This window comes from Actinomadura sp. BRA 177, assembly GCF_013372625.1.
Lineage (GTDB): Bacteria > Actinomycetota > Actinomycetes > Streptosporangiales > Streptosporangiaceae > Spirillospora.
The window spans coordinates 1-41,674 of sequence record NZ_JABXFD010000147.1; the positions used below are offsets into that span (position 1 = coordinate 1).

Sequence of the window (41,674 nt, forward strand, 5' to 3'; positions counted from 1 at the left end):
CGTCGATCTCGCGTACACGTACTCGTTCTGCCACCCGGACAGGGTGACGGCCACACGGCGCCGGGCACAGCCTCAAGACGGCGTGTCACATCACAACAGGGCGAACGTTGCCTGCTACGGCACTAGCCGACCGTATCCGGATCGATCGGGCCACCCCAGCCGGTAGCGAACACGTACCCGTCATCGCCGCCCCGTCATCGCCGCCCCGTCATTTCTCGCCGACGAGGAGCTTTCAGCCGCTTGGGCCTTGTGGTGACCCTGGAGCACGGTCACGGTCTCATCATCGATGCTGAGGACGCGGGACCGCCCGCTCTTGGTCGCCCCCTCGATGTGTGCGCCGGCGACGACGCCCGTAGACCCGCTGATCGTGATCTGTTTTGCGTCCAAGCCGATGTTCGACCACCGCAGGTTGAGCAGCTCCCCGCGCCGCGCGCCCGTGTACGCGGCCAGGTGGTAGAAGGCGAACAGCCGATGCCAACGTATGGCCCCAAGGATGGCGCGGAGTTGCATGGCCGTCCAGACCGCGCCCGGTTCGTTAAGCACTGCCTTCGGCCGCTTAGCCCGCTCGCCGGGTTGGACGGTATGAACTCGTCGACAAGGACGGCGTCACCGAACGCCTTGCGGAGGATGGCGTGCGTTCGCCGGACGGTCGAGATGCCCAGCGCCTTGCCGCCCCCCCACCCGTCCGAAGGCCGAGGTAGAGCTTGGTGAACGGTTCAGTCGCCCACCCGCCGCCTCGCGACGGCAATGGGCGGCGTTGGTCGGCCGGGACGGACCAGCCCCTTTGACGTCAGTGGTGTCGTTCCCGCAGTCCCGCCGCTAGGGGAGGATGTTGGGGTCGCATGGGGGGAGGCTGGTCGTCATGCCGGCGGTGATCGCCCAGCGTTCGTGGTCGCGCCAGACGCCGCCGATGTTGATGAACTCCGGGGAGAATCCCTCGCGGCGGAAGCCGAGGCGCTGGACGAGGCGGCGGGACGGTTCGTTTCCCGGCTGGATGTCCGCCTCGACCCGGTGCAGGCCGAGAGGGCCGAACGCGTACAGAACGGTCAGGCCGATGCCCTCCGTCATGAAACCTCGGCCGGTGCTCGGGGCGAAGGCGGCGAAACCCAGGACGGCGCGGTCGTACGGCCCGCGGACGATGCCGGTGAGGGTGGCGTGACCTGCGATGGCCCCCGTGTCGACGCGTTTTATCAGCAGCGCCTCGCCGGCCGTCGGATCGGAGAAATGGCCCAGGTACTCGCGGAACATCAGTGCGTCGGTCGGCGTCCGGACCCAGTCCGCATGTAATTCGGCGCTCTGTTCGGCGAGCTGGAGGAATTCGTCCTCGTCCGCCGCCCGCATCCGGCGCAGCATCACGCGACAGCCCACAATGCCTCCGTCCCTGGCTCCATTGCCCATGGACCGTTCTCGCCAAAGCCCAGACTGCCCCACCCACCCCACGCACCGCACTCTCCCCGCAGTCACGTCTACGGGACGCCCCCGCCCCGGCCACCTACCCGCTGACGGCGGCGCCGCCATCCCGGGCCGACGACCTCCAGCCCGACGCGATCACTTTGATCGCCTCGGAGCGGACAGCCTGCACACCCTCCTTGCCGATCAGCCAAGCCGTCTTGCGGTGAGCAGCGCGCGGCGGCGGGCCGCGATGACTTCGGGCCGCGACGACTACGGGCAACGACGACTACGGGCCGCGACGTCTACGGGCAACGACGACTTCAGGTTGCTTCGGCTGGACGAGTGCATGACAGACCGCTGATCCGCGCGCCACGCCCCCGTCCCCGATCCGTGCTCCCGTGGATTCGTCAGGTCCGTGGGGCAATCGGGTTCGTCGGCGGTAGGAGAACGCGCACTCAGAACTAAAGGCGTCGGTCAAGTTCCGTGGGGGGGCGGCTGGGAGGCGGTGGGCGTCAGGTTTTCGGCGAGGATCGTGAGGTGGGTCTCTCGAGCCTCGGCGTGGCGGCGGCGGCCGGCTTCGGTGATCTGGACGAAGACGCCGCGGCGGTCGTCCTTGCATAGGTCGCGTGTGACGTAGCCGTGTTTCTCCAGGCGGGCGACGGTGCGGGACAAGGCGCTCTGGCTGAGGTACATCGCGGCGGCGATCTCTTGCATGCGGCGCTTCTCACAGTCGAGATCGACCAGGCGGTCGAGCGTCTCGTATTCGCTCATGCTCAGGCCGTGGGCGTCCTGCAGGGCGCGGTCCAGAGCGCACGCGACCGTGTTGTAGCAGGTCGCCAGCTCGCGCCAGTGGTCGACCAGGGCAACCTTCGCCTCCATGGCGCGGATCGTACCATGCGCGCGCATCAGATGCATCGGCATTAAATTCCTTCGAAATTAGTGCGTGGACATTTGATGCATGTGCATGTACTGTCCTCCGGCGTGGCTATCACCGACACCTCACCTGTCTCCACCGTCCGTCCGCCGGCGGCCGAGCGCGCGCCGGCCGAACAGATCTGGACTCCCCGGTTGTGGGGGATCCTTGCGGTCCTGTGCGCCGTGATGTTCCTCGACGGGCTCGACGTCTCGATGGTGGGCGTCGCGCTGCCGTCGATAGGCACCGAGCTGGGCCTCACCACCACGTCACTGCAGTGGATCGTGAACGGGTACGTCCTTGGCTACGGCGGCTTGCTCCTCCTCGGCGGACGCACCGCCGACCTGCTCGGACGCCGCCGGGTCTTCCTCACCGCGCTGGCCGTGTTCGCCGCCGCGTCCCTGGTGGGCGGACTGGTGAACGACGGCACGCTGCTGATCGTCACCCGCTTCGTCAAGGGGCTCGCCGCCGCGTTCACCGCGCCCACCGCCCTGTCCATCCTGACCACGTCCTTCCATGAGGGGCCCGCGCGTAACCGGGCGTTGTCGGTGTTCTCCGTCTTTGGGGCCAGCGGCTACTCATCGGGGCTGATCCTGGGCGGGTTGCTGACCAGCTTCGGATGGCGTTGGACGTTCCTGACGCCCGTCCCGCTCGCGGTGATCGCCCTTGTCGCGGGCATCGTGCTGATCCCGCGGGACAGGCCGGCGGCCGGTGGCGGCCACGACCTCGTTGGCGCGGTGACGCTCACCGGCGGCATGCTGCTCGCCGTCTACACCGTGGTCTCGGCGCCCGACCGCGGCTGGCTCGACCCCGTTACCCTCGGGTCCGTCGCGCTCGCGATCGCCCTGCTGATCGGCTTCCTCGTCACCGAGAACAAGGTGCGGCACCCGCTGATCCGGCTCGGCATCCTGCGGATCGGCTCCATCGTCCGCGCCAACCTGAGCATCGTCGCGCTGTTCGGGTCGTACCTCAGCTTCCAGTTCATGATGACGCTCTACCTGCAGGACGTCCTGCACTGGTCGCCGCTGAAGATGGCGATGGGACTGCTGCCCGCCGGGCTTCTCGTCGCCTTCGGCTCCCCTTTCGTCGGACGCCTGATCGACCGGTACGGGACGCCCCGCCTGATCATCAGTTCCATGACGTCCCTCAGCCTGGGCTACGGCTGGTTCCTGGCCACGGCAGGGAACGCGCCGCACTACGTGTTCACGATCCTGCCGACGATGCTGCTGCTGGGCGGCGGGTTCGCGTTCGGGTTCAGCTCGATCATGGCGCAGGCCACGGACGGCATCGACGACTCCGAGCAGGGCCTGGCCTCCGGCCTCGTCCAGACCTCGGGCCAGGTGGGTGCCGCCCTCGTCCTCGCCGTCGTCACCGCCCTGGTCGCCGGCGGCACGGCCGCCGGCGGTGACGGCTTCGCCGAATTCCACCCGGGCGTCAACCTGGTCAGCGCCGTCGCCGTCATCGGCCTGACCCTGAACCTGATCCCCCTGCTGCGCCGCTACCACCCCCAACACACCTGATCACCCCTCTCAGCTGCGGGAGGAGCGGCACCCGAGGTCGCTCCCCCGCACCGCACTCAGCCTCCGCCGCCGCTCGAACGCGACAACCCGGCGCACTTGCCTGCCGCTCGCGTCCGCTCACCGTGGGCGCTCGAACGTGGGGGCTCGGCGTACTCGTCTGCCGCCCGCGCTCAGCCACCGAATCCCTTCTCGTTCTGCGGGAGAGTGTCGTCTGAGGCTGTTGCCTCGGGCGATGCCTTCTAGCTCGCTGGTGGTACGTGTGCGTGGTTTGGTGGCCGGTTGCCGTCCGTGGCGTGGGGGCGGCTTCTTCGGAGGCCGTCCCGCGTTTTGCTTGCATGGTGAGGGGCGCCCGGAGGGTGCTACTTGGGGCGTTTCCAGAAGGGGCGGCGGGGCGGGGTTTCTTCTGTGAAGTCGGTCAGGACCTCTAGGGCGCGGGTCCATTGGTCGTTGATGGTGTTCTGGTCCGAGGTGGGCTGGAGCCGGCGCAGGTCGTCGCGGAGGGTCGCCAGGGGGGTGGCGTCCAGGTACTCGGCCTCCATGCGTTGGACGATCGAGTCCAGGATGGGGAGGAGTTCGTCCAGCAGGTGGTGGACGCGCTGGTCCGCCGGGATCTGGCGGAGGCGGTCGAGGACGTTGGACAGTTCTGTCTGGAAGCCCGTGAGGGCGGGGACGCTGCGGGCTCGGCGTGGGGTCGGGCCTCGTCCGGCCGGTGTGCCGAGAGGGCGGCCGGAGGCTGGTGCCGGAGGGCTGCCGGCGCGCTTGGGGGAGGCGCCCGGTGGGGGTGCGAAGGGAGCCGGGGCGGCCGAGAACGCGGCATGTGCTGCCCGCAGGGCCGCCGCGGCCGTCGCCCAGCCTCGGGGGGACTCCACTGGTTGGACGACCTGGTGCGGGGTTTGTCCGTCGGTCGCCACTCGGCTGTCCACGGCCACGAATGCGGTGAAGCGGCAGAGGACGCCGAAGCGGAGTGACGTCTGGACGATGCGTTGCTCCAGGTCGTCGGCGCCTCCGACCGCGTAGCGGTCTTCGAGGTCCCGCAGGTGGGCGCGGACCCAGATGGAGGTGGCGGCGCGGCTGGTGGAGACGATGCCGGTGGCGTGCTGCTCCCAGGGCGTCCCGTCGGACGTGGTGCCTCGGACGGAGAGTGCGCCGGACGGGGAGCCGCGGAAGCGGCCGGCGATCACCAGGGGCACGCCGGGGAACAGCGCGCCCAGGCGGGCCGGGGCCACCGAGCCCGGGATCACTTCCAGGCCGTCGACGTGCAGGGTGAGGCCGGTCGCGAGCGGGGCGGCGATCCGGTGGTGGATGTGTTCCATCGCCTCGTCGAGACGGTCCTCGGACTCGACGAACTCGCTGCGTCCCCGGCCGATGGAGGCGAGCCGGTTCAGGAAGCCGGCGTTGACGGCCTGGTCGATGCCGACGGTGTGGACGCGGACGCCGTGGAGCCGCGGTTCCAGGTGGGCGAGGAGTTGGTCTTCGTTGCCGACCTGCCCGTCGGTGATGAGGACGAGCACCCGGTCACGCGCGGAGTCGGCGAGGAGGCGGCAGCCTTCGTCGAGCGGGGCGAGCATCTCCGTGCCGCCGCGCGCGTCCAGCGTCGCCAGGTGCTCGACGGCGCGGAACCGGTTGCGGTCGGTGCCGTCGGCCAGGCCGGTGCCGAGATCGCGGGGGCGTTCGATGACGTTGTCGAAGGACAGGACGGCGAACCGGTCCTCGCCGCGGAGCGTGTCGACGATGCGGGCGGCGGCGCGGCGGGCGGCGACCATCTTCCAGCCGTGCATGCTGCCAGAGCGGTCGAGGACGAGGACCACGTCCCGCGGGCTCGGTCTGGCGTCGCCGGAGGGCAGTACGGTCAGGTTGAACGTCCCCTCCTCTTCGGACTCGTCCGGGACCAGGGAGAGGGCCGCGGTCTCGTGCGGGGCGAAGCCGAGGCGCAGGATGAAGTCGCGGTCGAGTCGCTCTCCCGGTTGCAGGCGCACGGTGGTGCGTTCGCCGGTGCCCTCTTCGCTCACCACGTGGAGCGCGGATCGGATCTCGGTCAGGGGGAGCCCGGCCGGATCGATGTCGGCGGTGATGGACAGGCGCACCGGATTGGGGAAGCCGGGCAGGAGGACGGGCGGGCTGATCCGGGACGCGTCCGGTACGGCGTCGGTGTCGTCCGCCACCCCGGAGCCCGCGCGTTCACCGTCCAAGGGGGCGCCCGGGATGTAGCGGGGGGCCACCACGAGCGGGAAGCGGAACGTCGCGCTGGAGGCTGATTCGTGCGGCAGCGGCTGGTCGAGCGTCAGCCTGATGGTCACCCGTTCGCCCGGCAGGATGTTGCCGACCCGCATGGTGAACACGTCCGGGCGGTCTTCCTCGGCGATCGCGGCGCGTTGGCCTGCGGCGATGGCGGCGTCGTAGTCCTGTCGCGCCTCGGCGCGCTCCTTCAGCGTCCCCTCGATCACCCGGTCCGCGGCCTCCATGCGCAGCGCGATCACGGCCGCGCGGTCGGGGAGCGGGAAGATGTAGGTGGCTTCGAGCGGCGTGTCGAACGGGTTGCGGAAGCCCTGGACGACCTCGATTCCGGCGGCGAGGCCGGTGATGGACGCGTGCACGTCGACGGAGTCGAGCGGCAGGTTGCCCTTGTCGGTGCTGAGCGCGCCGAGCCCGCGGTCGGATACCGGGGGTTCGGTCTCGGGTAGTGGCAGGATGCGCACGGTCACGGAGACCTCCGGGAGTGAGCTGCGGGCGGATGTGCGGGGCTTTCGGCGGGGGTGAGGAGGCCGCGCCGGCGTAGCTCGTCGAGCAGCGGCCGTGCGGCGGTGTCGATCGCGGCGAGGTCGTCGTCGCTCAGGGCGGGACCGTCCAGGAGGAGTGTGAGGCTGGACGTGAGCCGGACCCCTTGGACGACCGGGGGAAGCGGCCTGCCGTAGTCGGCGGAGACGGTCGCCCTGTCGTACGACACATCGGGCCGGGCAGCCCAGAAATTGGTCCGCTCGCCGGCCCCGACATCCGCCGGTGCGCCCGCGGGCTCGGTGAATTCCGCGGCCACCCCTGATCCGCCGACGCGGCCAGTGGAATCTTCTGAAGCCGAGGAGCCCGATCGGGGGTCGGTTGTGGGTGTGCCTTCCGGGGGGTGGGCCCGGGCGGTGACGCTCTCCTGAGGCGGGGAGTCCACCGGAGGCTCGATGGTGCTCGCGTCTTCCGAGTCGAGGGCTTTGGCGGCGGCTCCTGCCGGGCTCGTGGTGTTCGCGTCTTCAGGGTTGTGGGCTGTGGTTCCTTCCCAGGCCGGGGGGCTCTCCGGTGCCTCGGTGGTGTGGGAGACCGATCGGGGGAGGGCGGCTATTCGGGTGAGGGTGTCGTTGGTGGCGGCGGTGAGTTCCAGTTGGATCTCCGCGATCGAGCGGCCCTCGGCCTGGCGGCGTTTCACCGCGACCAGTTGGAGCAGGTGGCGGGGCCCGTACAGGGCGGTGCGGCCGCGGCGGGCGAGCGGCGGGTCGACCAGGCCGATCGTGGTGTACCAGCGGATCAGCCGGGTGTTCGGAACATCGCGCACCCGGCCGTTGACCTGCGCGGCTCCGTCCGCCGCGAGGGCGGCGGCGGCGCGTTCCGCCAGCTCGCCGATCGTCCAGGTACCGTCCATGCCTCGATGGTGACACTGTCATCGTGACAGTGTCAAGCTGGCGTCGTTGATCGCGTCGAAAAAGTCCCGCCGGGTGGTTCGCTGGTGGTGATGCGGCCGGCTGGCTCGGGGTCCGGGCGATCATGGGAATGGCCTCCTCGGAATGAGTGAGGCCGAATTTGGCCATTCACTACGCGTTGTGTCTCGATCGCTCATCGCCATGACGCCCTGGTCAATCAAGCGTGCGATACTTGCAGTACCTCGGCCAAATCGCTCAAAGCTCCTAATCAGGACACTCCGTGAGAGTTGACCAGATAGCGCAAGAATGGTGTTCGGTATCCGTGTTGGATCTTCTGAATTGGCCAGTAAAGAACGCCGGGAGCCTTTACCTTTTCTGGTATGAACGACCATCTCCTGGTCGAGGCGCTACGCGAGCGCGATCCCGGCGCCACGGCCGCGGTGTACGACGCCCATGCCCACCGGCTGTACGCCTACTGCTGGTTCCGGTTGCGATGCCGTGACACGGCGCAGGTCGCCTTGCGCGACACGTTCATCGTGGCCGAGGCGCACATCGGCGAGCTCCGAGACCCCGCCCGGTTCAGGCCCTGGCTCTATGCCATCGCCAGGCTGGAATGCGAACGACGCCTGCCGCCTCGGGCCAAGGCACCGGACGTGCCGGTCGCCAGCCATGACCAGGAGGACGTCGACCAGCGCATCACGGCGTGGCACGCGGTCCTGGCGTTGCGCCCGCTCTCCCGGGAGATCCTTGATCTGAGGCTCAGGCGCCGGCTGACGGTTCCCGACCTGGCCGCCGTGTTCGGCCTGTCGCTGAGGGACGCCCAAGAGGCGCTGGACGTCGCGCACGGCGAACTGGAGGCAGCGCTAACGGCGGTGATACTCGCGCAGCAGGGTCCTTATGGCTGCACTCAGCGCGCGACGTTACTGCGAGAACGGCGTGGGGAGCTCGCCCCCGACCTGAGCAGGCAGCTGATGGAGCACGCGGAGGCGTGTTCCGTCTGTGGAGCGTTCCGTCCCAGGTCCGTGTCGGCGAAGAAGGTGTACGGGCTCCTGCCGAATCCACGCCCGGCGGCGGAACTTCGGTTGCGGGTGATGAGCTGTTTCCTGGACCCGGAACTGGTCGGCTACAGGCTCTTCGTGGCCACCAGGGTCACGGAGTTCAGACCCGATGGCTTCCCCGTCCATGACGCACGGTCGGGACGGCGGGTCCGCCCCGGAGGCGGGAGAACATGGTTCAGCCGCCTCCGCAAGACCCCTCCAGTAGCGCCTGAGGCCGACGTCCGTGCGCAGGTCGTCCGGGCGGCCATGGTGTTGGCAGTGGTCGCCGTCCTGTCCGGTGGTGGCGTCGCCTCGATGTACGGGGTCCTCGGCACTGCCCGGAGACCCGCGGGGACGACGGCGGACCCGCATCCGACAGTGATCCCGGGCGTCTCGCAGATGCCGGAGAGCAGACGGCCGTCCGCGACAGGTCCGGTAGGGCCGGGGACTCTTGACGCCGCTCCTGTGTCGGCAACGTTCCCGCTCGGCGCGCGCGCGTCGTCCGCACCCTCCACCGCCTTGCCGCCACCGCCTCCCGTCCCGGTCGCAGGGACTGAGCCGACCGTCGGCACAGGTGTCCTCACGGTCTCGCCGCTCTTCCTGGACTTGGCAGGGGGTTCGGACGCCTCCATTGAAGTACGCGCAGAAGGTGGACCACTGGCCTGGCAAGCAAAGCCTCAGGGGCCGATTCGAATCGAGCCGTCGTCCGGGCATCTCCAGGCAGGACAGACCATGACCGTGCGCGTCCATGTCTTCCGGCGGCCGGACACGCACGGGGACGGCACCATCACCTTCCAGCCGGGTGTCACCCAGGTGCGCGTCACTTGGCGGCAAGATGCGCCGCCCGACACGGGGCCCTCACCCACGCCAACGAGTTCAGGACCAGTGAACCCCTCCACGCCACCCAGCACGCAGCGCCCCGGTAGTCCACAGCCCACACCGCCAGAGACGCAACGGCCGGAGAGCCCTGAACCGACTCCATCCCAACCATCGACTCCTGTGCCGACACCGTCATCCAGCGGGACCCCAGAGCCGACACCATCTCCGCCAGAACGGTCGTCCGGGGAGACCTCGCCGAAGGTGAGCCCGACGTCCACTGCATGACGAGACGTTCACCGCGTGACGATGAGACTGCCGACAGTTGAACGACGGCAGAGGTGGCGAAAGTACTGGCCATTGCCCGACTCAACTACTCTTCGTAGGTGATCGTTTGCGCTAAGCAGTACATCCCCGGGGGAGGACGTGCTCATGGCATCTGGCGCAGCAGACACCCGCCGCCGTCGCGCGATACCGTCCCCTGCGCGGAGCACGATGTTGCGGCTGGTCGCCCTCACCTCCGGCCTTGCGATCGGAATGAGCCTGCTGGTTCCGGCCGCGTCCGCACGTCCCTCCGCTGACCCCGGCCCTAGCGCGCGGGACGTCGACCGGAGCGAACGCCAGGTAAGGGAACGGGCGGCAGAGGTCGGCCGGACGAAGGCCAAGCTCGCGCAGGCGGACGGCGAACTCGACAGCCTCGCCATCGCCGCGGAGGCCGCCATAGAGCGCTACAACGGCGAACAGGTGAAACTGCAACGCTCGCAGCAGGCGTACAGGGACACCCAAGGCCGTCTTGCAGAGGCGAACCGACGGATGGAGGAGACGAGGGCCGAACTGGCGTCGTTCGCCGCGCAGGTCTATCGGGTCAACACCGGCTACGACCAGATGTCGTCGGCGCTCGTGGGCGATGGCGGACCCCAGGGTTTCATGGACCGCGCCGGAATGGTCGAGATGCTCGCCAAACGGCGAACCGCCATGGTCCGTCGGGTCGAGGCGTCCAAGACCGTCGCGGACGTGTTCCGCCGTCAGGCGAAGACCACGCTGGACGAACAAGAAGCTGCGACCCGACGTGCCGACGAGGCCAAGCGGGTCGCACAGGAGGCGGTGGCCAAGCAGCAGGCGTCCGTCCAGCGCATCGAAGCTGAGAAGCGACGCCTGGAGCATCGGCTGGGCACCGCTAAGGCCCACGCTGCACGCGTCAAGCGCGCGCGGGAGAAGGCTCGCGAGAAGGCTGAGGCACGCAAGGTTGGTTCCGACTTCGCCGGCTCGGCGTCTTCCGTCGCGGGACTGCCCTCGTCCGCCGCGCGAGAGGCGACTGTGGTTCGGGCGGCGCTCAAATGGCTCGGAACCCCGTACTCATGGGGTGGAGGCAACACGTTCGGCCCCAGCCAGGGGGTCGCCCAAGGCGCGGGCACCGTCGGCTTCGACTGTTCTGGCCTGGCCATGTACGCGTGGAACAAGGCCGGTGTGCGGCTCGACCACTGGACGGGTACGCAATGGACGTCCGGCCCCCACGTCCCCATCAGCGCACTGCGTCCGGGCGATCTCATCTTCTTCGCCACGGACCCGTCCAACCCCGCCACCATCCACCACGTAGGCATCTACATCGGCGACGGCCGGATGGTGGAGGCTCCCTATACGGGGGCCAGGGTGCGCATATCGAGCATCTACCGGAGTGACCTGATCGGCGCCACCCGTCCCTCGGGATGAACCTCCGGAAGGACCGTACGGCCGCATGGACGGCGAGAACCCTTCCGCACGGCGTTCCGTACGGAAGGGCCCATCGCGAGTCGAGTCGTGTCGCAGGGCGGCGGGGAGCGGATCAGCGCCGTCCGCGACTCCCTACCCCAGCCCGGCCCTGGCCCGGCGTGGCCCCGGCATGGCGCGGCCGGTCGGCAGGACCGGACGGCGCTCAGTGGCCGCCCTGGTCCGCGGCGCGCTTGCGGGAACGCTCGATCTCCAGTTCGGCTTCGACACGTCCCACCCAGCTGGCGCCCTCCACGGACTTGCCGGGCTCCAGGTCCTTGTAGACCTCGAAGAAGTGCTGTATTTCCAGGCGGTCGAACTCGGCGACGTGGTGGATGTCGCGGAGGTGCTCCATCCGGGGGTCGGTGGCGGGGACGCACAGGACCTTGTCGTCACCACCGGCCTCGTCGGTCATCCGGAACATGCCCACCGCGCGGCAGCGGATCAGGCAGCCGGGGAAGGTCGGCTCCTGCAGCAGGACGAGTGCGTCCAGCGGGTCGCCGTCCTCCCCTAGGGTGTCCTCGATGAACCCGTAGTCGGCCGGGTACTGCGTCGAGGTGAACAGCATGCGGTCGAGCCGGATACGCCCGGTCTCGTGGTCCACCTCGTACTTGTTCCGCTGGCCCTTCGGGATCTCAATGGTGACGTCGAAATCCAAGATGTCCTCCGCTCCCTGCGCGCGCGCAGTGAATAGTCTTCCGGGAGCCCGTGGGTGAGGCCGGCCCCACAGGCGGGTGTTCCCTCGTATAAGGATGTCGCACGTTGGCGAGTGCTGAGTGGGAGAGGGGCGGTCACGTGCCTGGACGGGGCCGAGCCCTCGTGATCCTGTCGCTGTCCCTCCTTAACGTTTTCACCGTCACCGCCGGGCTGGCAGTGGCGAAACTCACACCCGACCGGCATCTGTCCCCGCAGCCGCCGAGCGTTGCGGCGCGCGACCTCGTGCGCGTGCCCGCGTCGTCGGTCGTGCTCCCGGCCGCCGACGCCGGTTCGGGCCGTCCGCCGAATCCGTCCGTCCTGGCTGGACGGCTGTCGGCGCTGGTCGGCGGCCCGAAGGCGAAGATCAACGCGGTGGTGATCGACGCGGAGACGCGGCGGTCCCTGTACGCGTTGCGGGCTGACCGGCCCGCCACCCCCGCCTCGACGACGAAACTGGCGACGTCGGTGGCGGCGCTGGCCTCGGTCGGACCCGCGCACCGGATCACCACCCAGGTCGTGGACGGCGCCGGCGGCGGAATCGTACTGGTCGGAGGCGGGGATCCTACCTTGACGGCCTTGCCGCCACGTCCGGCGGCCGGACATCCGCCTTATGCGTCGCTCCTGGATCTGGCCCGTCAGACGGCTGCCGCTCTGAAGGCGTCTGGTGTGCGCCAGGTGCGAGTGGACTACGACGTGTCCGCATACCAGGGGTCTCGTACGGCCGCCGGGTGGAAACCCAACTATCTACCGGACGGAGAGGTCGCCCCTGTGACCGCACTGACGGTGGACGAAGGACGGGTCTCGCCGATGGATCCGTCCAAGAAGACCCGGGTTTCCGACCCACCGGCCGCTGCCGCCAAGCAGTTCGCGCGTTTGCTGTCCAAGGAGGGGATCAAGGCCAAGGCGGGTCGAAGGACGGTGGCGACGAAGGGCGCGACACGGCTCGGTGCCGTCCAGTCACCGCCGTTGTCCGCTCTGGTGGAGCATTTGCTGACTGAGAGCGACAACGACGTTGCCGAGGCGGTGGCTCGCCAGGTCGCCATCAAGCAGGGGCGTCCGCCGACGTTCGCGGGTGCCGCGCAGGCCGTCCGGCAGGTTCTGGCCAGGCTCGGTGTCGCGGAAGGCGTTTCGGTCAACGACGGAAGCGGACTGTCGCCGCGCAACCGGATCTCGCCGATCGCGTTGGCCCGCATCGTCTCGCTGGCCGCCGGTGAGAAGCACCCGGAATTGCGCGCGGTCATCACCGGACTGCCCGTCGCGGGGTTCTCGGGGACGCTGAGCCCACCGCGCTACACCGCCGCGTCCAGCCGGGCGGGCGCGGGGATGGTCCGCGCGAAGACCGGCACTCTGGCGGGCGTCAGCACGCTGGCGGGACTCGCCTATGACGCCGACGGACGGCTGCTCGCGTTCGCGTTCATGGCAGGGGACGGAAAGAGCCCGGTCGATCCGGGCAAACTCGACCGGCTCGCGGCGGCCGTGGCCGGCTGCGGCTGTAACTGACGCTCGGCGCGTGTGGCCGGGACCGTACGGGAGATAACCAGAACGGTTGTTCGTTGAACGGCCTAGTAGGGGCGCCTCGGCGCCGTCTCCGAAACGTACGGTGGAGTACATGAGCGCCTCAATGATCGACTGGAACGTGGCCGTTCAGGCCGGAACCCGGCTCGTCAGGCCGGGACCGCAGGTCAGCTATGACGAGGCCCGTGAGGTCGTGAAGGAGTTGCGCGAGCTGTCGAAGGTCGCTCACGGGCACGTGCGGGACTTCACCGGCATGGCGTCCGAGCTCGACCCGGACCCGGCGACCATCGTGGACAGGCCCGGCTGGATCCGTGCGAACGTGGACGGTTTCCGGGTGGTGCTCGAACCGCTCATCGAGCAGATGTCCGAGCGGCGGGCTCCGGGCCCTCTCGGTGGTGCGGGGAACGTGGTCGTGCAGGCGGTCGGTTCCCGCGTGACCGGTATGCAGGTGGGGGCGATTCTGGCGTACATGGCGAGCCGTGTTCTGGGGCAGTACGAGCTGTTCCTGCCGCCGGATCCGACGGGCCGTGCTGCGACAGGACGGTTGACGCTGGTTGCGCCCAATATCGTCCATGTCGAGCAAGAGCTGGGTGTGCAGTCACGTGACTTCCGCCTTTGGGTGTGCCTCCATGAGGAGACGCACCGCGCCCAGTTCACCGGCGTCCCCTGGCTGCGGGAGTACGTCCAGGACCAGATGACCAAGTTCTTGCTCGCTTCGGACCTCGACCCAGGCGCGATGCTGGATCGCCTCCGGGACGCGGCCGAGGCCGTGGCGGACGCGGTGCGCGGCGGCGACGCCAACCTCATCGACGCGATCCAGAGCCCGGAACAGCGCGAGATCCTGGATCGACTGACCGCCGTGATGACCCTGGTGGAAGGGCACGGCGACTACGTGATGGACGCGGTCGGCCCAGAGGTCGTGCCCTCAGTCCAGCAGATCAGGTCGCGTTTCCAAGGACGGCGTGAGGGCGGCACCAGGCTCGACAAGACGATCCGGCGTCTTCTTGGCATCGACCTGAAGATGAAGCAGTACGCGGAGGGTTCGCGGTTCGTGCGGCGGGTCGTCGCAGAAGTGGGCATGAGCGGCTTCAACCAGGTCTGGGAGTCGCCGGAAAGCCTTCCCACGCATGACGAGATCAAGGAGCCGTCGCTGTGGATGGCGCGCGTCGTCGGCCCCAGGGCCATCGACACACCGCCCACGGCCAACGAGGCCTGAGCCAGAAAGACCGGCGGGGCCGCACGTGGTGGTAGACGTTTCACCATGGGGCCTGATCCGGCAGTGGCGGCAGTACGTCTCGCAGTACGGCGGCTGATCGCCGATCTGCCGCGAGGCAAGCTGCTGCTGGCCGCGTGCAGTGGGGGCGCCGACTCTCTAGCGCTCGCCGGTGCGCTCGCCTTTGAGGCGCCCAGGGCGGGACGCTCTGCAGGCGGCGTCACAATCGACCACGGCCTACAGGACGGTTCCGACGAGCGTGCCGACGCCGTAGTGCGAACCATGGCGGACCTTGGGCTCGACCCAGCGGGTTCCATCGCGGTCAACGTCGATGGGCCGGGAGGTCCTGAGAACGCCGCTCGCGATGCCCGCTACAGAGCACTCGATGAGGCCGCTCAGCGCCTGGGAGCCGCAACCGTGCTCCTTGGCCACACCCAGGACGACCAAGCCGAGACCGTCCTTCTGGGGCTGGCGCGTGGTTCCGGTGCCCGATCGCTGTCTGGCATGCCCTCCGAGTTCAGGCGGCAGGACGTCCTCTACCTGAGGCCCCTGCTCGGGCTCGACCGCGCCACCACACGTCGAGCCTGCAAGGCGATGGGTCTGGAACCGTGGGACGACCCTCACAACGTCGATCCTGCCTACGCGCGCGTGCGCGTACGGCACCAAGCCCTCCCCGCCCTGGAGAAGGCTCTTGGGCCAGGAGTGGCCGAAGCGTTGGCGCGAACGGCCAGGATGCTCCGGGACGACGCAGACGCCTTAGATGCCCTAGCGGCCCGTTCCTACGCCGCCCTAGAGGCCAGCGAGGACGGCTACCGCGTGGCCGTGCGGCTGGAGGGGCTCGAAGAGTTGCCCAGAGCCGTCCGTACGCGCGTCTTGCGGATGGCCGCGGTGAAGGCCGGCAGCCCACCGGGTACGCTCGCGGCGGTTCACGTCGATGCGGTGGACCGGCTGGTCACGGCCTGGCACGGCCAGCGGCACGTGGATCTGCCCGGGGGGCTGCGCGCCGACCGGCGGTCCGGGAAGCTGCTGTTCGGCCCGGCCTGACCTCCTGTCGTATGCGAATCGAGCGATGAGGGTGGGTTTGTGGACGAGAAGGACCTGGGCACCGACCTGGCGAAAGTACTGATTCCCGAGAGCGACCTGCAGGCCAAGGTGCGGGAGCTCGCCGGTCAGATCGATGCCGACTACGCGGGCAAGGACCTGCTGCTCGTCGGGGTCCTCAAGGGCGCCGTCATGGTCATGGCGGATCTGGCGCGGGCGCTGCACACGCCCGCGTCGATGGACTGGATGGCGGTGTCGTCCTACGGCTCGGGCACGAAATCGTCCGGCGTCGTGCGCATCCTCAAGGACCTCGACACCGACATCCTCGACCGGCACGTCCTGATCGTGGAGGACATCGTCGACTCCGGCCTTACCCTGTCGTGGCTGGTGAGCAACCTGCGTTCGCGTGGCCCGGCGTCGCTGGAGATCTGCGCGCTGCTGCGCAAGCCCGAGGCGGTCAAGACCGACCTCGACGTGAAGTACATCGGTTTCGACATCCCTAACGAGTTCGTCATCGGGTACGGGCTCGACTATGCGGAGAAGTACCGGAACCTGCCGTTCGTCGGCACGCTCGCCCCGCACGTCTACGGCGGCGACGGGTCCTGACCTACCCTGGGCGCTGTCCGGTGGGTCCGGCCGGCCCGTTCGTCCAGGACGGGGCCATGCTGGTCGGAGACTCGCAAGAGGCCACAGGGAACAAGTAACCGTGACGAATCGTTGCAAGGATCGTTGACGGGTATATGGAAGGGATGCGGGAGAACGGCGTCGGCTGCGCCTCCTGTTCCTGCGGTGTACCGTCGGTGTCCCGGACCCTGGGTTCGGGGAGCCATATGAGGGAAGCCGCCAAGGTGGGTCCGAAGCCCCGGGCGACGGGCCTTTCGTTGGACGCATTGTTGGTCGCAGTGGCGTTCGTCCCCCCGGGACGGGCGGGGATCGCACACAGACGTTGTCAGGAGGGACGGGCCCCGTAGGGGTAACCGGATAAATGGACGTGAAGCGCTACTTTCGCGGGCCGCTGCTGTGGATCCTGCTGTTCGGCATCTTGGTCGCCCTCGTCATGTGGGGCGTCAACCCCGGCCGTTCGTTCGAGAAGGTGGACACCTCCAAGGTGGTCCAGGAGATCAACGCGGGCCAGGTGAAGTCGGCCAAGATCGTTGACAAGGACCAGCGGATCGAGGTCACCCTCAAGAACGACAAGCGGCAGCAGGCCTCCTGGGTCGACGGCCAGGGGCTCCAGTTGCAGCAGCAGTTGCAGAAGCAGGCCGACGCCGGTCAGTTGTCCGGCGGCTACAACGTTGATGTCCCCAAGCAGAGCTTCTTCCTGAACCTGCTGTTCAGCCTGCTGCCCATCGTGGTCATCGTGCTGATCTTCCTGTTCATCATGAACCAGATGCAGGGCGGCGGCTCGCGGGTGATGAACTTCGGGAAGTCCAAGGCGAAGCTCATCACCAAGGACACCCCGAAGACCACCTTCGCCGACGTGGCCGGGGCCGAGGAGGCCCTGGAGGAGCTGGAAGAGATCAAGGACTTCCTGCAGAACCCGGCGAAGTTCCAGTCCATCGGCGCCAAGATTCCCAAGGGCGTGCTCCTGTACGGGCCGCCCGGCACCGGTAAGACGCTGCTGGCGCGCGCCGTCGCCGGTGAGGCCGGCGTGCCGTTCTACTCGATCTCCGGTTCGGACTTCGTGGAGATGTTCGTCGGCGTCGGCGCGTCCCGTGTCCGCGACCTGTTCGAGCAGGCCAAGACCAACGCGCCCTCGATCGTCTTCATCGACGAGATCGACGCGGTCGGCCGGCACCGCGGCGCGGGCCTCGGCGGCGGCCACGACGAGCGGGAGCAGACCCTCAACCAGCTCCTGGTCGAGATGGACGGCTTCGACGTCAAGGGCGGCGTGATCCTGATCGCCGCGACGAACCGTCCCGACATCCTGGACCCGGCGCTGCTGCGTCCCGGACGGTTCGACCGGCAGATCACCGTGGACCGTCCCGACCTTGAGGGCCGCAAGGGCATCCTGCGGGTGCACGGCCGCGGCAAGCCGTTCGCGCAGGACGTCGACCTCGACATCATCGCGCGGCGGACGCCGGGCTTCACCGGCGCCGACCTGGCCAACGTCATCAACGAGGCGGCGCTGCTCACGGCCCGCTTCGACCGCAAGCTGATCGACATGGAAACCCTTGAGGAGTCCATCGACCGCGTCATGGCCGGGCCCGAGCGCAAGACCCGGGTGATGTCGGAGAAGGAAAAGAAGATCATCGCCTACCACGAGGGCGGGCACGCTCTGGTGGCGCACGCGCTGCCGAACTCCGACCCGGTGCACAAGGTGACGATCCTTCCGCGTGGGCGCGCCCTGGGTTACACCATGACCCTGCCGATGGAGGACAAGTTCCTCACCACGCGCTCCGAGATGACCGATCAGCTCGCCATGCTCCTGGGCGGACGTACCGCCGAGGAGTTGGTGTTCCACGAGCCCACCACGGGCGCGGCCAACGACATCGAGAAGGCCAGCGGCATCGCCCGCAACATGGTGACCGAGTACGGCATGAGCGAGCGCCTGGGCGCGCGCAAGTTCGGCTCCGGTCAGGGCGAGGTCTTCCTGGGCCGCGACATGGGTCACGAGCGTGACTACTCCGAGGACATAGCGTCCGCGATCGACGACGAGGTCCGCCGGTACATCGAGGCCGCCCACGACACCGCGTGGGAGATCCTCACGCAGTACCGGGACGTCCTGGACGAGCTCGTGGTCAACCTGATGGAGAAGGAGACCCTGTCGAAGGACATGGTGCTGGAGATCTTCGCGCCGATCCAGAAGCGGCCGCACCAGAACTCCTACACCGGCTACGGCAAGCGCCTCCCGTCCGACCGTCCGCCGGTGCTGACGCCCAAGGAGCTGGCCCTGCTCGGCCCGCAGGACGTCACCGACCTGACCAAGAACAACGGTCAGGGCGGGGTCACCTCCGAGGCGGTCGATCCGTCCCAGGGTGAAAGCTGACCGTCTTGGCGATTCCGTACGACGAGGCGCCGATCGAGAATGACCCGCCGGGCGAGACCCTGCACGGCGGGCATTTCGACCACGCGCGTATCGAGAAGGCCGTGCGCGAGATCCTGATCGGCATCGGGGAGGACCCCGACCGTGACGGCTTGCGCGACACTCCGGCGAGGGTGGCGCGTGCGTACGCCGAACAGTTCGCGGGTCTCCGGCAGAAGCCGGAGGACGCGCTCACCACGGTGTTCGACGCCGACCATGAAGAGATGGTCCTGGTGAAGGACATTGAGGTCTACTCGGTCTGCGAGCACCATCTGGTGCCCTTCCACGGGGTGGCCCACGTGGGGTACACGCCCAACAAGAAGGGCCAGATCACCGGTTTGTCGAAGCTGGCCAGGCTGGTGGACGTGTACGCGCGCCGGCCGCAGGTGCAGGAGCGGCTGACGAGCCAGGTCGCGGACGCGCTGATGAGCGTGCTGGAGCCGCGCGGGGCGATCGTGGTGATCGAGGCGGAGCATCTCTGCATGACGATGCGCGGTGTGCGGAAGCCGGGCGCGAAGACGGTGACGTCTGCGGTGCGCGGCGACTTCCGCGATCATGCCGAGACCCGGTCCGAGGCGATGAGCCTCATCCTGGGCCGCTACTGACCGTCTGTCCTTCCCCGGGAGTGCCGGACCGCCTGAACGGGCCTCAGCGTCGCGCTGAGGCCCGTTCTGCTGGTTCGGGAGGGGGTGCGGCGGACGTGTTCGGACGGTCGAGGCACCGCGTCGAGCCCACGCATCCAAGGCATAGGGTTGGGTGACATGACCAATGCCGTAGTTCCGGGGCTGCCCGCACCAGGGCGCTGCCTCGTCATGGGCGTGGTCAACGTGACTCCGGACTCCTTCTCGGACGGCGGCGCCTGGTTCGATCCTGAGAAGGCCATTCGTCATGGGCTGGACCTTGTCGCGGAGGGCGCCGACATCGTGGACGTCGGCGGCGAGTCCACGCGGCCGGGCGCGCAGCGCGTCTCAGAGGACGAGGAACTGCGCCGGGTGGTGCCCGTCATAGAGGCGCTCAATGCGGAGAACGTTCCGGTCAGTATCGACACCATGCGCGCGGAGGTCGCGGAGGCCGCCGTCCGCGTGGGTGCCCGGTTGGTGAACGACGTCAGCGGTGGCCTGGCCGACCCGGACATGGCGCGAGTGGTCGCCGCGGCGGACGTTCCCTACGTGGTGATGCATTGGCGCGGACACAGTCATGACATGCAGACCCGTGCCGTCTATGCGGATGTCGTCCGCGAAGTGCGCGATGAGCTTCTGCAGAGGGTCGATGCAGTCCTGCAGGAGGGCGTCGACCCGTCGATGATCGTGCTCGATCCTGGGCTGGGCTTCGCCAAGAGCCCGAAAGCGGGCCACAACTGGACGCTTCTGGCCAGACTCGACGCGCTGACCGCGACCGGTTATCCGGTGCTCGTCGGTGCGTCACGCAAGAGCTTCCTCACGAAGCTGCTAGCCGATCCTGATGGAACCCCTCGCGCGTTCGCCGAGTGTGATGACGCCACTGTGGCCACTACGGCGTTGGCCGCGGCGGCCGGCGCATGGTGTGTGCGGGTTCACCGGGTCCGTCCCAACGCGGACGCGGTGCGTGTGGCGGCCGCCGTCGGTGCGGCCCGTCCGTCCGATGACGGAACCTCAGAACCGGTCGCGGCGGACGGTCGCGCCCAGCAAGGGGGACACCGCGTATGAGCCGTGCCGTGAACCGCGCCGACGTGGACGAGGTCCACGCCGAGTTCTACGCCGCGTTCGAGGCCGGCGACTTCGACCGGATGTCGGCGGTATGGGCCGACGGCCCGTACGCCGCCGGTGTCTCGTGTGTGCATCCCGGTTGGACGATGCTCCGTGGACGTGAGGAGGTGCTCCGTTCGTGGGCCCTCATCATGGCCAACACCACCTACATCCAGTTCGTGCTGACCGACGTCGAGACCGACGTGTACGGCGACCACGCAGTGGTGACGTGCAAGGAGAACGTCCTCACCGCCGATGAGGACACCGAGGCGGGATTCCTCGCCGGGGGAAGCATCGTGGCGACGAACGTGTTCGTACGGGCGGGCGGGGAGTGGCGGCTCCTGCTCCACCATGGGTCACCCGTCCTCAACGTCGTGGATGCAGAGGAAGAATGAGTCTCGACCGCATCGAACTGCGCGGCCTGCGCGCGCGGGGACGGCACGGGTGCCTGCCGGCCGAGCGTGAACTCGGCCAAGAGTTCGTGGTGGACGCCGTCCTCGGGCTGGACACCCGCCCCGCCGCCGCCGGGGACGACCTCTCGCGTACCGTCGACTATGGGACACTCGCCAGTCGGCTTGTCGCGACCGTGGAGGGCGAGCCCGTCAATCTGATCGAAACGCTGGCTGACCGGCTGGCGACTATATGTCTGGAAGATAGGGCGGTGTCCGAGGTGGAGATCACCGTCCACAAGCCGAGCGCCCCCGTGCCGCACCCCTTCACGGACGTCGCCGTGAAGATCAGGAGGAGTCGCCCATGACAGCGTCCGACCGCATGCCCGACCGCACCGCCACCGGCGGGCACATGCTGGTCCAGCACCGTGTCGTGTTCTCGATCGGTAGCAACCTCGGGGACCGGATGGACAACATCCAGGAGGCGGTCGACGCGCTGTTCGACGCGCCCGGGCTCAACTTCGTGGCGTTCTCCCCGGTCTACGAGACCGCGCCCTACGCGCCGCCCGGCGAGACCATCCCCGAGCAGGGCGACTTCCTCAACGTGGTGCTGGTGGCCGACACGCGGCTGCCACCGGAGAACCTGCTCGAACGCGTCCTGAACATCGAGAACTCCATGCGCCGGGAGCGCGAGGTCCGTTGGGGGCCGCGCACCCTGGACATCGACATCGTCGTGTTCGGTGACGTCTCGTCCGACGACCCCGATCTGACGCTCCCGCACCCGCGCGCGCACGAGCGCGCGTTCGTGCTCGTCCCGTGGGCCGACATCGAGCCGGACGTGCTGCTCCCCGGGCACGGCCGCGTCGGTGACCTGGCCCAGGCCAAGCAGTCCGAGGGTGGCCCGTCGGCCGTTCGCCGGCGGGAGGACCTGTCCCTGCAGCAGCCTGCATGAAGCCGTCCCGCCCCCTGTTCCTCGTCGCCCTGGTGGTCGTCGTCGCGGTGGTCACCTGGGCGGTGCTGCGCTCTGCCTACGTCTCGTTGCCGCCGCTCCCGTGGACGGCGGTGCCGACCCTCTTGCTGCTGGCCCTCGGCGAGGGGTTCAGTGGCTGGAACGTGCTGCGCCGCATCCGCCGGAAGCCCGGCAAGACGCGCGTACAGGAGGCCGGCCGCAAGTCGCCGAAGCCGATCGAGCCCATGGCGGTCGCGCGGCTGGCCGCCCTGGGCAAGGCGAGCGCGCACACCGCCGCCCTCATCGCGGGCGTGTTCGGCGGGTTCGCGGTGAATCTCGCGTCCGAGCTCGACAAGCCGACGCCGCGCCACGACTTCTTCGTCAGCGGCGCGACCTTCCTGGCGGCCGTGGTCCTGGTGGCGGCGGCGTTCTTCCTCGAGTACGCGTGCCGCGTGCCCAAGGACCCGGACGAGGAGGAACGCGACCACCGCGCCTCCCGCGCCTGATCCGCGCTTGCCCGAGGGCGCGCGGCTCAGGGCGTCTGCCTGTGTCACCTCGGGTGCCTGGGTCGGCACCCGTGGTTCATGCGGTCATTTGTCGATGTCGCCGACGACGAAGAACATCGAGCCGAGGATGGCGATCATGTCGGCGACCAGGTTGCCCGGCAGTAGTTCCGTCAGGACCTGGATGTTGTTGAAGGACGCGGACCGCAGTTTCATCCGCCACGGGGTCTTCTCGCCGCGCGACACGAGGTAGTAGCCGTTGATGCCCAGCGGGTTCTCCGTCCACGCATAGGTGTGGCCTTCGGGGACCTTCAGAACCTTCGGCAGACGCTGGTTGATCGGGCCGGGCGGGAGTTCGGCGAGGCGCTCCAGGCAGGCGTCGGCGAGATCGAGGGACGCGTGCACCTGGTCGAGGAGGCATTCGAAGCGGGCCAGGCAGTCGCCCTCCGTGCGGGTGACCACACGGACGTCAAGGTCGCCGTAGGCGAGGTACGGCTCGTCCCTGCGCAGGTCGAAGTCCACGCCGGACGCTCGTGCGATGGGACCCGACACCCCGTACTGGAGGATCTGTTCCCGGGTCAGGACACCGACGCCTCGCGTGCGCGCACGGAAGATCTCGTTGCCCATGATGATGTCGTCGATGTCGCCCATGCGGGAACGGACCTCGGAGACGGCCGTCCGCGCGCGCGCCGTCCAACCGGCCGGAAGCTCGTCCTTCAGCCCGCCGACGCGGTTGAACATGTAGTGCATGCGCCCGCCGGAGATCTCCTCCATCACCCGCTGCAACGCCTCGCGCTCGCGGAAAGCGTAGAAGATGGGGGTAATGGCACCGACTTCCAGCGGATACGAACCGAGGAACATCAGGTGGTTCAGGATCCGGTTCAGCTCGGCCAGGAGGGTCCTCACCCATACGGCGCGTACGGGGACCTCCATGCCGAGCATCCGTTCGACGGCGAGAACGACGCCGAGCTCACTGGAGAACGCCGACAGCCAGTCGTGCCGGTTCGCCAGGACGATGATCTGCCGGAAGTCGCGGACTTCGAACAGCTTCTCCGCGCCCCGGTGCATGTAGCCGACGATGGGCTCCGCGCCCGAGATGCGTTCACCGTCCAGCGTCAGCTTCAGCCGGAGCACGCCGTGCGTGGACGGGTGCTGGGGGCCGATGTTCAGGGTCATGTCCTCGGTGGCGAGCTCCTTGGCGCCCGCACCGATCCCGACGATCCGCTCGGTGGTCATGGTCGCGCCTCCGCCACTCCGATCACCGCTTCATGGTCCCATGGCGAGCGGTACTCGTTTTCCGGTTGACTAGGGGTCAATGAACGCGAGCCATGGCGAACCGCCGTACGAGCCCGCCGCGCAGCCTGGCCCCCAGGGCGCGGCGCACCCGCCCGTGCCCGCCGGCCCGGGCATTGGCGGTCAACCGCCAGGTCAGGTACCGGCACATTACCCGCCGCAGCAGGCGCCTCAGGGACCACCCGGCTACCGGGCCGATCAGGCGTTCGCGCCCGGCGGCGACCTCCACTGGGCGCCCATCTCCAAACGCCACGCTTGGCACCGGCTTCTCAGCGCCGTTCTCTGGGCGATACCCGTCGGCGGTGTGGGCGCGTTCATCGTGTGGAGGAACGGTGGCGTGGTGGCCGGCGCCATGTGGGTCGTCGCCGTGCTCCTCGGGGTGGCCCTCACTTGGCTGGTCGCCGAACTGGATCGCAGGACGTACGGGTACGCCGAGCGTGCGGACGACCTCATCGTCACGCACGGAGTGTTCGTCAAGCGGCTCATCGTCGTCCCTTATGGGCGGATGCAGTTCGTGGACGTCACGGCGGGGCTCCTCGAACGATGGATGGGGATCGCGACCGTCCGGATGCACACCGCCGCCGCGGCTACTGACGCGACCATTCCGGGGCTGCCCACGGCTGAGGCCGCCCTACTGCGCGACCGTCTCGCCCAGAAGGGCGAGGAACGGAGCATGGGCCTATGAGTGGCCCCTACGGCCCATACGGTCCGCCAGGACAACCCGGCCCCGGGCAACCCGGCCCTGGACCGTACGGCCGCCCAGTTCCGCCCTACGGCCCGCCTTACGGACCTCCAGGGGCACCCAGACCACCAAGCCCGCCGCCGTACGGCCCGCCGCGTCCTCCCTACGGCTATGGCGTACCACCCGGCTACCGTCCACCGGTCCGTTTCTCTGAAGGCACGCACAGGCTTCACTGGGCAACCGCACCACTGCGCGCCTTCATCTTCCTCATCATCTACTTCGTCTTGCTGGGCTTCCCACTGCTGCTGACCCAGACGGAGGACGGCATCACCCTGGCACTCACCCCCGAGGTGATCCTCCGGTTCATCATCGTGAGCATCCCCATGGGCCTGATCGCGGTGGGATCGGGCCTGTGGACGTGGCTCGCTCTGCGTTTCCGCATCGACAACGACGACCTCGTCGTCGAGACCGGCATTCTCCGTAAGAACAAGCGCCGTATACCGCTTTCGCGTATTCAGGCCATCGACCTCGTCCGTCCATTGGTGACGAGGGTGTTCGCCCTTGCGGAAGTACGGGTGGAACTAGCCGGCGGTGAGCAGAGCGAAATCGCCCTCCGCTACCTGGGACGGCACTCCGCACAGCAGTTGCGCGCCGAACTCCTCGCGCGCGCGGCCGGACTGCCCGGCCACACGCCGGAGGCACCCGAACGTCACGTCTGGCGCGTGCCGTTCGGCGCGCTGTTCGGATCCCTCCTCGGACGGCTGCCCGTACTGGGGACGGGGCTGCTCTTCCTGGCGTCCCTCATCTTCCTGGTGATGTACGCCGAGGGCGGCATGCTGGCCGTCACCATTCCCGTCCTGCTCGGGCTCATCCGCGCCGTGATCGCACCCCTGGTGATGTACGCGAACTTCACGGTCGCCATGTCACCGGACGGAATCCGCCTGCGCTACGGGCTCCTGGAGACCCGCATGCAGACGCTGCCGCCGGGCCGTGTGCAGGCCGTCAGCATCGTCGAGCCGCTGATCTGGCGGAGCCTCGGCTGGGCACGTGTCGAGGTCACCGTCGCCGGTTACGCGGGCGAGCGCCAGGCACTGTCCTCGACTCTGCTTCCCGTCGCGCCCCGCCATGTCGCCATGCACATGGTCTCTCAGGTCTTCCCTGGGACGAATGTCGATGCGGTCTCTCTCGTCCCCGCGTCGTCCAAGGCCGTGGCGATCGACCGCGCGGACGGCGCCGGTACCGACGACGTGGTCTTCGTGACCCGCCACGGCTGGCCCTGCCGCCGCACCGACGTGATCGCCCACGCGCGCGCGCAGAGCGTCCGGCTGACCGTGAACCCGTTCCAACGCCTCCTCGGCCTGGCCACCGTCCACGTTGACGCGCCCCCTGGCCCGGTACAGGTAGCCGCCACCGACCGCGAGCTTGGCGAGGCCCGGGCGATCGTGGAAAGCACCGCCCGCCGGGCACTGGCCGCCCGCCGCGCCGGCGGCGGAGACCCCACCCACTGGGCCCGCTGACCACTTATCCACAGAACCTCGTTCTACTTCCACCCCTCCACGTCGCCCCCCACCATGGACACCAAGTCGGCCCGCCACAGGGAGAGCGGGCCGACCCCAACACCGGGAGGCGACAAACCCATGCCCGCAACCACCACCCAACCCGACCACCTTGGCCATGACGGTACGTCGTCGTTCGCTAGGCAGTTCTGTCTTCGGGGCGGTGGCGCCGCTCGCTACGGCACTTGTTATCGAATTCCCTTGCGCTTGGCTGCATTGCAACCTCGAGGCGAGCTCGGTGCAGGCCGGGACTCATCGGCTCTGAGGTAGCCACGGAGAAGTGATCACTGGACAACAAGAACTGCCCGCTTTCCCCGGATTTCGAGGAAGCCGTGTTAGGTGGATCTTGCTCACTGCGTTCGCCGGAACTTTCGTCGGCCATGGCTCCATTGTGCTCCGGTGGTCCCTCCGCGCGAAAGCACACCATCGGCCATGACTCGCTGAGCCTCTCGACCCAGCCGTTGCGGGGCGGGTGGTCAGGAGTGCCAGGGGGCTACTGCGGTCGCGTGGAAATAGGTGTCGCCGAAGGGCACCTTCTTCGGGGTGAAGGCGATCTTGCCGGGGCAGAGCCCGCGGTCCCGCAGGTCGCTGACGATCTGCGGTACGGCGTCGACGGACGCCTGCGCCCAGTCGTGCATGAGGATGATGCCGCCCGGCTGGAGCGTGCGCGCAGCCGCCACGATCTCGTCGGTGCCGGCTCCGGCCCAATCCCGGGAGTCGACCGTCCACAGGACTTCCAGGACTCTCAGGCGGGCCTCGTCCCTCCTGACCTGGTCATTGGTCTCTCCGTAGGGCGGCCGGAAGAGCGTGGGCCACCGGCCGGTGATCCGGCGCAGGGACAGCTGGGTGCCGAGGATCTCCTTGAAGGCGTCCGGTTCCCCCAACTGGGGGAGATGCGGATGGGTGTTGGTGTGGTTGCCGATCCACATGCCGGCGCGCTGCTCCTCGCGGACGAGGTCGGGGCGGGCCTCGGCATTGTTCCCCTGGTTGAAGAAGGTGGCCCGGGCTCCGGCGGCGCGCAGCCTGTCCAGCAGCGTGGGCAGTGTCGCGGCGGTAGGCCCGTCATCGTAGGTGAGCGCCACGTACCCGTTGGGGCAGTGCGAGTGCTTGCCGGCGACGGTTGCGTGCCCGGCCGCCGGAGTCATCGCGACGGCGGCCGCAGCAGCCGCCACCACAGCGGCCGAAGAGGCCGCCCCACGGCGAGATCGTACGGACGAATGCGAGATCTTGATCATCATTACTCCGCGGGAGGAGAAACCGGTTCCCAGTGGGCGTAGCGATTCAGGGCGAGGTTGGAGTCAAAGTGACCGAGGCGGGACCAGCATGGGCTGAAAGTTTCGAAACTTATCGGCGGTGTTGCTGGGTAACGTACGCCGCCTTGGGAGCGGGGTCAATGGAGCGTCTGAGCTTTGAGTAGGCGAGTTCCTTGGCGCCAGGCCGGTCGAAGCTTGGGAGAAAGGTCGTGAAGTTGTTCTTGACTCGGTGATGTGCCCGGCGTACGTTCAGCCAGAAGTTCGAAAGTGATCGAAACATTTCGAATGGTTCGCCTCGTTCGCGGAGTCGATCGGAGACCTGTGGTGAGACGCTTTCCGCCTGTCCATGCGCTCGCGCAACGCGTGAACACGATGAGTCCGGCCGGCCGACTCATTGCCGTCCTTCTGCTCGCGGTCGCCATGGTCGCCGCGTCGCTCACGGGTGCGGAGGGCGAGTCCCGCATCGCCGCCGGCCATGCCGCGCCCAAGTTCGGCGGCCATTGGGTCGACAGCTGGGTGTCGATGCCGCAGCTGACCGAGCCGAACAACATGCCTCCTCCGCCGTTCACGCAGGACGACAAGGTCTTCGACGACGCGACGCTGCGGCAGACCATCCGCGTCTCCGCCGGCGGCCGGAACCTGCGGCTGCGGTTCTCCAACGCGTTCGGCGGCGCCGCGCTCCCCATCACCAAGGTTTCCGTGGCGCTGCCGGCCGGCGGGCGTCGGCGAGATCGAGCCGAAGACGTCCCGGTCCGTGACCTTCCATGGCAGTTCATCCGTCGTGATTCCGATGGGCGCGCAGATGGTGTCCGACCCGCTGAAGTTCCCGGTGGCGCCCCGGTCGATCCTGACGGTGACGATCTATCTGGCGGACGGTCAGGCCTCGACCAACATCACGTCCCACCCCGGCTCCCGGACCACGTCCTACATGCTGGCCGGCGACCACGTCGCGGACACCGACCTGTCCAGGGCCACCACCGCCGACCACTGGTACTTCCTGAGCGGCCTTGAGGTGTGGGCCAAGCACGCCACGGCGGCGGCCGTCATGCTCGGCGACTCCCTCACCGACGGACGCGGCTCCACCACCAACAAGAACGACCGCTGGCCGGACCAGCTCCTGGACAGGCTGCAGTCTCACCCGTCCACGTCCGACATCGCGATCGTGAACCAGGCCGCCGGCGGGAACCGCGTCCTCAACGACGGGCTCGGCCCCAACGTCCTCGCCCGGCTCGACCGCGACGTGCTGGCGCAGAGCGGCGTCGAATGGCTGGTCGTCTTCGAAGGCGTCAACGACATCGGCACCGCCGCAGCCACTCCGCAGGCACAAAAGGAAGTCGCGGACAGCCTGATCGCGGCCTACGACCAGATCATCGTCCGCGCTCACGCGCAGGGCATCCGGGTGTACGGCGCGACGCTCACCCCGTTCGGAGGCAACACCATGTACGACGACCCGGACGGGTACAGGGAGGGCGCGCGCAGCGCCGTCAACACCTGGATCCGCACCAGCCACCGCTTCGACGCCGTGATCGACTTCGACCGCACGGCACGCGACCCGTCCGATCCCGGCCGGCTGCTCCCCGCCTACGACGTCGGTGACCACCTGCACCTGAACCCGACCGGCTACAAGGCCCTCGCCGACGCCGTCCCCGCCGCCCTCTTCAGGCACAGGACACTTCCACCGACCTTCGCCTTCAACTAGGACGGACGACCGATGACACGTTCCCGGCCGCCACGTCGTCGGTCTCGAAGCGAGCCCGCCAGCCGTGGCGGACCGGGTCGGCCGAATTGTCGCCTTCAACTAGGACGGGCAATGGATGACGCATCCCCGGGGGTCAGCCCGTCTCGATGTGAGCCCGTGGTCGGCGGCGGGTCGGGGCGGTTGAGTCTTCAGATTGGGGCGGACGGTGGATGACGTGTTCCTGGCGGGTCGTGTTGTCGGTTTGATGTGAGCCCGCCAGCTGCCGTGGACTGGGTCGGCCGAGTAGTGGGAGCAGATGGTGACCCGAGCCGTCCCCGGTGGCTGGCCCCCCGCCGCAAGGCCCTCCTCGTACGTGCGAGGAGGGCCGCGCGCTTGCCGCATCGGGATGCGCATATCTTCGGAACATGAGTGATGCGGCATATGACCCCTGGTCCCCGGAGTTCGTGGCGGACCCCTATCCGGCGTTCGAGCGACTCCGTGCGGAGCGCCCGGTGTTCTTCCATGAGCCCACCGGGCAGTGGGTGATCAGCCGCTACGAGGACGTCGACGCGCTGCTGCGGGACCGGAGGCTCGGACGGTCGTATCTCCACATCGCGAGCCACGAGGAGTTCGGCCAGCGCCCGGAGGCCGACTTCCTCAAGCCGTTCTGGGACCTGGTCCGCGCCGGGATGCTGGACGTGGAGCCGCCCGTGCACACCCGGCTGCGGCGCCTGGTGTCCAAGGCGTTCACCGCCCGCATGGTGGAGGGGCTGCGGCCGACGATCAGGCGCCTCGCCGGTGAGCTGACCGAGGCCCTGGCCGCGAAGGGGGGCGGCGACCTGCTCGCCGAGGTCGCCGAGCCGCTGCCGGTGAACGTGATCGCCGAGATGCTCGGTGTGCCCGTCGAGGACCGTCCTCTCCTGCGCCCGTGGTCGGCCGACATCTGCGGCATGTACGAACTGAACCCGCCGGAGGAGGCGCAGCGCACGGCCGTCCGCGCCGCCGTCGAGTTCTCCGACTACCTGCGCGGTCTCGCGCGCACCCGGCGGGACGAGCCGCGCGACGATCTCATCACCGCGCTGGCCCAGGTCGTGGACGAGGGCGACCGGCTCACCGAGGACGAGCTGATCGGCACCTGCGTCCTGCTGCTCAACGCCGGACACGAGGCAACGGTCAACGCGACCGGCAACGGCTGGTGGTCGCTGTTCCGCAACCCCGCTGAATTGGAACGACTCCGCGCCGACCCGTCACTCGTCCCCACGGCCGTCGAAGAACTGCTGCGCTACGACACCCCCGCGCCCATGTTCGAACGCTGGGTCCTGGAGGACATCACGGTCGCCGGCGTCGACATCCCCCGCGGCTCCGAGGTGGCGCTGCAGTTCGCGTCCGCCAACCGTGATCCGGAGGTGTTCGCCGACCCCGACCGGCTCGACCTGTCCCGTGACCCGAACCCGCACATCACGTTCGGACTCGGTATCCACTACTGCCTGGGCGCCCCGCTCGCCCGCATCGAACTCGCCGAGTCGTTCGGCGCGCTCCTCCGCGTGGCACCGGACCTCCGCCTGTCGGCCGAGCCGAAATGGAAGCCCGGCTACGTCCTACGTGGCCTGCAATCCCTCCGCGTGGAGTGCTAACTCACTACCCAGAACCTCGTGCGTCCGCCGCGCAGGCAAGAGGGTTCGAGCGTGATGCCCTGTAGGCGTTGTAGGTGGTGCGCTGTTCTACCGTCCCTGGATGTTGTGCGTCTGCGGTACGTGTGGTGGAGGTCCGGGTGTGGTGTGCGTCGGTGCCCTGTAGGCGTTGTAGGTGGTGCGCTGCTCTATTGCCCCTGCTGTATGCGTGGTGGTGGTCCGGGTGTGGTGTGCGTCGGTGGCCTGTACGTCTTGCACGTGGGGTGCTGCCCTGCTGCCCGGGAACTCGTGCGTTGCATGCGCGGTGGACGCTCCAGGGTGGCGGGGTGCGGGTCAGTTTTTGAGGACGGCTGGGATGGGGATGTGCACGGTCTGGGCCAGCCAGCCGAAGCCGCCCAGGCCGGACGGGTCGGTCAGTTCGGCGTCCTCGCCGGCGTGGCAGAGGGCGGCGACGTAGGCGCGCGGGTCGCGGTGGGCCAGGTCGAGTGGCGGGCGGGTGCCGGAGAGGCCGAGGGCGCGGAGGGCGTCGCGCTGGGTGGTCAGCAGGGTGGACGTGGCGCCGGCGCGTTCACCCGCGGTGGTGCAGGCGTCCAGGGCGACGTGCGCGGTGACGTCGCATGATCCGTCCGGGACGGCGGGGACGGTGGCGCCGTCGCGGTAGCCGGTCAGCGTCCCGTACACGGGGCGGGTCTCGCGCGAGTGCGAGTAGTCGACGGCGAGCGCGAGCCCGCGGGACAGCCGTCCGACCACGGAGGCCCACGCGTTGCAGCGCGGGTGGCCGATCTCGGCGCGGTCGCCGGGTTCGCTGAGCGGCCACCAGCGCTCCAGCCAGTCGTGGTCTTCGGCGGACGGCGACGGGCCTGGACGCTCACTGCCGGTGGACGGGTCGACGAGCACGGTACGGAAGCCGTCCGGCGTGCGTTCGACCACGTCCAGCGGCACATTGTCGAGCCACTCGTTCGCGACGGCCAGCCCCGTGATGCGCTGCGGCAGGTCCGGCCGCCAGATGACCTGGGACGGGACGTCGGCGGGGCGGGGTGCGATCTCCACCGCCGTAGGGACGAGCCGGGACGCCAGATCGGCGGGCGCGCAGGCCAGGATGTTGCCCAGCAGCCGCCCGGACCCGGCGCCGATGTCGACGACGTCCAGCGGGTCCGGCCGCCCGAGCAGGGCGTCGACCTCGACCAGCAGGCGGACGATGGCGGCGGCGAAGCGCGGTGAGGCGTGCACCGAGGTGCGGAAGTGCTCGGCCGGCCGCTCCCCGCGCCGGTAGAAGCCGTCCTCCCCGTACAGCGCCCGCTCCATCGCCGTGCGCCATGTCAGCCATTCGGAAACCAACGCCGCCACGCTTGTGACGTTACCGCGCGCAACCCCTCGTGCCGCGCCATCCGCAGCGCCGTCTGCCGTGTTATCTGCCGCGGCCCGTTCCGCCATGCCGGCCGGCCGCGACCGTCCACCCGGCGTCGACCACTACCTCCGGTGCCGGCCCTCTGGCCTGCGGGGGGTGGGGTAGGCCGTTCTTGGGGTGGAGGTGGGTCCGACCTTGGGCTGATCCCAGGCTGACCAGCGCGTACGTACGCTGTCGGCATGGTGGCGAGCGTGTGGGAGTGGCTGCGGGGCAAGAAACCGCTGGTCGACGCGTTCTTCGCGGTGCCGATCCTGTTGATCGCCGTGCCCACGCTGCTGGGCGGCGCGTACGGGATGGGGGTGCGCTGGTACGCGTTGCTGACGGTGCTGCTCACCGCGCCGCTCGTCCTGCGCCGGACGTTTCCGCGCTCAGTGTTCGCGGTCGTCGCGCTGATCTCGTTCGTCCAGTGCGTGGTGGACGTGCAGCCGGTGCAGGCGAACATCGGCGTCCTCATGGGGATCTACACGGTCACGGCCGCCTGCTCGTTCCGCTGGGGGATCGCGGCGGCGCTGGTCGGCCTGGCCGGTGCGAGCATGGCCGCGGTGCGGTACTCGACCGGTGCGGACGAGCGCAAGTACGCGTTCCTGATGCTGACGGTGCTGGTGGCGGGCGTCTACCTGCTGGGCCTGCACATGCGGACGCGCCGCGCCTACCTGCGTTCGGTCGAGGAGCGGGCGGAGCGGCTGGAGCGCGAACGCGACAACGAGGTCAAGGTGGCCATGGCCGCCGAACGGGCCCGTATCGCCCGGGAACTGCACGATGTCGTGGCGCACAACGTCAGCGTGATCGTGGTGCAGGCCGACGGGGCGTCCTACGCGATCGACACCGATGTGGGACGGGCCAGGCAGGCGCTGGAGACGATCTCCTCGACGGGCCGGCTGGCGCTCGCGGAGATGCGGCGGCTTCTAGGCGTCCTGCGGGAGGACGACGACGCGGGCGCGTTCGCGCCGCAGCCGGGGGTGGGCGAGATCGACGACCTGGTGGAGCAGGTCCGCGCGTCCGGGCTCGCGGTGACCTACGAGGTGGACGGGACGCCGGCGGCCATGTCGGAGGGACGGCAGCTCACCGTCTTCCGGATCGTCCAGGAGGCGCTGACCAATACGCTCAAGCATGGAGGCCCGCGGGTGAACGTGTCGGTCCGGCTGCGTTACGCGGACGACGCGCTGGAGATCCAGGTGGCGGACGACGGGCGCGGCGCGGCGGCCTTCGACGACGGCCGTGGCCACGGCCTCGCCGGAATGCGCGAACGCGTCGCCGTGTACGGGGGCGACGTCCGTGCGGCTCCGCGTCCCGGCGGGGGCTTCGAGGTGGTCGCGAAGATCCCGGTACGCGAGGAGGTCGCGGCATGACGGAGGTCGAGGACGTGGTGGAGCCCATCCGGGTGGTGCTCGTGGACGACCAGGAGCTGGTGCGCGCGGGGTTCAGGATGGTGCTGGACGCGCAGCCCGACATCGAGGTCGTCGGCGAGGCGGGCGACGGCGTGCAGGCGGTGGACATGCTGCGGAGCACGCGCGCCGACGTCGTCCTCATGGACGTGCGAATGCCGCGGATGGACGGGATCGAGGCGACGTGCCTGGTAGTGGCGCAATCCGGGCCGAAAGTCGTCATCCTCACCACCTTCGACCTCGACGAGTACGCGTTCGCGGCGATCAAGGCGGGGGCCGGCGGGTTCATGCTGAAGGACGCCGGCCCGGCGCAGCTCATCGAGGCGATCAAGGCGGTGCACTCGGGGGACGCGGTCGTGGCGCCGAGCACGACGAAGCGCCTGCTGGACCGGTTCGCGGTGCATCTGCCGGACGCCGAGGAGAAGGCGGGCGGTGCGCTGGAGACGCTGACCGAGCGGGAGGGCGAGGTGCTGCGGCTCGTCGCGCGCGGCATGTCGAACGCGGAGATCGCGGGCCGGCTCTACGTCTCGGAGGCGACGGTCAAGACGCATATGGGACGGATCCTGATGAAGCTCGGCCTCCGGGACCGGGTGCAGGCGGTCGTCTTCGCCTATGAGACAGGTCTGGTGAAAAGCGGTCAAAGAGGTCGCTCTGTGTAACGCCTTGATTACTCCATGGTGACTTTTTGTCCTCATCGTGACGCTCGGCATTGCCCTACCTGAGAGTAGCTGGGTAACTACGGTACGCGACGCCGTCTTCGCGGGCGACGTCGGCAATGTCAGAACGGGCCTGCTAAGCCCACGTACGGGAGGACTTTCGTGTTCAAGAAGCTTGCCGCGACCGGCATCCTCGGCTTCGCCGTCGCCGGCTCCGCCCTGGCCGCGACGCCCGCCTACGCCTCCGCCTACGGCGGCGGCTGGGACCACGGCCACCACGGCCACCACGGCCACCACGGCCACCACGGCCACGACGGCGGAGGCATCGGGTCCAACAACCACACCAGCGGGAACTTCTCCATCCTGGGCGGCAACCAGGTGATCGCGCCGATCTCCGCCGCCGTCGACGTCTGCGGCAACGCCGTGGCCGTCCTCGGGATCGCCGGCTCGGGGGGCTGCAAGGGCGGCGCCGCCGTGCACGGCTGATCGACCACTGAACGGGCCCCTCACGCCCGTCCCGAAGCGCCGGAGACCATCCAGGTCTCCGGCGCTTCTCCATGCCCGCTGAGACCCGGCATCCGTGCCCGCTTCGCCTCGCTATGGGGCCGCTGTGCGCGGCGGTGCCCGGCTGCGCAGCAGCGTCGGTGAGTGGGGGGAGGGGCTTGTACGACTCAGGTCGTACGCGGGCGATCCGGATAGCCGTGAGAGTGACGCGGAGCGTGGACGACGGGGCGATGGCAGCGGCGGCGTGAATTCCTAGCATGGTTGTCGATCAACCAAGACCACGACGAACTCTGAAGGAGTCACCGTGACCAGCACGTTCGCCGATCCGCCCGGGGGAGCACCCGCCGCCGCAGCGTTGCCGGCCGTCATGGCCGAGGGCGTGTCGAAGGTGTACGGGTCCGGTGACGCGGCCGTGCACGCGTTGCGCGGGGTCAGCGTCGGGTTCGCCCGCGGCGCGTTCACCGCGATCATGGGCCCGTCAGGTTCCGGGAAGTCGACGCTGATGCACTGCCTCGCGGGGCTGGACACCGTCACCGGCGGACGCATCATGCTCGGCGACGCGGAGATCACCCGGATGGGCGACCGGCAGCTGACGCTGATGCGCCGCGACCGGGTCGGCTTCGTGTTCCAGGCGTTCAACCTGCTGCCGACGCTCACCGCCGAGCAGAACATCCTGCTGCCCATGGAACTGGCCGGACGCAAGCCCGACCGTGCTTGGTTCGAGCAGGTCGTGGACGTTCTCGGGCTACGCGACCGCCTCGGGCACCGTCCGTCCGAGCTGTCGGGCGGCCAGCAGCAGAGGGTGGCGTGCGCGCGCGCCATCGTCGCCCGTCCCGAGGTCATCTTCGCGGACGAACCGACAGGCAACCTGGATTCACGGGCAGGCGCAGAGGTCCTCGGGTTCCTGCGCTCGTCCGTCCGGGAGATGGGCCAGACGATCGTGATGGTGACTCACGACCCGGTGGCCGCTTCCTACGCCGATCGGGTGGTGTTCCTACGCGACGGTGAAATCGTCTCCGAGATCTACCAGCCGACCCCAGAGGCCGTCCTGGACCGACTCAAGGCTCTGGGGGCGTAATGCTGAGAACGACCCTTGCGGGCCTTCGCGCCCACAAACTCCGCCTTCTCCTCACTGCAGTCGCCATCACCCTGGGCGTCGGCTTCATTTCCGGCACGTTCGTGCTGACGGACACGATGAACAAGGGTGTCGCTAAGACGTTCGCACGGTCGGCAGACAAGGTTGACATCGCCGTCGTCCCCGATGAGCACGCGACCGAGGGCATCCCCACCTCGCTGCTGCAGAAGGTGCGTTCCCTGCCCGGAGTGACCGAGGCCCAAGGGACGGTTAAGGGCGAGGCCGCCTTGGTGGGCAAGAATGGTAAGACGGTGGGCGACTTCCCCACGATGGGCATGTCCGTGCCGTCCGGGCGTCTGCTCCGCTACGACGTGGACAAGGGACGACCTCCGTCCAACGGCGGCGAGACCGTCATCGACAGCAAGGTCGCCAAGCGGGAGGGTTTCACCGTCGGTGACACGGTGACGGTCCTGGACGCCAAGAACCGGCCGCACCAGTTCCGCGTCGTCGGGCTGGTCGACTTCGGCATCGACCAGGAGGCGAGCATCTTCGGCGCGGTCGGGTTCGACCCCGCGACCGCGTCCCGGATGACCGGCCAGCAGACCTACCAGGAGATCGACATCGCCGGCACGGTGTCCAAGGCCGCGGTGAAGGCCGCCACCGGCCCCGGCACCGGCGTCTACACGGGGGAGGAGCTCGGCGCGAAGCTGGCGAAGGCCGCGGGCGCCGACACGAAGATCATCCGCGCCGGTCTGCTGATCTTCGCGCTGGTCGCGATGCTGGTGTCCGCCCTGGTCATCTACAACACGTTCGCGATCCTGGTCGCGCAGCGGATGCGGGAGATGGCGCTGCTGCGCTGCGTCGGCGCGACCCGCCGGCAGATCTTCGGCGGCGTCCTCACCGAGTCCGCGGTGGTGGGCCTGACCGGTTCGCTGCTGGGCCTCGCCGCCGGCGTCGGTCTCGGGCAGGGCGCGCTCGTCCTGATCAGCCGGCTGAACGGCACCATCGCGCTCACCGCACCGTCCCTCGCGCTGCGGACGATCGTGATCGGGCTGGCGGTCGGCGTCGTCGTGACCGTGCTGTCCGCGCTGCTGCCCGCCCGCGCGGCCACCGGTGTCGCACCCGTCGCGGCGTTGCGCGCGGAGACCGAGCCGGGCAGCGGACGGTTCCGGCTCGGCGTCTGGCGCACCGTCCTCGCCGTCCTGCTCGGCGTCGCCGGCCTCGCGATCGGCCTGTCCGGCGCGCTGGTGATGAAGGAGGGCGAGACCGCGATGTTCGTGGTCGCGTTCTCCGGCTGCGTCTTCTTCCTCGCGGTCATCGCGAGGATGCCGGCGCTCGTCCGCCCGCTGGCACGGTTCGCGGGCGCGATCCCGGCGCGGCTCGGCGGCGTCCCGGGACGGCTGGCGGTCGCGAACGCGCAGCGCGCACCGCGCCGAACCGCCACGACCACGATCGCGCTGACCGTCGGCGTCGGTCTGATGAGCCTGTTCGCGGTCGTCGCGGCGAGCGGCAAGGCGACGGCGACCGACAAGCTGGACGAGCAGTTCCCCGTCCAATTCAGGATCGCCACCCAGAACGCGGAGAACCTCCCGCGCGCGCTTGGGGACGACCTCCGCAAGCGACCCGAAGTGGAGAAGGTCGTCGAGGTCCGTGACAAGGAGACCAAGGTCAACGGCGAAGACGCGTCGATCACCACGGTGACCGCGTCAGCCTGGGGCTCGATCGCGAAACCGGAGATGAAGACCGGATCGGTCTCGGACCTCAAGCCAGGCACAGCGCTCGTGGACGAGAGCGCCGCGAACGTCCCCGGATGGACGGTCGGCAAGACCCTCCAGGTCAAGACGCGGCAGGGCACCGTCCCGGTCAAGATCACCGGAATGTACAAGCTGGGCGGCCAGTTCACCGGTATCGTCGTGCCCGAGGCCGACTTCGTCCGCTACTTCGGCGCCTTGGACCCGTCCGAGATCTACGTCAAGACCAGCGACGCGATCTCCGCCGACCAGGCGCGCAAGGCCATCGACCAGGCCGCGCTGCCGTACCCGGCCGCGAAGGTCGAGTCGACCGCCGACTTCGAGGAGCAGCTGGAGAACGCGATCGACATGCTGCTGATGATCTTCGGCGGGCTGCTCGGCCTGGCGATCGTCATCGCGCTGTTCGGCATCGCCAACACGCTGACCCTCTCGGTCGTCGAACGGACCCGCGAGTCGGCGCTGCTGCGCGCCCTCGGCCTGACCAAACGCCAGCTCCGCCGGATGCTGTCGCTCGAAGCCGTGGTCATGGCCGTGATCGGCGCGCTGACCGGGGTCGCGCTCGGCATCGCCTTCGGCTGGGCCGCGACCAGCGCGATGGCCGAAGGATCCGTGTTCGCCCTGCCATATCTCCAGATCGCCGGGTTCGTCCTGCTCGCCGGCCTGGCCGGGACGCTCGCGGCCGTCATGCCCGCGCGGCGCGCCGCGAAGACGTCCATCGTCGAGTCCCTCGCGCATGACTGAATGGGGTGGGGTGGCGCCCGCCACCCGCCGGACCGCGTGACCGGGTCGCATGGGTACTCTGGTTCGCGCCCGTCCGGTACCTACCTGTGAGGACTGGAACGAACCGATGGACCCAGATGCCCCCGGCATGCCCGGAAACAGCCCGGAGGCCCCGGAGGACAGGCCCGCGCGGCTCGCGGTCGGCGTCGTCGGCGCCGGCCGCGTCGGCACGGCGCTCGGCGCCGCGCTGTCCCGCGCGGGCCACCGAGTGGTCGCCGCGACCGCCGTGTCCGACCGGTCGCGGACCCGCGTCGAGGAACGCCTCCCCAGCGCGGACGTCGCGACGCCGCAGGACGTGGTGGCCGCCGCCGACCTGGTGCTGCTGACCGTCCCGGACGACGAACTGCCCAACTCGCGTCCGGCCTGGTCACCGCGGGCGTCCCCGTCACCGGGAAGCTGGTCATGCACACCAGCGGACGCTACGGGACCGCCATCCTCGACCCGCTCACCCGCGCCGGCGCGCTGCCCCTCGCCCTGCACCCCGTCATGACCTTCACCGGACGCCCGGACGACGTGAACCGGCTCACGGGCATCTCGTTCGGCGTCACCTCGCCCGAGCCGCTGCGCCCGGTCGCGGAGGCGCTCGTCCTCGAAATGGGCGGCGAACCCGTCTGGATCACCGAGGACGCCCGCCCCCTCTACCACGCGGCCCTCGCCGGCGGCGCCAACCACCTGGTCACCTTGGTCGTCGAGTCGATGGACCTGCTGTCCCGCGCCGGCGTGGCCGAACCCGGCCGCATGCTCGGCCCGCTCCTCGGCGCGGCCCTCGACAACGGCCTCCGCCTCGGCATCGACGGCCTCACCGGCCCGGTCGCCCGCGGCGACGCCGGCACGGTCTCCGACCACCTGGCGGAACTCGCCAAGATCTCCCCCGAGAGCCGCCGCGCCTACGTCGCCCTGGCCCGCCTCACCGCCGACCGCGCCCTCGGCGCCGGACTGCTCAAGCCCGAAGCCGCCGAACGCCTCCTGGAAGCCCTGGCAGATTGACCCCGCCCGGACACCGCTGCACACCCGACCAGCAGCCCGCCCACCACGCCACGGCCTTCGGGAAGCCAATGGCCGTGAACAAGCCTTCAGAGGTGGATGCGCGGTCGTCTCGGGAGACCGACGACCATGCCGCCGTCGCACGACCGATACCTCGAATGACCGGGAAGCGCTCGCTCCCGTCCGGCCGCCCAGACCCCGAACGCCCCCACCAGCAGCACACCACCGCGCAATGTACGCGCGGCCCGATCGCCTCGACTGATCGCGACGTCACCCCGGAGGCCGGCCACCAAAGGGCGCCCGCGCCCAATGATCGGGAAGCGCCCGCTCCCACCCAGACGTTCAAAAACCGGACACCCGAAGGTAAGACGCGTGACGGTCGGACGCCGGAGGGCCGAAGGACCTCGGGGTGGACGTCTCGAGGTCGGATGGCCCGGAGGCCGAATCAAGATTCCTGGAGTTCGATGCTCGGAGATCGGACGCCCGGCGATCGGACGCCCGGTGGCAAGACGCAGGGACCGGACGTCGGGAAGTTGGACCCCCTCGGAGGGCAGATGCTCCGAGATCGGGTGTCCGGTGGGCGGATTGTTCGACAGCGGTGCGAGTCGGCGGCCGGGCGCCCGGAAGTCGTGCTCAACAAGCGGCTCGGCGATGAGGCGCCGGGCAGGAGTCGCCGGATGATGTGGGAGGTCGCTTGAAACCCGTCATAGTGCGGACGCGGGAGGAACTCGCCGCGGCGCGCGCCCGCGTCGAGGGCACGCTCGCGTTCGTCCCGACCATGGGCGCGCTGCACAAGGGGCACCTGTCCCTGATGCGCGAGGCCCGCCGCAGCGCCGACGCCGTCGCTGTCAGTATCTTCGTCAACCCGCTCCAGTTCGGGCCCGGCGAGGACTTCGACCGCTACCCGCGGACGTTCGACGCCGACGTCGAGGCGTGCGCCGCCGAGGGCGTCGACCTGATCTTCGCGCCGACCCGCGACGTCATGTATCCGGACGAACCGCAAGTCACGCTGAAATCGGGCCCGATGGGAGAGGTCGTCGAGGGCGCGGCCCGGCCGGGCCACTTCGACGGGATGCTCACGGTCGTGCTGAAGCTGCTCAACCTCGTCCGTCCCGACGTGGCGATCTTCGGGGAGAAGGACGCGCAGCAGCTCGCGATGATCCGCCGCATGGTCGCCGACCTCAACGTGCCCGTGCGGATCATGGGCGGCGCGACCGTCCGCGAACCGGACGGCCTGGCACTTTCCAGCCGCAACCGCTACCTGTCGCAGGCCGAGCGGGGTACGGCCCTCGCGCTGTCGCGCGCCCTCCGGGCCGGCGAGGACGCCGCCGCCGAGGGACCGGACGCGGTGATTGGCGCCGCGACAGCCGTCCTCGACAAGGCCGCGACCGCCGACCCGCCCCTCGTCCTCGACTACCTCGTCCTCGTCGACCCGGCGACGTTCGCCCCGGTCACCTCCGGCGGCGAGGCCGTCCTCGCCGTCGCCGGCCGCGTCGGCGCCACGCACCTCATCGACAACGTTCACCTCCAGCTCGGCAAGGAGCACTGATGTTCCGGACGATGTTCAAGTCCAAGATCCACCGCGCCACGGTGACGCAGGCGGACCTGCACTACGTCGGCTCGCTCACCATCGACCAGGACCTGATGGACGCCGCCGACCTGCTCCCCGGCGAGCAGGTCTCGATCGTGGACATCGACAACGGCGCCCGCCTGGAGACCTACCTGATCGCCGGCGAGCGCGGCTCCGGCGTCATCGGCATCAACGGCGCCGCGGCCCGCCTCGTCCAACCCGGCGACCTGGTGATCATCATCAGCTACGCCCAGCTCGCCGACGCCGAGGCCCGCGAGTTCGTCCCCACCGTCGTGCACGTCGACCGAACCAACAAGATCATCTCCCTGGGCTCCGACCCCGCCGAACCCGTCCCCGGCACCAAAACCACCCGAGGCGACCTAGTCCACGACTAACAAAGCGCTCCCTCCCGCCGGAACCTGACCCACTGCCAGGCACAAAACACCCCCACCCGCCATGGCCACCCGCCATGAGCCCAACCCGCAGATCACCACGCGCCTTGCCGGAGGCCACCCGCCACATCCGCCTGCCATGAATCCCGCTCGGGCAAGCTGCCACGGTCGTGCTGCGACTGGGTGCACGGCCTCCTGCTCCCCGCCATGGAGGGCGCGCAGTGGCGTACTGCCGTGAGTCCTCCCCGGAGCCTGCCGCGATCTCGTGGCGCGGCCATCTACTGTGGCCGACTGCCGCGCCTGGCATCCCGTGGCCGACCGCCGGGCACCCGTGCCACAGCCCCCCACCGTGCCCGCGCCGCGTGGTTGCATGCCGTGGCGGTCTGTCGGGAGGCCTGCTCCCGCGGCCTGCCGTATTGCCTGCCGTAGCCGTCTGTTGTGCCTGCGTGCCGGTCCGTCTGCCGTGGTCGTGTGCCGCGGTTGCGTGCCGTGGCTGCTCGGGGTCGTGCGTGCCCTGGTCGGGCAGTCTGTTGTGGGGCCTGCTCCGCAGTCCGTCGAGATCACCCTCTTCGATGGCTGCCTGACGGATCCAGTTGCTCAGGCACGACTGGCTGATGCCCAGGCTCTTGGCCAGCGCGCAGACCGACTTGTCGCCGGTCCGGGCCAGCTCGACGGCGCGACGCCGGAACTCAGGCGAGCGAGGTGGTGGCACGAGACACTCCTCCCCAAGTTGATCAAGGTCAACTTAGATCGGGTGTCCGTGGAGCGGGGGAAGCTCATCATCTGGTCCGCAGGCTGTCGTGTGGCCTGCCGCAGTCGGCTGTTATGGCTCCGTGTCGTGGTCGCCTGCTGTGGTCGTGTGCTGCGGCGGGGGTGCCGTGGGCGCCTGCTGTGGTGGTCTGTCGTGGGGCTTGTCTCGCAGGCTTTCGCGCAGCCTGCTTTGGCCGTTTGTTGGGGTCGGCTCTCGGGGGCGGGTG

The 41,674-nt window shown here is 69.2% G+C and carries 35 protein-coding genes and 1 pseudogene; 26 read left to right on the forward strand and 10 right to left on the reverse strand.

The window, feature by feature from the left end:
* Window positions 1-180 precede the first annotated feature (180 nt).
* The 3 genes from HUX53_RS04260 to HUX53_RS04270 form a co-directional block, all read right to left on the reverse strand.
* Complete coding sequence (locus HUX53_RS04260; RefSeq protein WP_309237041.1) at window positions 181-543, reverse strand: tyrosine-type recombinase/integrase; 363 nt, start codon at window positions 541-543, stop codon at window positions 181-183.
* A 276-nt stretch (window positions 544-819) separates the two neighbouring features.
* Complete coding sequence (locus HUX53_RS04265) at window positions 820-1,368, reverse strand: GNAT family protein (protein WP_309237042.1); 549 nt, start codon at window positions 1,366-1,368, stop codon at window positions 820-822.
* A 498-nt stretch (window positions 1,369-1,866) separates the two neighbouring features.
* Window positions 1,867-2,313, reverse strand: a complete 447-nt coding sequence (locus HUX53_RS04270) for a MarR family winged helix-turn-helix transcriptional regulator (RefSeq protein WP_217919067.1) — start codon at window positions 2,311-2,313, stop codon at window positions 1,867-1,869.
* A gap of 60 nt (window positions 2,314-2,373) precedes the next feature.
* Here HUX53_RS04270 and HUX53_RS04275 point away from each other — a divergent pair, with 60 nt between their 5' ends.
* A complete protein-coding gene (locus HUX53_RS04275; protein WP_309237043.1) occupies window positions 2,374-3,825 on the forward strand; it encodes an MFS transporter in 1,452 nt (483 codons plus the stop codon).
* A 359-nt stretch (window positions 3,826-4,184) separates the two neighbouring features.
* On the opposite strand, the gene HUX53_RS04280 is transcribed toward HUX53_RS04275, so the two are convergent.
* Both HUX53_RS04280 and HUX53_RS39885 read right to left on the reverse strand, forming a co-directional pair.
* A complete protein-coding gene (locus HUX53_RS04280; protein WP_176401863.1) occupies window positions 4,185-6,527 on the reverse strand; it encodes a VIT domain-containing protein in 2,343 nt (780 codons plus the stop codon).
* Window positions 6,524-7,447 carry a MerR family transcriptional regulator gene (locus HUX53_RS39885; protein WP_255204910.1) on the reverse strand — a complete coding sequence of 308 codons (924 nt, stop codon included), beginning with the start codon at window positions 7,445-7,447 and terminating at the stop codon, window positions 6,524-6,526. Before HUX53_RS39885 ends, HUX53_RS04280 begins: the two co-directional genes overlap by 4 nt.
* A gap of 378 nt (window positions 7,448-7,825) precedes the next feature.
* Here HUX53_RS39885 and HUX53_RS04290 point away from each other — a divergent pair, with 378 nt between their 5' ends.
* Window positions 7,826-9,586: an RNA polymerase sigma factor gene (locus HUX53_RS04290; RefSeq protein ID WP_176401864.1), complete on the forward strand. Its 1,761-nt coding sequence runs from the start codon at window positions 7,826-7,828 to the stop codon at window positions 9,584-9,586.
* A 207-nt stretch (window positions 9,587-9,793) separates the two neighbouring features.
* The gene (locus HUX53_RS04295) at window positions 9,794-11,008 is read left to right on the forward strand and encodes an NlpC/P60 family protein (protein WP_255204911.1); all 1,215 of its coding nucleotides are present in this window, start codon (window positions 9,794-9,796) and stop codon (window positions 11,006-11,008) included.
* 202 nt (window positions 11,009-11,210) lie between these two features.
* On the opposite strand, the gene HUX53_RS04300 is transcribed toward HUX53_RS04295, so the two are convergent.
* The gene (locus HUX53_RS04300; protein WP_131943154.1) at window positions 11,211-11,702 is read right to left on the reverse strand and encodes an inorganic diphosphatase; all 492 of its coding nucleotides are present in this window, start codon (window positions 11,700-11,702) and stop codon (window positions 11,211-11,213) included.
* A 161-nt stretch (window positions 11,703-11,863) separates the two neighbouring features.
* Between HUX53_RS04300 and dacB the strand changes: the two genes are divergently transcribed.
* The 11 genes from dacB (at window position 11,864) to HUX53_RS04355 (ending at window position 22,102) form a co-directional block, all read left to right on the forward strand.
* Entirely contained in the window at window positions 11,864-13,240 is a 1,377-nt protein-coding gene (gene dacB, locus HUX53_RS04305; RefSeq protein ID WP_309237044.1) for a D-alanyl-D-alanine carboxypeptidase/D-alanyl-D-alanine-endopeptidase, read from the forward strand.
* Between the two features lie 121 nt (window positions 13,241-13,361).
* Window positions 13,362-14,471, forward strand: a complete 1,110-nt coding sequence (locus tag HUX53_RS04310; protein ID WP_176401887.1) for a zinc-dependent metalloprotease — start codon at window positions 13,362-13,364, stop codon at window positions 14,469-14,471.
* A 45-nt stretch (window positions 14,472-14,516) separates the two neighbouring features.
* The gene (gene tilS, locus HUX53_RS04315; RefSeq protein ID WP_176401866.1) at window positions 14,517-15,512 is read left to right on the forward strand and encodes a tRNA lysidine(34) synthetase TilS; all 996 of its coding nucleotides are present in this window, start codon (window positions 14,517-14,519) and stop codon (window positions 15,510-15,512) included.
* Window positions 15,513-15,551: 39 nt separating this feature from the next.
* Entirely contained in the window at window positions 15,552-16,115 is a 564-nt protein-coding gene (gene hpt, locus HUX53_RS04320) for a hypoxanthine phosphoribosyltransferase (RefSeq protein ID WP_176401867.1), read from the forward strand.
* Between the two features lie 379 nt (window positions 16,116-16,494).
* Window positions 16,495-18,498, forward strand: a complete 2,004-nt coding sequence (ftsH, locus tag HUX53_RS04325) for an ATP-dependent zinc metalloprotease FtsH (protein WP_176401868.1) — start codon at window positions 16,495-16,497, stop codon at window positions 18,496-18,498.
* Between the two features lie 32 nt (window positions 18,499-18,530).
* The gene (gene folE, locus HUX53_RS04330; protein WP_176401888.1) at window positions 18,531-19,139 is read left to right on the forward strand and encodes a GTP cyclohydrolase I FolE; all 609 of its coding nucleotides are present in this window, start codon (window positions 18,531-18,533) and stop codon (window positions 19,137-19,139) included.
* A gap of 156 nt (window positions 19,140-19,295) precedes the next feature.
* Window positions 19,296-20,219: a dihydropteroate synthase gene (folP, locus tag HUX53_RS04335; protein WP_255204912.1), complete on the forward strand. Its 924-nt coding sequence runs from the start codon at window positions 19,296-19,298 to the stop codon at window positions 20,217-20,219.
* Window positions 20,216-20,653 (forward strand): nuclear transport factor 2 family protein, encoded by a 438-nt coding sequence (locus tag HUX53_RS04340; RefSeq protein ID WP_176401869.1) that lies wholly within the window; start codon window positions 20,216-20,218, stop codon window positions 20,651-20,653. Before folP ends, HUX53_RS04340 begins: the two co-directional genes overlap by 4 nt.
* A complete protein-coding gene (gene folB, locus HUX53_RS04345) occupies window positions 20,650-21,015 on the forward strand; it encodes a dihydroneopterin aldolase (RefSeq protein WP_176401870.1) in 366 nt (121 codons plus the stop codon). Before HUX53_RS04340 ends, folB begins: the two co-directional genes overlap by 4 nt.
* Window positions 21,012-21,599, forward strand: a complete 588-nt coding sequence (gene folK / locus HUX53_RS04350; RefSeq protein ID WP_176401871.1) for a 2-amino-4-hydroxy-6-hydroxymethyldihydropteridine diphosphokinase — start codon at window positions 21,012-21,014, stop codon at window positions 21,597-21,599. Before folB ends, folK begins: the two co-directional genes overlap by 4 nt.
* Complete coding sequence (locus tag HUX53_RS04355) at window positions 21,596-22,102, forward strand: DUF3180 domain-containing protein (protein WP_176401872.1); 507 nt, start codon at window positions 21,596-21,598, stop codon at window positions 22,100-22,102. The genes folK and HUX53_RS04355 overlap by 4 nt, the downstream gene beginning before the upstream one ends.
* An 84-nt stretch (window positions 22,103-22,186) precedes the next feature.
* On the opposite strand, the gene HUX53_RS04360 is transcribed toward HUX53_RS04355, so the two are convergent.
* Complete coding sequence (locus tag HUX53_RS04360; protein WP_176401873.1) at window positions 22,187-23,335, reverse strand: NADH-quinone oxidoreductase subunit D; 1,149 nt, start codon at window positions 23,333-23,335, stop codon at window positions 22,187-22,189.
* Between the two features lie 394 nt (window positions 23,336-23,729).
* On the opposite strand from HUX53_RS04360, the gene HUX53_RS40690 reads away from it, so the two are divergent.
* Window positions 23,730-24,077, forward strand: a complete 348-nt coding sequence (locus HUX53_RS40690; RefSeq protein WP_309237045.1) for a PH domain-containing protein — start codon at window positions 23,730-23,732, stop codon at window positions 24,075-24,077.
* 281 nt (window positions 24,078-24,358) lie between these two features.
* Window positions 24,359-25,591: a PH domain-containing protein gene (locus HUX53_RS04370; RefSeq protein ID WP_255204913.1), complete on the forward strand. Its 1,233-nt coding sequence runs from the start codon at window positions 24,359-24,361 to the stop codon at window positions 25,589-25,591.
* A gap of 515 nt (window positions 25,592-26,106) precedes the next feature.
* On the opposite strand, the gene HUX53_RS04375 is transcribed toward HUX53_RS04370, so the two are convergent.
* Window positions 26,107-26,802 (reverse strand): polysaccharide deacetylase family protein, encoded by a 696-nt coding sequence (locus HUX53_RS04375; RefSeq protein ID WP_217919069.1) that lies wholly within the window; start codon window positions 26,800-26,802, stop codon window positions 26,107-26,109.
* Between the two features lie 871 nt (window positions 26,803-27,673).
* Here HUX53_RS04375 and HUX53_RS04380 point away from each other — a divergent pair.
* Together HUX53_RS04380 and HUX53_RS04385 are read left to right on the forward strand one after the other, a co-directional pair.
* On the forward strand, window positions 27,674-28,582 hold the full coding sequence (locus HUX53_RS04380; RefSeq protein WP_217919070.1) for an SGNH/GDSL hydrolase family protein: 909 nt from the start codon (window positions 27,674-27,676) through the stop codon (window positions 28,580-28,582).
* A gap of 404 nt (window positions 28,583-28,986) precedes the next feature.
* Window positions 28,987-30,195 carry a cytochrome P450 gene (locus tag HUX53_RS04385; protein WP_176401876.1) on the forward strand — a complete coding sequence of 403 codons (1,209 nt, stop codon included), beginning with the start codon at window positions 28,987-28,989 and terminating at the stop codon, window positions 30,193-30,195.
* 330 nt (window positions 30,196-30,525) lie between these two features.
* Here HUX53_RS04385 and HUX53_RS04390 read toward each other — a convergent pair whose 3' ends face one another.
* Window positions 30,526-31,539: an SAM-dependent methyltransferase gene (locus tag HUX53_RS04390; RefSeq protein WP_309237046.1), complete on the reverse strand. Its 1,014-nt coding sequence runs from the start codon at window positions 31,537-31,539 to the stop codon at window positions 30,526-30,528.
* A 240-nt stretch (window positions 31,540-31,779) separates the two neighbouring features.
* Between HUX53_RS04390 and HUX53_RS04395 the strand changes: the two genes are divergently transcribed.
* The 8 genes and pseudogenes from HUX53_RS04395 (at window position 31,780) to panD (ending at window position 40,700) form a co-directional block, all read left to right on the forward strand.
* Complete coding sequence (locus HUX53_RS04395) at window positions 31,780-32,949, forward strand: sensor histidine kinase (protein ID WP_176401878.1); 1,170 nt, start codon at window positions 31,780-31,782, stop codon at window positions 32,947-32,949.
* Window positions 32,946-33,644, forward strand: coding sequence for a response regulator transcription factor (locus HUX53_RS04400; protein WP_176401879.1), 699 nt, complete (start codon window positions 32,946-32,948; stop codon window positions 33,642-33,644). The genes HUX53_RS04395 and HUX53_RS04400 overlap by 4 nt, the downstream gene beginning before the upstream one ends.
* A gap of 159 nt (window positions 33,645-33,803) precedes the next feature.
* Window positions 33,804-34,127: a hypothetical protein gene (locus tag HUX53_RS04405; RefSeq protein WP_176401880.1), complete on the forward strand. Its 324-nt coding sequence runs from the start codon at window positions 33,804-33,806 to the stop codon at window positions 34,125-34,127.
* A 385-nt stretch (window positions 34,128-34,512) separates the two neighbouring features.
* On the forward strand, window positions 34,513-35,223 hold the full coding sequence (locus HUX53_RS04410; RefSeq protein WP_176401891.1) for an ABC transporter ATP-binding protein: 711 nt from the start codon (window positions 34,513-34,515) through the stop codon (window positions 35,221-35,223).
* Window positions 35,223-37,712: an ABC transporter permease gene (locus HUX53_RS04415; protein ID WP_176401881.1), complete on the forward strand. Its 2,490-nt coding sequence runs from the start codon at window positions 35,223-35,225 to the stop codon at window positions 37,710-37,712. Before HUX53_RS04410 ends, HUX53_RS04415 begins: the two co-directional genes overlap by 1 nt.
* 127 nt (window positions 37,713-37,839) lie before the next feature.
* Window positions 37,840-38,738 (forward strand): annotated as a pseudogene (locus tag HUX53_RS04420) (Rossmann-like and DUF2520 domain-containing protein).
* A gap of 691 nt (window positions 38,739-39,429) precedes the next feature.
* Complete coding sequence (gene panC, locus HUX53_RS04425) at window positions 39,430-40,284, forward strand: pantoate--beta-alanine ligase (RefSeq protein ID WP_176401882.1); 855 nt, start codon at window positions 39,430-39,432, stop codon at window positions 40,282-40,284.
* On the forward strand, window positions 40,284-40,700 hold the full coding sequence (panD, locus tag HUX53_RS04430; RefSeq protein WP_176401883.1) for an aspartate 1-decarboxylase: 417 nt from the start codon (window positions 40,284-40,286) through the stop codon (window positions 40,698-40,700). The genes panC and panD overlap by 1 nt, the downstream gene beginning before the upstream one ends.
* Here the strand turns inward: panD and HUX53_RS42935 are convergent.
* Window positions 40,624-41,409, reverse strand: coding sequence for a transposase (locus tag HUX53_RS42935; protein WP_176401884.1), 786 nt, complete (start codon window positions 41,407-41,409; stop codon window positions 40,624-40,626). The genes panD and HUX53_RS42935 overlap by 77 nt on opposite strands.
* Window positions 41,410-41,674 lie beyond the last annotated feature (265 nt).

Excerpts from the sequence above, each read along its gene's own strand:
- HUX53_RS04270 (WP_217919067.1), bottom strand. The coding sequence starts at position 2,313 with ATGCCGATGCATCTGATGCGCGCGCATGGTACGATCCGCGCCATGGAG.
- HUX53_RS39885 (WP_255204910.1), bottom strand. The coding sequence starts at position 7,447 with ATGGACGGTACCTGGACGATCGGCGAGCTGGCGGAACGCGCCGCCGCC.
- HUX53_RS04290 (WP_176401864.1), top strand. The coding sequence starts at position 7,826 with ATGAACGACCATCTCCTGGTCGAGGCGCTACGCGAGCGCGATCCCGGC.
- HUX53_RS04295 (WP_255204911.1), top strand. The coding sequence starts at position 9,794 with ATGTTGCGGCTGGTCGCCCTCACCTCCGGCCTTGCGATCGGAATGAGC.
- HUX53_RS04310 (WP_176401887.1), top strand. The coding sequence starts at position 13,362 with ATGATCGACTGGAACGTGGCCGTTCAGGCCGGAACCCGGCTCGTCAGG.
- tilS (WP_176401866.1), top strand. The coding sequence starts at position 14,517 with ATGGGGCCTGATCCGGCAGTGGCGGCAGTACGTCTCGCAGTACGGCGG.
- ftsH (WP_176401868.1), top strand. The coding sequence starts at position 16,495 with ATGGACGTGAAGCGCTACTTTCGCGGGCCGCTGCTGTGGATCCTGCTG.
- folP (WP_255204912.1), top strand. The coding sequence starts at position 19,296 with ATGACCAATGCCGTAGTTCCGGGGCTGCCCGCACCAGGGCGCTGCCTC.
- HUX53_RS04340 (WP_176401869.1), top strand. The coding sequence starts at position 20,216 with ATGAGCCGTGCCGTGAACCGCGCCGACGTGGACGAGGTCCACGCCGAG.
- folB (WP_176401870.1), top strand. The coding sequence starts at position 20,650 with ATGAGTCTCGACCGCATCGAACTGCGCGGCCTGCGCGCGCGGGGACGG.
- folK (WP_176401871.1), top strand. The coding sequence starts at position 21,012 with ATGACAGCGTCCGACCGCATGCCCGACCGCACCGCCACCGGCGGGCAC.
- HUX53_RS04355 (WP_176401872.1), top strand. The coding sequence starts at position 21,596 with ATGAAGCCGTCCCGCCCCCTGTTCCTCGTCGCCCTGGTGGTCGTCGTC.
- HUX53_RS04360 (WP_176401873.1), bottom strand. The coding sequence starts at position 23,335 with ATGACCACCGAGCGGATCGTCGGGATCGGTGCGGGCGCCAAGGAGCTC.
- HUX53_RS04380 (WP_217919070.1), top strand. The coding sequence starts at position 27,674 with ATGGGCGCGCAGATGGTGTCCGACCCGCTGAAGTTCCCGGTGGCGCCC.
- HUX53_RS04385 (WP_176401876.1), top strand. The coding sequence starts at position 28,987 with ATGAGTGATGCGGCATATGACCCCTGGTCCCCGGAGTTCGTGGCGGAC.
- HUX53_RS04395 (WP_176401878.1), top strand. The coding sequence starts at position 31,780 with ATGGTGGCGAGCGTGTGGGAGTGGCTGCGGGGCAAGAAACCGCTGGTC.
- HUX53_RS04400 (WP_176401879.1), top strand. The coding sequence starts at position 32,946 with ATGACGGAGGTCGAGGACGTGGTGGAGCCCATCCGGGTGGTGCTCGTG.
- HUX53_RS04410 (WP_176401891.1), top strand. The coding sequence starts at position 34,513 with ATGGCCGAGGGCGTGTCGAAGGTGTACGGGTCCGGTGACGCGGCCGTG.
- HUX53_RS04415 (WP_176401881.1), top strand. The coding sequence starts at position 35,223 with ATGCTGAGAACGACCCTTGCGGGCCTTCGCGCCCACAAACTCCGCCTT.
- panD (WP_176401883.1), top strand. The coding sequence starts at position 40,284 with ATGTTCCGGACGATGTTCAAGTCCAAGATCCACCGCGCCACGGTGACG.